This window comes from Devosia naphthalenivorans (assembly GCF_003056355.1).
In the GTDB taxonomy this organism is placed as follows: Bacteria; Pseudomonadota; Alphaproteobacteria; order Rhizobiales; family Devosiaceae; genus Devosia; species Devosia naphthalenivorans.
The window spans coordinates 1-54,988 of record NZ_PYVW01000019.1; the positions used below are offsets into that span (position 1 = coordinate 1).

Here is a 54,988-nt window from a genome sequence, read left to right on the forward strand (position 1 = left end):
TGCAAACCATTGTCGCCCTCTACAACAACACCCCGCGAAAATGTCTCGACTTCCAAACCCCAAATGAGGTCTTCTCCAGTTTCTCTAACCGTGTTGCACTTCAAACGTGAGTCCACCTTCCCGCTTTCGCGGGAATGACGCGGTGATAGGTGAGTGCTGGAAGTGAACTCTCCCCTCACGCTCTCGTCATTAACCCTGATCTTTGCTGCCACCGTTCCGCCGGAATGGCTATGTTAACCTCCGCTTAATATCGGGGGCCCGTCGCACATGCAGCTCAAGCCGAATGCTTATCGTCTCAACGAAACCGTAAAGGGCGTCGAGACGATGACGCGCTTTGCCCTTGCCGTGCTTGCGCTGGCGTCGGGGGTTTATACTTATCTGGGGGTGCGCGGCATCCTCGATGGCTCGGCGAGCTTCGTGTTCTTTGCCGCCATCATCTATTCGGCCGCCGTTTCTGTTGCGATCTATGCGTTCTGGAGTTTCATGCTGCGCTTCGTGCCGCTGGTGACTTCGGGGGTGCAGCGCATCGGGCTGTTCGTCACCATGGCGATCGGCTGCTGCATGATCATGGCCATGAGCTCCTGGCTCAATGCCGCGGCGCTGGCCGGTTCGGCGGCGACCGAGCAGCACATGGCTGTGACGCTGCAGGGCTATGCCGAAGACCTCGATAATGCCCATGCCAATGCCTTGGCGGCGCAATCGCTGCTGCCGGATGTGGAGCGGGCCGCCGAGCGGTTTTCGGGGCTTGCGGCCGATGAGCGGGAATCGGGTGCCCTGACGGGAACAACCGGCTCAGGCAGTGTCGTGCAGTTGCTGACCCAGATGGGTGCGCAGATGAACCGGCTTGCCGCGACTATTACCGGCAGCCGCGAGGAAGTGGCTGGATTGTTCGAACAGGGTTCGGCGCGGCTTGCAACCATGCGTGAGCTGGTCTCAACGCCCGGCGCCATCGCGCCGCGGGCTGACAGTTTCCAGGCCGAAGCTGTGCAATTGACCGCCGTAATCGCTGCGTTGCAGCAAACAGGCGTAGCAGCATCGGTCAGCCGGGCCGCTGCCGACCTCTCGGCCGGGTTCATCGCGCCCGTTGCCGATGGGCAGGTAGGAGACCTGGCCATTCGGCAGAACCAGGTGATGGACACAGTGCGGGCTTCGGTCGCCGCGCAATCGTCGGCCCTGAGCGCGGCGGCAGATGAAATCCTCGCAACCCCGGCGGTGGAGCAGCGCCGCTTCGTGCCGTTGTCGAGCGCGGAGGCGGTGTTGCGCTATTGGCAGGATTTCATCCCCAGCTGGGCCGGCGCCATCTCCATCGACCTGTTGCCGGTGGTTCTGGTGCTGGTGCTGATGATCGTCAACGACGCGATGCGGCGGGAGTCGGAATCGCTGGAGGAAGCCGAGAACATCACGGCGGCGGAAATGCTGCGGGCCATGGCGCTTTATCGCAAGATGGAGGCCGCGGGGATCGATGTTGCAACGGGGCAGCCCCGGCCACAGGCGGAGCCGGAGCCGGATGAGATTCCTGCCGTCGCGGAAGCTGAGCCGGAGGATGCGACGGTGACGCCAATCGATGCAGCGCAGCGCAAGCGCACCGACGGGCCGCGCCCCGCATGAAGACTTCGGCCAATGCCCGGACAGTGACGCATGAGGGCCCATTCTACCGGGGCGCCATTGCCTGGCTGGCGGGGCTTGAGGATGGGTCCATTTTGCGGGTAGCATTCTTCGGCCTGCTGCTGGGGACTGCCTCGGTGCTGTATGTCGATTATCGCGAACTGACCGCCAATGAGGGTGCGGCGCTGGCCATGCCCATGCAGCCTATCCTGCCGCCGGCGATTGATAATCCGGCGCAGGGGCCAATGCCGCAGATTACCACCAGTCCCGATATCCTGGATGACCCGCTAGAGATTGCGCTGGGCGCGGGGGGCGCGCTGAACCTGACCGGGACGATCGATCCCGGGTCGGGAGAGCGCTTTGCTGACGAGATTGAGGCGCGGGGCGAATATGTGCAGACTGTGGTTCTCGATTCGCCAGGAGGATCGGTAGTGGATGCACTGGCCATTGGCCGCTTGATCCATGAAAAGGGCCTTGCCACCAAGGTCGCTGCGGGCTCGCTTTGTGCTTCGTCCTGCCCCATCGTATTTGCCTCCGGCCAGAGCCGCATCGCCAGCAGGGATGCGGCAATCGGCGTACACCAGATCTATGCGGCAGCGCTCAGCGCGGACCCGCAAAGCGCGTTGCGGGTCGCGGGGACGGCCATGGCCGACGCGCAAACCACCACGGCGGAGATCATCGCGCACCTGACGGCTTCGGGCGTCGATCCGGCGCTGTGGCTGCATGCGCTACAGACGCCGCCGGACCAGCTTTACTATTTCAATGCGGAGGAAATGGAGGGTCTTAAGCTCGTCACGGAATTTGCCGTAGATTGAATGCTGATGGATGGAACCGGTGGAGGATCGGGGCCGTTCAACATGGTTACAGGCTACGAAAAAAGTAGCGATTGGAGGGAGGCCAAGAATGAGTCGAATGCATACTTTGACGCGCCACCGCGATATTCAGAACTGGGTGAGCGACCGGCGCGGAATTCCGGCTATTGCGCGCGTGCGCAACCGGTTCGGCGAAGAGCGATCCCAGCTCAAGCTGAGTTTTCAGAGGGCCCGCAATGTGCCCCATGAAAGCCTCGACGATGGGATGAGCCCATGTTCGTGGACGGCCTGGCTGGCCGAACTCGACCGCCAGCAATTGGCACTCAAGGTCGATCCGGCGGCGGACGATTTTGAATTGGTGGAGCGCCGCGAGGCGAATTAGGGCTTCAGGAGCCCGTCAGTTGTTCGGGATTGCTGGTGACAAGCATTGGATCGGCGACGATAACGCGGTTGCGGCCCGATTTCTTCGCCTCATAGAGCGCCTGATCTGCCCGGCGCAATGTGTCGGACAGATCGTCATGGGGGAGCAATTGCACCACCCCGAAACTGGCGCTGAGCGCGCTTATGCCCAATTGCGGGCCAATCCCTGAAAAAGCCACGCGCACGCCTTCGGCATAAAGCCGGGCAGTGGCGAGATTTGCACCGGGCAGGAGAACGGCGAACTCTTCGCCGCCCTGGCGGGCGACAACCATGCGTGGTTCGGCATTATCCGTCAGCAGGCGTGCAAAGGCGGTGATCACCGTGTCACCCCAGGCGTGGCCCAGCGTATCATTGATGTGCTTGAAATGGTCGAGATCGGCCACGACGAGCGCGCTGGGCAGGCTAGCCTTGCGGGCGAGCACCAGGGCGCGTTCGGTGTGGTTCTCGAAGCCGCGCCGGTTCCAGAGGCCGGATAGCTTGTCGGTCTCGGAGCGCAGGGTGATGGCGGCCATCTCGTCGCGCACGATGATCAGCAGCATCAGCACGCCAGTGGCGATGAGCAGAAATGCGGTCAGCGTTTGCGAATAGGCGCCATAAAGGCTGTGCAGGTAATCCGCCGTGCCGGGATCGCCCATGCTTAGGGCGAGGAACGGCTTGGCGACGAATTGCAGACCGCTCACCAGCAGGAATACCAGCAGGGTGAGATCAAGCGGCTGGCGGCGATGCGAGCGCCAGACGGTGAGGGCGCCCAGGACATGGGCGGCGAAATAAGGGAGCTGGTAGGCCATGGCGCGCCAGAACGAGGCGCTGGAGGCCTGGTCCATCAGCGCGGCATTGAGCCCGACCGAGGCGATCGCAAGCAGGGCCAGCGCATTCCAGAGCACCGGGGTGCCGTAGTGGCGGGCAAGGCCGATGACGGAGACCAGAAAGGCGCTGAGCGCCACCGTAAAGACGGTCAGGTTGAGCAGCGCGGGGTCCTGCATGGTGGGCAGGATGAATTCCAGGGCGGCATTGGCCATGCCGATCGAATAGGCGATGGCCAGCCAGCGCGCGCCGATGGCGCTGCGGTTGCGCCAGGCCACCGTGCCGAAGGCTGCGGTAAACAGCCCCGCGACGAAGATATTGATGGCGAGAACGAAGCCAGCAGCGCTCACAGTGAGGGACTCGGACAAGCGATAATGCGCCGATGCTAGCCGATCCGGCGAAACGGCAGGTTAACGCCGGAAGCGACTCAGCGCGGCAAAATGCCCAAGGTCTTGGCAAGGAGTTCGTAGGAGCGCCGGCGCAGTTCGTAGCTGTGGATGGTGGTGGTGATCATCACCTCGTCGGCATTGCAGGCGGCAGCCTTTTCGCTGATCGTTTCGGCCATGCGTTCGGGGCTGCCGATCAGCCAGAGGCTCGATTGATGCTCGATGATCTGCTGCTGCTGGGGCGTCAGCTGGTGTTCCATGGCTTTTTCGGGCGAGGTCAGCTGGCGCTGTTCACCGGAAACGAAGCGGGCCCAGTTCACGGCTTGGGAAATGCCGAGGAATTCGGCTTCCTCATCGGTTGGCGCGCAGATCACCGAGAGGCACAGAATGGTGCGCGGTTCGGGGAAATATTCGGAGGGCTGGAAGGCCTCGCGATAGGCGGCGAAGGCGGGGGCTGCCGGAGTGTGGCTGAAATGGGCGGCGAAGGCATAGCCAAAGCCCAGCTGGCCGGCGGCCTGGGCGCTGTTGCCGGATGAGCCCAGCAGCCATTTGGGCGGCAGCTGGATGCCGCCGGGAGAAACGGGCACGCGGGAGAACGGATGTTCTGGCGGGAAGCTGTCATCGTCGAAGGCCATCAGTTCGGCCAGATAGTTGGAAAATTCCTCGCCACCGCCGCTACGAAGGGCGCGCATGGCGTAGCCGTCGCCGCCGGGGGCGCGGCCCAGTCCGAGATCGATGCGGCCGGGGTGGAGCGCTTCGAGCGTGCGATAGGCCTCGGCAATGCGCAGGGGCGCGTGGTTGAGCAGCATGACGCCACCCGAGCCGACGCGCAGGTTTTGCGTATGGGCGGCGGCGCTGCCGATCAGGATTTCGGGGACGGACGAGGCGATGGAGGGCATGCCGTGGTGCTCGGCATACCAGAGGCGCGTATAGCCCAGCGCATCGGCGGCCTCGGCGAGCCGGACGGTTTCGGCCATCGCTTGTGGCGTTGAGGTGCCTTCGGCAATGGGGGCGAGGTCCTGCAGGGAGAGTGCGAAGGGAGCGGCCATGGGGAAAACTCTGGTGGTGGGATGTTGGGGTCTTCTATCGTCGAATTACGATAAAAGCGAGGCCCAAGCGCAAAAGGGCGTGGCCTCTTCGTCACATCGGGTGGCCGATGGGGTGCTGCAAGGCCCCGGCGCATTGACTTGATCGTAAGAGTCCGGCTTTTAGTATCGGCACATCCGTGCGGAGGATTGCCGTTGTCGCTGTTGCGTGTTGCCCATCTTGCTCTTGGTATTCTGGCCCTGACTGCGGTGCCTGCCGCAGCGCAAAGCCTGACGACGCCGGAGCCGTTTGCCGACATCGTCGATGAAGTCCGCATCGGCATTCATGCGCATGACGTTGACTATACGGCGCTGCCCCGGCCCGGTCAGTGGGATCTGGGCGAGATCGAGGATCTCAGCTTCGACGTGCTGTTCACGTCGCCCGACCTGGATGTGTTCCGCTGGATCGGCGCGCCGCGGCCCGATCTGGGCGTCACGATTAATCTCGATGGCGAGGATAGCTTGGCGCATCTGGGCCTGACCTGGCAATTGCCTGTGTTCGACACGCCGTTTTACCTGGAAGGCACGTTCGGCGCCGCCATCCACAATGGCTATCTGGATGGATCGCCCGATACCGCGAGCCGGCACAATTTCGGCTGCCGCATCAATTTCTACGAGCGGTTCGGCGTTGGGGCCAATATCAGCGAGCAGATGACGGCGACGCTGACCTATGAGCACACGTCGAATAATGAGTGGTGCGACAACAATCAGGGCTTGTCGAACCTCGGCGTGCGGGTTGGTTGGAAGTTCTAGGGCGCAGCAGGAGTTTTTCGCGCAGCGGGTAGCGGCGCACCGGGCTTCCCTCGGGCTTGACCCGAGGGTCAGGTCCCGCAGACATAATCGCTTCGGGCAAGGGCTCCCCCAATGGCTCTCGGGTCAAGCCCGAGGGCAGCGCGGCGTTCTCGACTGCCTTGTGCCAATGGCAAGTGTCTTGAGTAACACTCCTCCCTCAAGGGGGATGTGCTCTTCTTCGGCGTGGCTCGCCTTGGCTTAACGGGCTGTTATCGACAATTTTAGGTAAATCTTGCTGATTGTGGCTTGAGGCGGTCCGATGCTCCCCAAGAGGAGCGGGTTCATGGTCGCACGATTCTGGGCATTGGTGGTGATGGCGTTGGGGCTGGGCATTGTGCCGGCGCAGGCGCAGTTCAATTTCCTGCCGGAAATTCGCGGCGGGGTAATGGCCGGTGGTATCGATGATGGGGCGGAGCTGTTCAGTTCCGAGCGGATCAGCCACGCCAATGTCGAATTGCTGTTTGCGACGCCCGATCTCAATGCCTGGTCGGTGATCGGCGAGTTGCGGCCGCATGTGGGCGCGACGGTCAGTTTTGGCGACGAGCCGTCCTATGGCTATGCGGGATTGAGCTGGACGCTGCAGGCGCCGATCCTGCCGGTGTTCGTTGAGGCCAGCCTGGGCGGGGTGGCGCATACGAGCCTGTTCTCGGCGCCGGAAGATGATCCGTCGCGCAGTTTTGGGTGTGCGATCGGGTTGCGGGCGGCGGGGAGCGTGGGGCTTAACCTGCCGGCAGGTGCGTCATTGATCGCAACGCTGGAACATTTGCCGGACTTCGGGGCCTGCGGGACGCCGGAGCGCGCGAGCACCAATCTGGGTGTCCGGTTGGGGTGGCGGTTTTAACCATGGCGTTCAGCACAGTTGTTCCGATCCTGCGCAGTTTCGATCAAGAAAAGACGCAGGAATTCTATCGGGACTGGCTGGGATTTGCGCTCGATTGGGAGCATCGCTTCGGTCCCGACATGCCGTTTTATCAGCAGTTCAGCCGGCATGGTCTCGTGTTGCACCTGTCCGAGCATCATGGGGATGCGACGCCCGGAAGCCATGTGCGGGTCAAGACGTCCGGTCTGCGGGCGTTTCACACGGAACTGTCGGACAAGCGGTACAAGAATAACCGACCGGGATTGGAAACGCCGCCTTGGGGTGGGCTGGAGATGACCGTGATCGATGGGGCGGGGAACCGGATTACGTTTTACGAGGGTTAGTTTCTCGTTGTCGGCATGGAGGTGGTGGAGGGCACAATCACCGCCGCCCCACCCTTGGCCCCTCCCCCTCAGGAGCTCATCGTCTCTTGTCAATTTCATCCACAACGCGCGGGAATGACGCGGTGACAACTGGGAAGCCGGTAAGTGCCGGAATGCGCCCCTCGAGGAAGCGAGGCGCTGAAGGTGGTGGCTAAGCCGCTTGACCCGCCGCCCAGCCGGAGGACCAGGCCCATTGGAAATTGTAGCCGCCGAGCCAGCCGGTGACGTCGACGACTTCGCCGATGAAGAAGAGGCCGGGGACGGCGCGGGCGGCCATGGTCTTGGCGTCGAGGTCGCGGGTGTCGACGCCGCCCAGGGTGACCTCGGCGGTGCGGTAGCCCTCGGAACCGACGGGCTTTAGCGTCCAATTCTTGAGGATGGCCTCAACCACGGCGAGCTTCTTGTCTGAGAAGTCGCCGATCATGCCGGGAAGATTCAATTCTTCGCCCAGCAGCTGGGCGAGTTTTTTGGGCAGGACGGAGCCGAGCACGGTCTGGACCTGCACCTTGGGATTGGCCTTGCGCGCCGCGCGCAGGGTTTCGGCGGCGTCCTGATTGGGCAGCAGATCAACGCTGATGGCGTCGCCTTCGCGCCAATAAGACGAAATCTGCAGGATGGCGGGGCCGGAGAGGCCGCGATGGGTGAAGAGCAGGGCTTCCTCGAACGCGGTCTTGCCGTGGCGCACGATGGCGTCGGTGGCGATGCCGGAAAGTTCCTTGAGCCGTTCCAGGGCGCCGGTCTCGAAGGTCAGTGGCACCAAAGCGGGGCGGGTTTCGGTGAGGCGGAGGCCGAATTGCGCGGCGAGTTGATAGCCAAGGCTCGAAGCGCCCATCTTGGGAATGGATTTGCCGCCAGTGGCGACGACGAGACTGTCGCAGGTGACCGAGCTGGTGGAGAGCTGCAGCGCGAAGCCGGTCTCTTCCTTGCTCACCTGTTCGACGGAGGTTTCCAGCACCAGGGTGACGCCGGCCTGGCGCATTTCGCCCAGGAGCATGGTGTTGATCTGGGTGGCGGGGCCGTCACAGAACAGCTGGCCCAGGGTTTTCTCGTGAAAACTGATGCCGTGGCGCTGGACCATGGCGATGAACATTTCGGGCGTGTAGCGGCTGAGTGCTGAGAGGGCAAAGCGCGGGTTTTCGCTGAGGAAGCGGTCGCGGCCCTTGTCGATGGTGGCGTGAATATTGGTGAAGTTGCAGCGGCCACCGCCGGAGATGCGGATTTTTTCGCCGGCGAATTTGGCGTGATCGACCACAAGGACGGAGCGGCCGCGCTTGCCGGCTTCTATGGCCGCCATCATTCCGGCAGCACCGGCGCCGAGCACCACGACGTCGTAGTGGATCATGGTTCTTCGTCCTTGTTGGTTTGCGGCAGTTATAGGGGTTGGGGGGTGGGGTGCAAGGGTGGCGGGTGGTCGTTGAGGGGTGGTGGGTTGTTGAGGGGCTTCACCCCTCACCCTAGCCCTCTCCCCGGAGGGGCGAGGGGACAGATCGAGGTCGGGGAGACGTCTGTGACGCCAAAAGCAGGGCGTTGACTAATTCCTATTTGAGAGTATGACTTCGCCTGCTTTTCTCAGCTAAGCAGTCAATCGATGCGCAGCGCCACGCAAATCGCGGAATTCGCAACCACCTGCCGGTCGGCGGGGGGCGTTGCTGCGCTCATGACCAAAACCACCAAAACCGCCTGACGTCTTTCCCCGGGTCAACTCCCCGACGGGGAGAGGCGCGAAACCAGATGGCCGCGGTGTTGAACCGCGCGGGGCGGCAAGGTTACGGGACTGGAGTTCCAAGAAAAATGGGTTATCGCGTCGCTGTCGTAGGTGCCACGGGCAATGTGGGCCGTGAAGTTCTCAATATCCTGGCGGAGCGCAAGTTCCCCGCCGATGAAGTCATCGCGCTGGCCTCGTCCAAGTCGACGGGGCGCGAAATCTCCTTTGGCGACAAGATCCTCAAGTGCAAGAACCTTGATGATTTCGACTTCAAGGGCGTCGACTTCGCCATCATGTCGGCTGGCTCGGCGATATCCAAGGATCTGGCGCCGCGCATCGCGGCCTCGGGCTGCATCGTCATCGATAACTCCAGCTATTGGCGCTATAATTCCGATATTCCGCTGATCGTGCCGGAAGTGAACGGGCATGTGCTCGACCGCTGGCTGGCTGACCCGAAGCGCAGCAATATCATCGCCAACCCCAATTGCTCCACGGCGCAGTTGGTGGTGGCGCTCAAGCCCCTGCATGACTTTGCCAAGATCAACCGCGTTGTCGTGTCCACCTACCAGTCCGTGTCCGGTGCCGGCAAGGAAGGCATCGACGAATTGTGGAACCAGACCAAGGGCATCTTCGTCAATGATAGCGCGACGCCCGGCAAGTTCCCCAAGCAGATCGCCTTCAACGTCATCCCGCACATCGATGTGTTCATGGAAGACGGCTACACCAAGGAAGAGTGGAAGGTGCTGGCCGAAACCAAGAAGATCCTCGATCCCAAGATCAAGGTGACCTGCACGGCGGTGCGCGTGCCGGTGTTCGTGGGCCATTCGGAAGCGGTCAATATCGAGTTCGAGAATCCCATCACCGCCGATGAGGCGCGCGATATCCTGCGCGAGGCGCCGGGGATCTCGGTGCTCGACAAGCGCGAGCCGGGTGGCTACGCGACGCCGGTGGAAACGGTGGGCGAATACGATACGTTCGTGTCGCGCATCCGCGAGGACAATACGGTGGAGAATGGGCTGGCCATGTGGGTTGTTTCGGACAATCTGCGCAAGGGCGCGGCGCTCAATACCATCCAGATCGCGGAAGAGCTGATTGCGCGCGGGCTGAAGGCGCGGTTGGCGGCGTAACTGGTAGCTACGACGTCATTCCCGCGAAGGCGGGAATCCCACTAATGCGCTGAAGTGAAGTGAGATTCCCGCCGTCGCGGGAATGACGTCGCGGCTGGGAATGAAGCTGCAGACTTGCTGACATCGTGCCCTGGGTGCTATCGACCCCAGCCGCTGGATAAATGAAATGCCCCCTCGCGACATAGCTCTGGCCCTTGGCGTCGTTCTGATCTGGGGGCTCAATTTTGTCGCCATCAAATGGGGCGTCGATGAGATTCCGCCCTTTCTGTTGACGGCACTGCGCTATCTGGGTTGCGCCTTTCCGGCGGTGTTCTTCATCAAGCGGCCACAGGTGGGCTGGCCGATCCTGATTGCCTATGGCGTCACGGTGGGCGTGCTGCAGTTCAGCTTGCTGTTTACCGCGATCGAGCTGGGCATGCCGGCCGGTTTAGCCAGCCTCGTGATGCAGATGCAGGTGTTTTTCACCATGGCGTTGGCGATCCTGTTTCTGGGTGAGCGTCCGACCATGCTGCAATTGGGCGGCGCCGCGCTGGCGCTGATCGGGCTCGGGGCGATCGGGGCAGAGCGGGTTGGCGGCGCGGTGATGGTGCCGCTGGTGATGACGCTGGCGGCGGCGCTGTTCTGGGGGCTTTCCAATATCGTCACCAAGCGCGCGGGCAAGGTGGACATGTTGGGCTTCGTGGTGTGGGGCGCGCTGGTGCCGCCGGTGCCGATGCTGCTGCTGTCGCTGGTGTTCGAGGGGCCGGAGGCGATGCTGGGGCTGCCGTTCATCTCGGCGGGCGCCATCGGCTCGGTGCTGTTCATTGCCTATGGATCGACGCTGGTCGGCTATGGCAGCTGGGCGATCCTGCTTGGGCGGTATCCGGCGAGCATGGTGGCGCCATTTTCGCTGCTGGTGCCGGTGGTGGGCTTTGCCGCCGCGGCACTGTTGCTGGGAGAAGTGGTGAGTACGCTGGAAATCCTGGGGAGCCTGCTGATTTTTCTGGGGTTGCTGCTCAACGTCTTTGGACCACGCCTGGTGGCGTTTGCCCGGGCCTGATGAAAAGGCCGCCCCGAAGGGCGGCCCGTGGTTCGAATTATTGCGGCAGGGCTGCCGGATCTGCGGCTGGAGCCGCAGGGTCAGCCGGAACTGCGGGCGCTGCAGGATCGGCCGCCGGTGCGGGAGCGGCTGGGGCGGCGGCAGCCTGGAGGGCATTGAGCTCGTCCACGGTCAGTCCGCCGCTGGCGTCGGTGTCGGCAGGCCCGAATTCGGCATCTGTCATGTCCGGCCAAACGGTCTGCAGTTCGGTGAGGCTAAGCTCGCCGCTGGTGTCGACGTCCACATCGGCAAAGGTGGTCGGGGTCTGGGCGATGGCGGTGCCAGCCAGGGACAGGACGATGGCGGACGACAGGATGATCTTCTTCATGGGAGGTGTGCTCCAATGTTGGGGAGAAAAGCGGCGACCGGTTAGCCGGCCTCCGACGGGCCGCTCTCCTGCAGCCCGTGGTCAGTAACATGATCGTGAAATATGTCGGGGAGCGGCCCAAAATTCGACCCGCGGGGGATCAATGTCGGGCCATTTGGGGGCAGGGCCTTAAAGTTCGGGCCGCCTGAAATCGCCGGTTTCGGCGTCCATGATCCAGAGTTCGCCGGTCGAAATGTCGAACCAGGCACCGTGAACAGCCAGCTTTCCCTCGGCTTCGAGCGCGGCGACATAGGGGAAAGTACGCAGGTTCTGGATGGAATTGCGGATGGAGATTCGTTCCAGCGCCGTCTGGCGTTCGGTGGCGGTCATCAGCTCGTTCTGGCCGACCTGCTCGGGCAGGCCGCCCAGCATGCTCATCCACTTGCCGATGAAATCGCCATCGTCGAGCGGGCTCTGGTCGGGCGCGAGCGCCGCCTTGATGCCGCCGCAACGGCCATGGCCCATGATGACGATATTGGCGATTTCGAGTGCCTTGACGGCAAACTCGATGCCGGCCGAGGTGCCGTGCTGGCCGCCGTCAGGCTGGTAGGTCGGTACCAGATTGGCGACGTTGCGCAGGACGAACAATTCGCCGGGTGCAGCGTCGAAGATCAATTCGGGCGCGGCGCGGCTGTCGCAGCAGGCGATGATCATGGTGGTGGGGCTTTGGCCTACCGCGGCAAGCTCGCGATAGCGGTCTTTTTCACGAACGTAGCGGCCTGCCATGAAGTTGGCGTGGCCCTTAAGCAGATCGGGAGGAAATCGGTGCATGCGGTCTGAATTAGCGCTAAGAGCGTTTCAGATCAATCGGGCGTTGCTGAATGCCCGCGCATCGGGGGCATGCATGCTGATTTATCGTTTCCTGACCGGCGAGGACGACGCCGCGTTCTGTCATCGGGTTACCAAGGCGTTGAGCGAGGGCTGGCAGCTCTATGGCACGCCGAGCTACGCTTATGACGGGCACAACAAGAAGATGAAGGTGGGGCAGGCGGTGACGCGGATTGCGGCGGACCAGCCTTATGATCCGGACAAGAAGCTGGTGGATTTTTGAGGGTGAGGGCGTTTCGCTCGAAGTTTAGCCGTGGTGGCTTCCCGCGGGCTTGATCCGCGGGGTCACTCTCAGTCCGGCACATGCGACGAGTGGCCCTCGGATCAAGTCCGAGGGAAGCGCGGTGGTTGGGGAGGTAGCCGGGCTGGGTGGTGGGTCATTGGGGCTGGCTGATTAGCTGATTTCGCCCTTGGCGAGGCGCAAAGCCAGGGCTTGCAGCATCAGGATGGTTTTGGCGTCGACGATGCCGCCTTCGGCGATCATCTCCATGGCTTGCTCGAAGCCGAGTTCGAAGACTTCGATATCCTCGCCTTCGCTGGCGAGGCCGCCGCCTTCGCTGATCTGTTGGCCAGGCGTATAGCGGCCGAGGAAGCAGGCGCATTTTTCGGTGAGGGAGCCGGGGCTGGCATAGGTTTCGAAGAGGAATACGAGATCGGTGGGCTCGTAGCCGGTTTCTTCGACCGCCTCGCGGTGGGCGGCGATGGCGGGGGCTTCGCCGTCGAGCATGCCGGCGGGGGCCTCGATCAGCCAGGCGGGATCGCCATTGAGATGGGGCGGCAGGCGGAACTGGCGGGTGAGGATCACTGTGCCGGCTTCGGGCGCGTAAAGGAGCACGGCTGCGGCGCTGCCGTGGTCGTAGACTTCGCGCTGCACCGTCTGGAGCGTGCCGTCGCGCTTTGAATGCGTGATCTGGTAATCATCGAACCGGCCCCAATTGTGGGCGAGCTTGGTGACGCTGTTGATGGTGATCGAACCGGACAATTGGTGCTCCTGTGGCTTGCCTTTAGCTATGGCGCGAGATGGGGGCGATGCCAAGTTCCGCCGGTACGGACCAAATCTGCGAAGCCCGCACAGTCTGTGCGTTATACGAACAAAGTGCGACTATCGCCAAAAGTAGCGTCCCAACATGCATCTGGGGCTTTGATTTCGTAACACTTGGACGCTAGAAGTCTCGAACCATTCCAAACTGCAGGCGGGTTTTCCGCACGCCAGCGAGGCTTCATGACGGTTAGATCCCGCCCCTTATCGCCCCATCTCCAGGTTTACCGCTGGACCATCACCATGACGATGTCCATCGTGCACCGCGCGACCGGTATCGCCAATTACGCGGGCTCGGCGCTGCTGGTGCTCTGGCTCGTTGCTGCGGCATGGGGGCCCGAGCCGCTCGACGCGGTCAACGGACTGTTCGGCAGCTGGTTCGGGCAGCTGGTGCTGTTCGGCTATACCTGGAGCCTCACGCATCACATGCTGGGTGGTATCCGCCATTATGTGTGGGACTTCATCCTAGGCATGGAAGCGGGGCAGCGCGAAATGCTGGCCTGGGCAAATGTGATCGCTTCGGTCGTGCTGACCCTGCTGATCTGGACCATTTTCGTGTGGGTAGGCTAATGCGCGAACAAATCATCACCCAAAAGACGATCGCCGATCCGCGCTCGCACTATGGCGACGCCAAGGCTTCCACGCGTCACTTCATCACGCAGCGCCTGACGGGCGTCAGCAATATCGCCTTCCTGCTGTTGCTGCTGTTCGTGGTGGTGCGGCTGGCCGGGGAAGATCGTGGCGACATGGTGGAAACCATTGGTAGTGCCTGGATCGGACTGCCGCTTGCTCTGCTGCTGGGGATCGTAACGATCCACATGCGCAACGGCATGCGAGACATCCTCGAAGATTATTTTCACGGCCGCACCTATCGGCTCTACATGATGCTGAACACCCTGTTCTGCCTCATCATCGCGGTTGCCGGCATCGGCGCCATTCTCAAGCTCGTGTTCTGGGGTTAGCGAACAATGGCGCAATATGAACTGATCGACCACGAATTCGACGTCGTGGTGGTTGGCGCCGGTGGCGCGGGGCTTCGCGCTACGCTGGGCATGGCCGAGCAGGGGTTCAACACCGCCTGCATAACCAAGGTGTTCCCGACCCGCTCCCATACGGTTGCGGCACAGGGCGGCATCGCGGCTTCGCTCCAGAACATGGGGCCGGATTCGTGGCAGTGGCACATGTACGACACCGTCAAGGGTTCGGACTGGCTGGGCGACAACGACGCTATGGAATATCTGGCGCGCGAAGCGCCGGCCGCGATTTATGAGCTCGAACATTATGGCGTGCCGTTTTCGCGCACCCCCGAGGGCAAGATCTACCAGCGCCCGTTTGGCGGGCACATGACGGAATTCGGCGAGGGCCCGCCGGTGCAGCGCACTTGCGCCGCGGCCGACCGCACCGGCCACGCCATGCTGCACACGCTTTACGGCCAGAGCCTACGCAACGACGCACAGTTCTTTATCGAATATTTCGCGCTCGACCTGATCATGGGCGAGAATGGCGAATGCCAGGGCGTGATCGCCTGGAAGCTGGATGACGGAACGCTGCACCGCTTCCGCGCCAAGCTCGTGGTGCTGGCGACCGGCGGCTATGGCCGCGCCTATTTCTCGGCAACTTCGGCCCATACCTGCACCGGCGACGGCAATGGCATGGTGGCGCGCGCGGGGCTGCCACTGCAGGACATGGAATTCGTGCAGTTCCACCCCACGGGCATTTATGGCGCGGGCGTGCTGATTACCGAAGGCGCACGCGGCGAGGGCGGGTATCTCACCAATTCGGAAGGCGAGCGCTTCATGGAGCGCTATGCTCCTAACGCCAAGGATCTGGCATCACGCGACGTCGTGAGCCGGTGTATGACACTGGAAATCCGTGAAGGGCGTGGCGTCGGTCCCAACAAGGACCATATCCACCTCCACCTCGATCACCTTGACCCAAAAGTGCTGCATGAGCGCCTGCCGGGGATTACCGAGAGCGCCAAAATCTTTGCCGGTGTCGACCTGACGCGCGAGCCGATCCCGGTGCTGCCCACGGTGCACTATAATATGGGCGGCATTCCCGCCAATTATCATGGCGAAGTGCTTTCCCCGACGCCGGACAATCCGGACCGCGTGGTCCCCGGCCTGATGGCTGTGGGCGAAGCGGCGTGTGCCTCGGTGCATGGCGCGAACCGGCTGGGTTCGAACTCGCTGACCGATCTTGTGGTGTTTGGCCGTGCGGCGGCCATCCGGGCCGGGCACGTTATCGACAAGGCAGCCCCGATCCCATCCATCAACAAGGCGCAGGACGACAAGATCCTGGCGCGCTTCGATCGCCTGCGCAATGCCTCGGGCTCGCAGCCCACGGCCAAGCTGCGTGACGAGATGCAGCGCACCATGCAGTCCGATGCGGCGGTGTTCCGCACCTCGGAGTCGCTACAGAACGGCGTTGCCGGCATGAGCGAGATCTATTCGCGGCTCGCCGATGTGCGCGTCAGCGATCGCTCGCTGATCTGGAACTCGGATCTGGTGGAAACGCTGGAGCTGGAAAACCTCATGGCCAACGCGATGGTGACGGTGGTTTCGGCCGAAGCACGGGAGGAATCGCGCGGCGCCCATGCCCACGAGGATTATCCGAGCCGCGACGACGAGACCTGGCGCAAGCATACGCTGAGCTGGATCGATACGGCGAGCGGTGCGGTGACGTTGGGCTATCGTCCGGTGCATGTGGACCCGCTGACGCCCGAAAGCGAAGGCGGCATCGATCTCAAAAAGATCGCACCCAAGGCGCGCGTTTACTGATGCGCGCGCTGCTGGTTGCATTGCCGCTGATGCTGGCTACGAGTTCGGCTTTCGCCGCGGCGCCGACGGCCGAGCAGAAGGCGGAGTTCGCCCGTGTCTGCATGGGCATCGCGCAGGACGAAACCTTGTGCACCTGCAAGGCGGATGCCGCGATGACGCTGATCGACGGGCCCTTCATGGACACGGTGATCGCGGCCATGAAGGGCACGCGCAATCCGGCCGAGGGCGAGTACCGGGCGTATAATGCCTACGTCGCCAAATCGAACCAGATCTGCAAGCCGAACTATTGATGGTGCGGGTCTACCCACACCAACGATGTCACCCCGGCGTAGGCCGGGGTCCATCCTGAAATCTCAAGATGGATTCCGGCCTGCGCCGGAATGACACCGCGCAAGAGAAGAATTCAGTGCCAGACGAACGGCATGGCAAAGGAATAGTCTTATGGTCGAACTGATGCTCCCCAAGGCCGATCGCCCCACCAAGGGCAAGACCTGGCCAAAGCCTGCCGGCGCGAACCGGCTGCGCGAGTATCACATCTATCGTTATAATCCCGATGAGAACGCCAATCCGCGTATCGACACCTATTGGGTGGATCTGGACCAGTGCGGGCCGATGATTCTGGATGGCCTGCTCTGGATCAAGAACAATGTCGATCCGACGCTGACCCTGCGCCGCTCATGCCGCGAGGGCATTTGCGGCTCGTGTTCGATGAACATCAACGGGCTCAACACCCTGGCCTGCACCAAGGGGATGGATGACTCGAGCGGTCCCATCAAGATCTATCCGCTGCCGCATATGCCAGTGGTCAAGGATCTGGTGCCGGATCTGACGACGTTTTATGCGCAGCACCGGGCAATCGAGCCGTGGCTCAAGACCACGTCGCCAACGCCGACCAAGGAATGGACGCAGACTGTTCCCCAGCGCGCCAAGCTCGATGGGCTGTATGAATGTATCCTGTGTGCGTGCTGCTCGACTTCGTGCCCGTCCTATTGGTGGAATGGGGAGCGGTATCTGGGGCCGGCTGCGCTGTTGCAGGCTTATCGCTGGCTGATCGATTCGCGCGACGAGACGACTAGCGAGCGGCTGGACAATCTTGAAGATCCGTTCAAGCTTTATCGCTGCCATACGATCATGAACTGCGCCAAGGTCTGCCCCAAGGGGCTGAACCCGGCCAAGGCGATTGCCGAGATCAAGAAGATGATGGTGGAACGTAAGGCGGCGTAGGGGGCACGGTCGTACCTCTCCTATGAGGGAGAGGTGACCGGCCCTCAGAGTCACGTTTGACCCGAGTATATCCCATCCACTGTTGCTTCCTCCGGACTTGATCCGGGGTCTCTCGTCGCCGGTGCCGCGTTGAGGGTGGCCCTCGGGTCGAGCCCGAGGGAAGCGGCGGTGGGTGTTGATCGATAGTGGGTGTTCGGAATTCCTTAGCTTTCGGCGTTTTCGATCAACATGATCGTTCCCGCTTCATAGGCCGCCTTGCAGTCGGCGCTGTCGCGTTTGAGGTCGCTATCGAGGAGGACTGAGGCGGCGCCGGGGCCTTCGAAGCGGGGGTCGTCGCAGGATTGATCGTCGGCGTAGTCGGAGGTGTTGTCGCCGAAATCGATGGCTGAGCTGTCATAGGGCGCGCCGGCGGCGTATTCGGGGGAATAGACCTTGCGGATCGTGGCGGTGCCGGCTTCGACGGCGGCGCGGCAATCGGTGGCGTCGCCGTTGAGATCGTCGATCAGCAGCTTCTTGTCGACGCCCGTGCCTTCGAAGCGCAGGTCATCGCATTCGTTGTCATTGGCCCATTTGCTCCAATCGGCGCCGTAGTCGAAGGCGACGAGAGTGACGGCTTGCGGCTGGTAGTCGGAGTTGAGTGTGACGGTGCCGGCTTCGAAGGCCGCCTTGCAATCGGTCGCGTCCTTGAGAAGGTCGGCATCGACCAGTTCTTCGGCCGAGCCGGTGCCGCGGAAGCGGGGGTCGTCGCATTCGTCGTCGTTGGCCCAGTCGCCCGAATCGTCGCCGAAGTCGATGTCTGTGGTGGACGGGGTGTCGCCGGTGTCCTTGAGGGTGACGGTGCCGGCTTCGAATGCCGTGCGGCAGTCGGTGGCATCCTTGCGGATATCGGCCTCGAGCAGTTCTGCGGCCGAACCGGTGCCGGTAAAGCGGGGGTCATCGCATTCGCCGTCATTGGTCCAATCGCCCGAATCATCGCCGAAGTCGATGCCGGCGGTGGAGGATGGCGGCGGGGTCTGTTCGGTCGTCGTGAGCGGCGGGTTCTTGCCGCTGGCGGAGATCTTGTCGGCGTAGGCGGGCAAGGCGCCCAGCACCAGCGCGATCGCGGCGCCGCTCATAAGCCTCGTCAGTGCATTCATCGTTTTGTCCCCTTACCCATGCCTTGGCTGTGTGGCGGTAGATTAAAGCGCCTTTGCGGCAGCTGACAGACATCATCCTCCGGAAGCGCGAATCTGTCGCTCCGCCCGCGTGAACAACACCGAGCCGCCAATCACCAGGGCCGTGCCCAAAACATGGAAGATGGTGAAGGGCTCGTTAAGCACGACCACGGCAAAGGCGATGGTGAGGAGCGGGCCGAAGGCGGCGGTGGAGGAATTGGCGCGCGGGCCAATGCGGGTGATCGCGGCGTTCATCATGAAGGAGGGCAGGACGGTGGCGAAGATGCCGAGGCACAGGCCATAGAGCCAGACTTCGCTGGGTAGGCTGAGCAAGGCGCCGGGGCCGCTTAGCACTAGGCTTTGGCTGATCGCCACGATTGCGGCGGTGGACATGGCGATGCATGTGAAAAGAGCCGTGCCGAGCTGGCGCATCTGGCCCTTGGCGAGGAGTTGATAGAAGGCGAAGGTGATGGCCGCCGTCAGCACCAAGCAGGTGCCGATGAGAAGGCCATCGGGTTCGGCGAGGAAGCTCCAGCCAAAGATCAGCACGATGCCGGCGTAAGCGAGCAGCATGCCGGGCAGGATGCGCCAGGAGAACGGCACGCCGAAAAACAGGGCGCCGAACAGCACCACGAAGAAGGGGTAGGTGAACAGCACCAGCCGGCCATACTGGGCGGAGATGAAGTTGAGCGCGGCGAAATCGAGATAGCTCGAGATGTAATAGCCCAGGAGACCCACCGCCATTGCCGGCAGCAGCAGCGCGGGCTTGAGCAGGGTGCGTGAGGACGGGTTGCGGGTGAGGAGCGCGACGAGAATCACGAGGTAAACCGGCAACGCCACGAGCATGCGGAGCGCCAGCAGGGTTTCGGTGGAAGCGCCTTGGGCATAGGCCAGCTTGATGAAGATCGCCTTGGACGAAAACAGCACCGCGCCGCCGATGGCAAAGGCGTAGCCGACGGGATCGCCGCTGGTCCGGGAGGTGGTGGATAAGCTCATGGGGTGCAGTGGTGAGCGCCGGAAGGGAAACGGGCAAGCCCAAAGGCGCGAGATTCGTTCGGTGGTGGCTCAGGTGCCACGACCTCGTGGTTCGACGGGCTCACCATGAGGCCTACTGCGGGTGTGGTTGGCGTCGGTCCGCCTCAGCCGCGGGGGTGGGCCTTGCGGTAGCTGTCGAGGAGGCGGCCGGTGTCGACGGCGGTGTAGATCTGGGTGGTGGAGAGGCTGGCGTGGCCGAGCAGTTCCTGAATGGCGCGCAGGTCGCCGCCGGCGCTGAGCAGGTGGGTGGCGAAGGAATGGCGTAGCGCGTGGGGGGTGGCGGAGGGGGGCAGGCCCAGCGCGCCGCGCAATTGGGCTACGCGCAGCTGGATCAGGCGCGGGGAGAGAACGCCGCCCTGTACGCCACGGAACAGTGGTTCTTCCGATGCCAGCTCGAAGGGGCAGAGCTCAAGATAGAGATCGATGGATTTGCGCACGGCTGGGATGAGCGGCACCATCCGCACCTTGCCGCCCTTGCCGGTGACGCGGATCACGGCGCTTTCGAGATCGGCCTGGGTCAATGCCAGGGCTTCGGAAATGCGCAGGCCCGCGCCGTAGCAGAGCGAGAGCACGGCCATGTCGCGGGCAGCGACCCAGGGGCGTTCTTCCATTTCTGCCGTGGTCGAAATCGCGCCGCGCGCTTCTGGAACGGTCAGCGCCTTAGGCAGGGATTTGGGCAGCTTGGGCGTGCGGATGACGTTGAGGGCTTCGGTCGCGACGACGCCTTCGCGCTCCATGAAGCGGAAGAAGCTCTTGAGGGCCGATAGGACCCGGGCCAGCGAGCGCGAGCCCAGCGATTCGTTGCGCCGCTGGGCCATAAAAGCGCGAATGTCGCCGCCACGGAGTTCCCTAAGCGTGCCGAGGGTGACCGGTCCGCCGGTGTGGCCAGCCAGGAACTGCAGGAACTGATCGAGATCGCGGCTATAGGCTTCGAGCGTTTTGTCGGCCAGGCGCCGCACGGAAAGCAGTTCGCGCTGCCAGGCGCCGATCTGGTTGCGGATGAACTCGTCGGTGGCAAAGGCGGAATCGACCATGCGGCAAGGCTAGTGCGGCTGCGTTAGGAAAAGGTATCTTGCTTTAGCGAAATCGGGAGGTCCAGTCGGGCCGCTCGCTGGGTAGGATATTGAGATCTTCGTAAAGCGAGCGGGGCAGCGGCTGGAAGCGGCGCTGGTGAGCGAGAGCGGAGAGCAGCACCGCGTAAAGGCTGGCCCGTTCGGCAATTTCTACGATGTCGTTCCGAGAGGTTGCACTATCGGCGATTGCGGCCATTTCGTCCTCCTATGCTTGAGAACAAAGCATGGACGAAATCTGCTGACAGAGGCTGTCAGCATAAAACCGCTTTGGCAAAATCACTTGCGCTTCCTATCTGTTGGATGCGAACAGAACGGGCACAAATGGAGATACGTCCAGATATCGTTGCGGTGATGGTGGGGGTGGCCGTGGAGGGCCCCTATAGCTACCGCGTGCCCGCAGGAATGGCGGTCACGCGGGGCTCGATCGTTGCGGTGCCGCTGGGGCCCCGGCTGATCCAGGGCGTGGTCTGGGGGCCGCCCAAGGACATGGTGGCGCATAACCGGCTGCGCGATATTTCCTATGCCTATGAAGTGCCGCCGCTCAGCGAAGAATTACTGAAGCTGGTGGAATGGGTGGCGCGCTATACGCTTTCGGCGCCGGGGCAGGTGCTACGCGCCGTGTTGCGCTCGACCGAGGCGCTGGACACACCCAAGCCCATCGTGGCCTTTCGCCGGACGGGGCACGAGCCGGAAAAGCTGACACCGGCGCGGCTCAGGGTACTGGATGCGCTGATGGACGACAGGCCATGGCCCAAGGCCGAACTGGTCGGGGTGACCGGGGTTTCGGCATCGGTGATCGAAGGGCTGGAGCGGGCTGGGGCGCTGGAACGGATTGAGATCGCCGCGCCGCCAATCGCTCTGCCGCCTGATCCGGACAGTGCCATTGCTACCCTTTCGCCAGCGCAAAGCGAGGCGCTTGGGCGCATCCTGGCGCTTGATCCGCATCGGTTTGGCGTGGCCTTGCTCGATGGTGTGACGGGCGGTGGCAAGACCGAAGTGTTTTTCGAGGCCGTGGCCGACACGCTGCGAGCGGGGCGGCAGGCCCTAATCCTTTTGCCCGAGATTGCCCTCACCAACACGTTCATTTCCCGCTTCACCAAGCGCTTTGGCACGAGGCCCGCCGAATGGCATTCGGACATGACGCCGGCGCAGCGGGCCAAGGTGTGGCGCGGGGTGCTGGACGGCACGGTGCGGGCCGTGGTGGGCGCGCGTTCGGCGCTGTTCCTGCCGTTTCGCGAACTGGGCATGCTGGTGCTCGATGAAGAGCATGACGGCGCCTACAAGCAGGCCGATGGCATAACCTATCATGCCCGCGACATGGCCGTGGTGCGGGCCCATCTGGCCAATGCGCGGGTGATTCTGTCTTCGGCAACGCCGTCGGTGGAGACACGCAACAATGCCAATGTGGGGCGCTACAGCCATGTGCTGTTGACCTCGCGCTTTGCCGAGGCGGCGATGCCTGACATCACGGCCATCGACATGCGCATGGACGGGCCGGAAAAGGGCGAATGGATTGCTCCGCAACTGGCGCGCGAGGTGTTCGGCGCGCTGGACCGGGGCGAACAGGCGCTGCTGTTTCTCAACCGACGGGGTTATGCGCCGCTGACGCTGTGCCGCTCCTGCGGGCATCAGTATCAATGCCCGGATTGTTCGGCCTGGATGGTGGAGCATCGCTTCCGGGGCGTGCTGATGTGCCACCATTGCGGGCATGAGGTGCGCACGCCCAATGTTTGCGCTAAGTGCGGCGATGCGGAAAACCTGACGGCAGTGGGCCCGGGAATCGAGCGGGTGGCCGAGGAGGCGGCGATCCGCTTTCCCGACGCGCGGCGGGTTATTCTGTCCTCCGACTTGGGCAGCAACAAGCAGTTGCGCGAGCGTTTTGCGGAGATCGAGCGGGGCGAGTTCGATCTGATCATCGGCACGCAACTGGTCAGCAAGGGGCACCATTTCGAAAAGCTCACGGTGGTGGGGGTGCTCGATGCCGATCTGGGGCTTGCTCATGGCGATCCGCGCGCGGCGGAAAAGACGTTCCAGATTCTGACCCAGGTGGCGGGCCGGGCCGGGCGGGCGTCCCGCTCGGGCAAGGCGTTCCTGCAGACCTATCATCCCGATCATCCGGTGATGAAGGCTATGGTCAGCGGGGATCGCGAGGCGTTTTACGCCCATGAACTGACCGCGCGGGAGGCGGGCGGGTTGCCCCCGTTTGGCCGGCTGGCGGCGCTGATCGTTTCAGCCAATGAGCATGAAGTGGCGATGGCCTATGCCAAGAAACTCCTGTCTGCCGCGCCCATGGCCGATGGCGTGCGCCTGTTCGGACCGGCCGACGCGCCCGTAGCCATGGTGCGCGGCCGGTATCGTGTTCGGCTGTTAGCGCAATCGGGCAAGGATTTCGACCTGTCGGGTTATGTCCGTTTCTGGCTGGGTTCGGCGGAGAAGACGACGGGCAATCTGCGCGTGCAGGTCGATATCGATCCGATGAGCTTCATGTGAAGGGTTTTTGTATATACAAAAATTGACTCGAAGGGAGGGCGGGACTATGTTGAGGGGGCAGAATGGAATTCGAGTGGGACGAGGCGAAGAACGCCAGCAATCTGGCAAAGCATGGCGTTAGCTTTGAGTTGGCGCATGAGTTTGATTGGTATGGTGCGATCGTCGTGCGCGATGACCGTATGGATTATGGCGAGGAGCGCTATTTGGCGCGCGGTCATGCAGCCGACGGCGCAGGATACTCGATCGTTTTCACCCGTCGGGGGGCTGCGATCCGGGTGATCAGCATCCGGCCGTTCAACAGAAAGGAGTATTCCCGCTATGGCAAACGAGAATGATGATGAACGAATCTATGGCGTTCCCGATGAAGAAAATCCCGAGCTGACCGAGGAAGCCGTCCGCCGCTCCATTCCCGGCCATCAGTTCTTTGCCGAGCGCGGAATGCCGGTTCCGGGTCGCCCAAAATCCGAGACTCCCAAGGTGTCGGTGAGCATCCGGCTCGACCCTGAAGTCGTTGCCGGTTTCAAGGCGCAGGGGCCTGGCTGGCAGACGCGGATGAATGCCGTGCTGGCCGAAAGCCTCAGGCGCGAAAAGAAGAGCGCCTGAGCCGGCGTCACCCTGCGACACTTTCGCAAGCCTTGAATATCACGGGCGAGCCTTGCAAGCCGCGCAAGCCTTGTGCTAGAGCGGGCCCGACTTTGAAGGGGTCGTGGAACGCTCCCTTTTTCAACACAAGAACAAGCGTCGGCAACCGGCCGTTTTTCGCCAGCGAAAGACAGCGGTACAGCAGGCAGGCAAATAAGAGGGTGTAGCGGCATTGGCAGCGCAGAATTCAGTGCTTACCCAGATCGCCCGGCCATATGCGTCGGCACTGTTCGATCTCGCCCAGAGCGAGAACCAGTTGGCATCGGTTGAAACATCGCTCTCCGATGTTTCCCGCCTGATCGGGGAAAGCGCAGATTTCGCGCGCTTCCTGCGATCCCCCGTCATCACCGCAGACGACAAGGCGCAGGCGCTCGATTCCGTGCTTGCCAAGTCCAGCACCAATCCGCTGGTTGCCAATTTCCTGCGTCTCGTGGCCAAGAACGGCCGCCTTTTTGCACTCGATGCCATCATCGCCGGCTTCCGCGAACTCGCCGCCAAGGCGCGCGGGGAAATCACGGCCGACGTGACCTCTGCCGCGCCACTGACCGGCGAGCAGGTCACTTCCCTCAGCGAAACGCTCAAGGCCAAGATCGGCAAGACCGTGACGCTCAATCAATTTGTCGACCCATCGTTGATCGGGGGCCTTCAGGTGAAGGTCGGATCGCAGATGATCGATAGCTCACTCAAGACAAAACTCGCTGCGATGAAGATCGCCATGAAAGAGGTCGGATAATGGACATCAAAGCCGCGGAAATTTCTGCGATCCTCAAGGACCAGATCAAGAATTTCGGCCAGGAAGCCCAGGTTTCCGAAGTTGGCCAGGTGCTTTCCGTCGGTGACGGTATTGCCCGCGTTTATGGCCTCGACAACGTGCAGGCCGGTGAGCTCGTCGAGTTCCCGGGCGGCATCAAGGGCATGGCGCTCAACCTCGAAACCGACAATGTCGGCGTCGTGATCTTCGGCAACGACCGCTCCATCAAGGAAGGCGATGTCGTCAAACGCACCGGCTCCATCGTGGACACCCCCGTCGGCAAGGGCCTGCTCGGCCGCGTGGTTGATGGCCTGGGTAACCCAATCGATGGCAAGGGTCCGATCGAGCACACCGAACGCCGCCGCGTCGACGTCAAGGCACCGGGCATCCTGCCGCGCAAGTCCGTGCACGAGCCCATGTCGACCGGCCTCAAGGCCATCGACGCGCTGATCCCGATCGGCCGCGGCCAGCGCGAGCTGATCATTGGCGACCGCCAGACCGGCAAGTCCGCCATCATTCTCGACACCTTCCTGAACCAGAAGCCCGCCCATGATGCCGGCGCGTCGGACACCGACCGCCTCTACTGCATCTATGTCGCCATCGGCCAGAAGCGTTCGACCGTGGCGCAGTTCGTGCGCCAACTCGAAGAATCGGGCGCGCTGCCCTACTCCATCATTATCGCTGCAACGGCCTCCGATCCGGCTCCGCTCCAGTACATCGCGCCCTTCACCGGTTGCGCGATCGGCGAGTGGTTCCGCGACAATGGCCAGCATGCCGTTATCGCCTATGACGATCTGACCAAGCAGGCCGTCGCCTACCGCCAGATGTCGCTGCTGCTGCGTCGTCCCCCAGGCCGTGAAGCCTATCCCGGCGACGTGTTCTATCTCCATAGCCGCCTGCTGGAACGCGCTGCAAAGCTGAACGAAGATCACGGTCTTGGCTCACTCACCGCACTGCCCGTTATCGAGACCCAGGCCAACGACGTGTCGGCCTATATTCCGACCAACGTGATTTCGATCACCGACGGCCAGATCTTCCTCGAGACGAATTTGTTCTTCCAGGGTATCCGCCCGGCCGTGAACGTCGGCCTATCGGTTTCCCGCGTGGGTGGTTCGGCCCAGATCAAGGCGATGAAGCAGGTTGCCGGCTCGCTCAAGGGTGAGTTGTCGCAGTACCGCGAAATGGCCGCCTTCGCGCAGTTCGGTTCGGACCTCGACGCCTCGACCCAGCGCCTGCTCAACCGTGGTGCGCGCCTGACCGAGCTGCTGAAGCAGCCCCAGTTCTCTCCGCTCAAGACGGAAGAGCAGGTTGCGGTGATCTTTGCCGGCGCCAATGGGTATCTGGACTCGCTGCCGGTCAACAAGGTTGCGGACTTCGAGCGGACGGTGCTGTCGGCCATGCGTGGCAAGTACAGCGGTATTCTCTCCACCATCGCCACCGAAAAGCAGCTCAGCGACGATACGCGCGCCAAGCTCAAGTCGGCCCTGGACGACGTCAAGAAGACCTACGCGGCCTAAGGCCGAGGAGACTTTGGGCCCATGCCTTCGCTAAAGGACCTCAAGAACCGGATCGACTCGGTCAAATCGACCCAGAAGATCACCAAGGCCATGCAGATGGTCGCGGCGGCAAAGCTGCGCCGCGCCCAGGAAGCGGCAGAGGCGGCTCGCCCCTACGCCGAACGCATGGGCAAGGTTCTGGCCGCGCTCGGCGCGGTCTATGACGGGCAGGAAAATGCGCCCGTGCTGCTTGGCGGTACGGGAAACGATCAGGTGCATCTGCTGGTGGTCGCCACCGGTGAGCGTGGCCTAGCCGGCGGTTTCAACTCGTCGATTGCCCGCCTCGCGCGTGAACATGCCGCCAAGCTCATCAGCCAGGGCAAGACGATCAAGATCCTGACCGTGGGCCGCAAGGGCCACGATATCCTGCGCCGGCAATATCCGAACAACATCGTCGACACCTTCAATTTCCGCGAGATCAAGCAGGTCGGGTTCACCCAGGCCCAGCAGGTCGCGGACAAGGTGCTGGAGATGTTCAACGCCGGCGAGTTCGACGTGGCGACGCTGTATTTCGCCAAGTTCGGCTCGGTGATCAGCCAGGTGCCGACGGCCCAGCAGCTGATTCCGGCCAAGCTGGAAAAGCCGGAAGGCGAGGGCGCTGTCGAAGCATCGGCCGTGCCGTACGAATACGAGCCGAGCGAAGAAGCGATCGTCGAAGATCTGCTGCCGCGCAATATCTCGGTGCAGATTCTCAAGGCCCTGCTCGAAAACTCCGCCTCGTTCTACGGCGCGCAGATGTCCGCCATGGACAATGCGACCCGCAACGCTGGTGAAATGATCGGCAAGCTGCAGCTGAGCTACAACCGCCAGCGCCAGGCCCAGATCACCAAAGAACTCATCGAAATCATTTCGGGCGCGGAAGCGCTCTAAGCACACAGCGAGGACCACCAAATGGCAGACATAAAGGCCGGTCGCGTATCCCAGGTCATCGGCGCCGTCGTCGACGTCACGTTTGACGGTCACCTGCCCGCGATTCTGAACGCGCTCGAAACCACCAACAACGGCCAGCGTCTGGTTCTTGAAGTGGCGCAGCACCTGGGCGAGAACGCCGTGCGCACCATTGCCATGGACACGACCGAAGGTCTGGTTCGCGGGGCCGAAGTGGTCGATCTGGGAACCGCCATCACCGTTCCGGTTGGCGAGGCAACTCTTGGCCGCATCATGAACGTGATCGGCGAGCCGATCGACGAAGCCGGCCCGATCGTTGGCGAAGCAAAGCGCGAAATCCACCAGGAAGCGCCCGCCTTCGCCGAACAGAACCCAGAATCCCAGGTTCTGGTCACCGGCATCAAGGTCGTGGACCTGATCGCCCCTTATGCACGCGGCGGCAAGATCGGCCTGATGGGCGGCGCCGGCGTTGGCAAGACCGTCCTGATCCAGGAACTGATCAACAACGTCGCCAAGGCGCATGGTGGTTATTCGGTGTTCGCGGGCGTTGGTGAACGTACCCGCGAAGGCAACGACCTCTATCACGAAATGATCGAATCGGGCGTGAACAAGGACCCGGCAGAGAACGGTGGCTCGGCCGCCGGTTCGAAGTGCGCGCTGGTGTTCGGCCAGATGAACGAGCCCCCTGGCGCACGTGCTCGTGTTGCTCTCACCGGTCTGACTGTGGCCGAGAACTTCCGCGACCAGGGTCAGGACGTGCTGTTCTTCGTGGACAACATCTTCCGTTTCACCCAGGCCGGTGCCGAAATGTCGGCTCTGCTGGGCCGCATCCCCTCCGCCGTGGGTTACCAGCCGACGCTGGCGACCGACATGGGCGCGATGCAGGAACGCATCACCACCACCAACAAGGGCTCGATCACCTCGGTGCAGGCCGTGTACGTGCCCGCCGACGACTTGACCGACCCGGCGCCCGCGACCTCGTTCGCCCACTTCGACGCCGTGACCGTGCTGAACCGCGCCATCTCGGAAAAGGGCATCTATCCGGCCGTGGACCCGCTGGCATCTAACTCGCGTATTCTCGATGCCAATGTTGTTGGCCAGGAGCATTACGAAGTTGCCCGTCGCGTTCAGGAAGTGCTGCAGAAGTACAAGGCGCTGCAGGACATCATCGCCATCCTGGGCATGGACGAGCTTTCCGAAGAGGACAAGCTGGTCGTGGCCCGCGCCCGCAAGGTCGAGCGCTTCATGAGCCAGCCGTTCGATGTGGCGGAAGTGTTCACCGGCTCGCCCGGCGTGTTCGTTCAGCTCGAAGACACCATCAAGGGCTTTAAGGGCTTGGTGAACGGCGAGTACGATCACTTGCCCGAAGCGGCCTTCTACATGGTCGGCACCATCGAGGATGCCGTCAAGAAGGCGCAAAAGCTGGCTGCACAGGCCGCCTAATATCGGTTCGGGCGTCCGCGCCCTGACCCTTTCGTCGTGATGGAGCTCGGGTCAAAACCGGGCTCCACTGCCAAAGGACCAAAAGAATGGCTGAAGGCCTCAAGATCGAGATCGTGTCGCCCGAGCGGCTGGTGCTGTCGGAAGTCGTCCAATCGGTCACCGTTCCGGGCACCGAAGGCTATTTCACCGTGATGGACGACCATGCGCCGTTCATGACGACGCTGCGCCCCGGCTTCATCACTGTTAACGGGCTTGGCGGGCGCGACGAGATCTTCTTCGTCAAGGGCGGTTTCGCCGATGTTTCGCCAGAAGGCCTGACCATCCTGGCTGAGCAGTCGGTGCCGTTCTCCGAGTTCGATCACGCAGACCTGGCCGTCCAGATCAAGGCCGCGGAAGCAGAACTCGCCACCGCGCCGACGCCGGAAGAGCGCTCCTATGCCCAAGAGATCGTCAGCGGCTTGCTGAACCTTGCCATAGAAGCAGGCCAGATCAATGGTGGGCATATCCACTAAGGTCGTTCGGTGACCAAGATAACAAAGCCCGCGGATGACGCGGGCTTTTTCGTTTTAGGAATTGGCATCGCACCATGTCTGCTCGATCTCGGGGCCGCATCTGGCGAAGCTTCGGCAAGTACAGAGCGTCCGCGTCAAGCCCGAGGGCGACGGCCCCTTAGACCTCGTTCCTTCGGAGGGTTCACGATGCGGTCTACTGGGCAAAGGTTATGCACGATACGACTAGACCAGCGCGGCGTTGACCAGGGCTTTGGCGTGGAGGTCGGTGGTGTCGTAGACGGGGAGGGGGCTGACGCTGTCGTCGATCAGCATGGTGATTTCGGTGCAGCCCAGGATCACCGCTTCGGCGCCGCGGGCGGCCAGCCGTTCGATGGCCGTGACATAGATGCGCCGGGATTCTTCCCGTACGATGCCGCGGCATAGTTCTTCGTAGATGATGCCGTTGAGATTGGTGCGGTCGACTTCGGGGATGATCGATGCCAATCCGCGCTGCGCCAGGCGATCGTGATAGAACGGCATTTCCATGGTGAAGCGGGTGCCCAGGAGGCCCACGGTTTCGAATCCATCTGCCAGCAAGGCATCACTGGTCGGATCAGCGATGTGAACGAAGGGTATTTCGATGGCGGCGGTGATCTGGTCGGCAACGATGTGCATGGTATTGGTGGCAAGCCCGATGACTTCGGCACCGGCGTCCTGTAGCGCACGGGCAATGGTGGCCAATTGGTTGCCCGCAGCCTCCCACTCACCCTTTGCCTGTAATTCGGCCACGGGCGCGAAATCGACCGAATGCACGATCAACGGCGCGGAGTGAAGGCCGCCCAGTCGTGCGGCGGTTTCCTGATTGATGACGCGGTAATAGTGAGCGGTGGATTCCCAGCTCATGCCGCCGATCAGGCCGATGGTCTTCATGGAGTGGCGAACCGCTGTGGAATGTCGGCGAAAGCTTCGACGATTTTGTCGTAGGCGTCCTTCTTGAAGGGCACGATCAGGCTGGGCGTGCGGCTGAGTTTTTCCCAGCGCCACTCGTCGAACTCGGCGGTGAACTTGCCGCCGCCGGGGCTGTGCACGTCGATTTCACTGTCGTCGCCCGTGAAGGCAAAAGCGAACCAGCGCTGGCGCTGGCCGCGGTATTTGCCGTGCAGGGCGATGCCGAGGGCTTCGTCGGGCAGCTCGTAGTGGATCCATTCGGGCGCTTCGGCCAAAAGGCTGACGCTCGACATGTTGGTTTCCTCGTGCAACTCGCGCAGCGCAGCCCGCAGAGGGTCCTCGCCCCTATCGATGCCGCCCTGGGGCATCTGCCAGGGTGCCTCGATGACGGCTTTGCCCTCGATATAGTCGTTGGGCTTGCGCCGGCCGATGAAGACATTGCCTTCGTTATTGAACACGGCGACGCCCACACAATCACGATAGGGCAGGGATTCCCGGGCGGGACGATCAGCAGACATGGGGCAAACTCTACTTCATCAGGGCGCTGGCCGGCACCAGGGCGATGCCCTTGCTTTCCAGCTCGCCGGCCCATTCGGCGACTGCGGTTATCGATATGGGCAAGGCGCTTACCATACCAATTGCCTGCCCGTTCTCCACTGCGGCCTGCTCAAGGCTGGCAAGCGCTGCGAGTATGGATTGGCGCGAAGGATTGGCGTCGATCACCAGATCGGCCCTGGCAAAAGGCACCTTGTTGCCCTGGGCAAGCTGAGGGGCGAGCGAACGGTTGGAGGAGCCATCATCGAGATAGCCGAGACCCCGCGCGCCAAGCTCTTCCATGATCGGCGAAAAATCGGCCGCGGATGCGGTGAAGCGGGCGCCCATATTGTTGACGAGGCCCGCATAGCCGCCAAAGCGGGCCATGAGCCAGAACAGCTTGTCGAGGTTGGAGCGGGTCGGCTCACCTGTCAGCAGCGTCTGGGGGCCGGGGTCGTTCTGGGGGTAATCGAATGGCTCGAGCGGCACTTCGAGCAGGACCTCGTGCCCAGCCGAGCGCGCGGCAGCCACCGTGGTGGTGAGGGTCTTGCCATAGGGCGCAAAGGCCAGGGTCACTTCGGGCGGCAGTTGATCGATGGTGCTGAGCGAGCCCTGCTCGTTGATGCCAAGGCCACTGACCACGATGGCCACCATGGGCTTACCACTGGCGAGAGCGGCTTCAGCGGGCCGAGCATAGGCGGCGAAGGGGGTAAGGCCTGCGGCGGAGATGCGCGGGATGGCGCCGTCGGCGGTTTCTTCGCTGAGATCAGGCAGGGCACCGAACATGTCTGGGGCGCCGGTAGTGCTCGATGGCGCGGGTGGGGTGACATTGGTGCCTGCCGGGTATTGCTGGGGATCGGCAGTGATGGTCACCGGGCCGGTGCTGACGGCATTGGCGAGCTCATTGCCGTTGCGGGTGCTGGTAATCGCCACTTCTTCGCTCGGGCGACCGCCATGGGGATCATCGACCAGCAGCAGGCGCGCGGCCACGGCGGCGCTGATTAGTACCAGAACGGCCAGCAATATCCGGCCGACCGGCCATTGGCGCCTGGTTCCGGGTTTGCGCTTGCGCCCGGTCAGGGGCGTGGAGAGATCATTGGCCAATAAGGGACGTCCCGAAAGCAAAAGGGCGGGGCAGCGAATCAGCTACCCCGCCCAAACCAGTCATAGCACGGCGCTCGTGCCTACTCGGCCTTGGGCGGGAAGGCCGGATCGGTCTCCTCGCCATTGATCAGGCGGACGGCATATTGCAGCTGCGCGTCGTCGGCCGCTTCCGGTGGCACATAGACCGAGGAGCCGACGGTGGTTTCTTCCTGGCCTTCGATGGTGATGTGGCCGGCGAGCCCCGCTTCACCGATGATCTCGTCGCGGCCCTGGAATTCCTCGGGGACGACCTGCTTGACCTCGATATCGGGCGTGATGCCCAGCGCTTGGATGGAGCGGTTGTCTGGCGTGTAGTAACGTGCCGTCGTCAGCCGCATGGCCCCATCGGGGCCAAGCGAGATGATCGACTGGACGCTGCCCTTGCCGAAGGAGCGGGTACCGACAACGGTTGCACGCTTGTGGTCCTGCAACGCTCCGGCCACGATTTCGGAGGCCGAAGCGGAGCCGCCATTGATCAGCACGACCAGGGGCACGTCCGTGAGTTGTGCATCCAGCGGATCGGGCTGGGCGTCGTAGCGGGCGGATTCCTGCGCGATGCGGCCGCGCGTCAGCACGATGGCACCCTGCTTGAGGAAGGCATCGGCGACATAGACCGACTGGTCGACAAGCCCGCCCGGATTGTTGCGCAGATCGAGGATAATGCCCTTGGGCGGGGCCTTATCGCGCTCGGCATAGATGTCTTTGATCGCCTTTTCGATACCGACAAAGGCCTGTTCGGAGAAGCGGGCGAGGCGCACCACGGCAACATCGCCTTCCATGCTCCAGCGCACGGCGCGCATGGAGATGGTGGCGCGTTCCAACTCGAATGTCAGCGGCTCGGGCACGCCTTCGCGGGCGACGGTGATCTCGACCTTGGTGCCCAGCGGGCCACGCATCTTGCCGACGGCGTCATCCAGCGTCAGGCCCTGCACCTGCGTGCCATCGATTTCGACGATGAGGTCATTGGCGAGGATGCCGGCACGGGCGGCCGGGGTGTCGTCGATCGGGGAAACGACCTTGACGATGCCTTCTTCCATGGTGACTTCGATGCCTAAGCCCCCGAATTCGCCCGAGGTATCCTCGCGCATGTCGTCGTAGTCGGCGGGGGGGAGATAGCCCGAATGAGGATCGAGAGAGGTCAGCATGCCCTGGATGGCGGCGCGGATCAGCTCCTGCTCATCGGGCGGATCGACATATTCGGCCCGGATGCGATCGAAGATTTCGCCAAAGAGGTTGAGATCGGAATAGATCTCGAGCGGATCGCGCGGGGCGGCAGCGTTTTCTTCCGGCGTGGGCTCGGGTTCTTCTCCGCCCGGCGCTGGTTCTTCGACCGGAGCCTGATCGGGTGCCTGATCCGGCGCGGGAGCGGGCGTTTCCTCGGCGGGAGGTGGCTCGGTTGTGGGAGCGGGGGCCGGTTCCTGGGCAATCAACAAGCCAGCGGGCAGCGAAAGCGCCAAAGCAATGGCGAGCGTGCGAAGGGGCGTAAGGCGCATGAGGGTTCTATCCACTCTGGGTCGGGGTCGCCCACCAATTGGTGGGATCGACCGGCTCGTTGTTTTGTCGGAGTTCAATATAGAGGGTCGGCTGGGCGGCGCCAGCATTGGTGGTTACGGAGCGCCCAATTGTGCGTGATCCCATGGTGCCGAGCGGCATGCCCATTTGTACAAACTGGCCGATGTCGACCGTCACGGTTTCGAGACCTGCCAGAAGGGCGGTGTAGTTCTGTCCGGTATTGAGGATGACGATTTGGCCGTAATTGAGGTAAGGCCCTTTATAGAGCACCCAGCCATCGGCGGGCGCCACCACCTGCGCCTCAGCACGCGTCACCAGGGACAGACCCTGGTTGACGCCTCCAAAGCCGTCATTGGCCCCATAATCAAGCACGGTAACGCCATTGGCGGGCATGGTCAGATAGCCCCTGGCGGCGGCAAAGGGGATCGCCGGTTCGGTGCGCGCGGTATTGGCCAGCGCCACCTGGATTTCCTGGGGCGTCAATACGGGCGCATCGGGATCGAGCGGTGCATTGGCGGCGGCCGAGGCATTGGCCACCGACGTCAGCTGGGCTGAGAGACTGTCGATCAATTCCTTGAGCGAAGTGGCGCGGGTGGCCAAGGCCACAGCCTGTTCTTCCTCGGCGGTCAACTGGGCGTTGCGCATGCCTAGGCCCTGCTTGCGCGCGGCAATCAGGGTCGCGATGCGCAATTGCTCTTCCTCGAGCACGGCGTAATTGGCCTTGAGCGTTTGCTCTTCGGCCAGGGCCCTCGCCTTGATATCGTTCAGTTCGCGCAGATCAGCGGTGACCGCATCGGCCTTGGCGCGCAGCTGCGGCACGATGGCGGCGATCAGGATGGCGCTGCGGGCCGAGCCTAATGCGTCGTCGGGGTCAACGATCAGAACTGGCGGCGGATTGAGGCTGATGCGCTCCAATGCCGCCAGCACATTGGCGATTTCCGCGTTGGAGCCATCGAGGCGTCCGCGCACTTCAAGCTCGGAGACAATCAGTGTGTTGAGCCGCTCTTCGACATCGGCAACCTCGATTTCTGCCAGCTTGACGCGCTGGGCTGCGGCGATCAGGGCGGCGTTCTGGCTGGCGACATCGCCTTCCAGCGCCGCGATTTCGGCTTTCAGTTCATCGATGCGCTGCTGGCTGAGCGTCATCGAGGATTCAATGGCCTCGAGGTCGGCCGTGGTCGGAATGGCGGGTTGATTGGCGGCCGGTGCCTCTGGTGCAGGCGGGGTTGCGTCCGGCTCGGCAGGGGGTGCTTCGCCGGGGCTTCCCGGCACGGAAGCGGGCTGCGCGAGGACGGGCCCTGGCGTGACCGGAGCGGGTTCGGCTTGCGGTCGGGCAGGCTCGGTTTGCGCCACCAAAGGCAGGGAGGAAACGCCCGCCAGCAACATGCCAGCCAGCAAAAGCCCTAACCCTCTGACACGCCCAAGCGCCATGAAACCTCCAGCACGGGCGCCGCACGCCCGAATCAGTGCGCGCACCATAGCAAGCCCGCTCCAAAGCGGAGGTTAACGATGCTTAACCATGCCGTGATGGCCTGCTCAGTCGCCGCGATGATAGGGATGACCCGACAGAATGGTAGTGGTGCGGTAAAGCTGCTCGGCCAGCATGATGCGCACCAATTGGTGCGGCCAGGTGAGGGGCGAAAAGCTCAGCACCAGATCGGCCTGGCTGACGAATTCGGGCAGGAGGCCATCAGCCCCACCAATGACGAAGCTTGCCGCGGGGCGGCCATCGTCACGCCAGCGGCCGATCTGGTTGGCGAAGGTTTCGGAACCGATGGATTTGCCGCGTTCGTCCAGCGCTACCACGACGCCATCGGGCAAAGAGGCGCGCAGGTTCTTGGCTTCTTCGGCCTTGCGGCTGGCCGAAGAGGAGGCGCGGGATTCAGTGAGTTCGATGACATCGAAGCCGGTCAGCGCCAGCGGCTTGCCGCCGCCGGTCGCGCGGTCGAGATACCGCGCAACCATCTCACGCTCCGGCCCGGCCTTCATTCGGCCGACAGCCGCAATCGTTATGCGCATGCGAAATGATCAGTGAGCGTCGGCAGCGAAATCTGCCTGCCACATCTTTTCGATGTTGTAGAACTCGCGCACTTCGGGGCGGAAAATGTGGACGATGACATCGCCGGCATCCACCAGGACCCAATCGCAATGGGGCAAGCCCTCGATGCGCGGCTTGCCGTATCCGGCATCGCGCAGGGCTGTTACCATCTGATCGGCGACGGCACCGACATGACGCTGCGAGCGGCCGGACGCCACGACCATGTGGTCGGCGAGGGAAGATTTGCCGGTAATATCTACCGCAACAATCTCCTCGGCCTTGGCATCGTCCAGGCATTCAAGGATCACATCGATCATGGGGCGTTCCGGGTTGGCCTTGACGGCCTCAGGAGCGGAAATGGTGTTCTCGGGCAGCGCGGCCATCAGCAATGGCCTTCCGCCCATGACAGTGCATGGGTCATGCGTAGGGTCAGCATCCTTGGTTGTTGATCGGAATGTGCAGGCGTTTTGTAAACGGCAAGCAATCAGTTCCTGTTCCGGTGACTATCATCACACGGGGACAATATGCGCTCTCTGGCGCCATTTCGCAAGATTGCCCCCTCACTTTGCATCAAAGTGCCGCGTTTGGGCCCGGATTGCCGATGAAGAGAGCGTCGATTGGCGACCATGGAGATAAATCCACGAGGGGGGCGGGAGCATGGCCAGACGGGGGGCGTCTTCCTCGTCAATGCGCCAGCGCGCCAAGGCGCTCGCTGCCAGAGAGGTGGGCGCCAGGCGGGAAGAGCCGGGCCGGACATAGACGGCCATGGGCAGCATTTCGGCGATTTCGCGCCAGCGCTCCCAGCGGTGAAAATTGACCAGATTGTCGGCACCCATGATCCACACGAAGCGGCGGTCGGGCATGATCTGGGTTAAGAAGCGGATGGTTTGCCAGGAGTAAGTGAACCCATGTGCTGCTTCAAAGCCGGTGACGCGCACTTTTGGATGGCGCAGCAGGCGGCGGGCCGCCAGCACCCGGTCGGCCAACGGGGCAAGTTCCTTGTGATCCTTGAGCGGGTTGCCAGGGGTGACCAGCACCCAGAGCGCATCGAGATCGAGCCGGCGCAGGGTCTCCTCGACCACGAGCCGATGACCTTCATGTACGGGATTGAAGCTGCCCCCAAACAGCCCAATGCGCATGCCCGCGCCGGAGACGGGCAGTTCGGTGATGCCGGGAATGCGGATTGGGTGACGCAGGGTCAAAAGGGATCAGGGTCTCGTTTGGCCGTTGCCGCGGATGCGGTATTTGAAGCTGGTGAGTTGTTCGACGCCGACGGGGCCGCGGGCGTGCATCTTGCCGGTGGCGATGCCGATTTCGCCGCCAAAGCCGAACTCGCCGCCATCGGCGAACTGGGTGGAGGCGTTGTGCAGGAGAATGGCGCTGTCGATTTCGCGGAAGAATTTGTCAACGGCGATGGGGTCTTCGGCGATGATCGCTTCGGTGTGGTGGCTGGAATATTTCTCGATATGGGCGATCGCGGCCTCAAGGCTGTCGACGATCTTTACCGATATAATGGCGTCCTCGTATTCGGTGCGCCAGTCCTCTTCCGTGGCCGTTTCGGTTAGCGGATTGTTAGCATTGACAGTCGCATCTCCGCGCACTTCGCACCCTTTGGCGATCAAAGCGTCAATGATGGGGTTGAGGTGGGTCTTGACCACGTCCCGGTGCACCAGCAGTGTCTCGGCCGCGCCGCAAATGCCGGTGCGGCGCATCTTGGCGTTGAGCGTGACGCTTACTGCTTTTTCGAGATCGGCAGATTTGTCGATATAGACGTGTACCAGCCCTTCGAGATGGGCGAATACCGGCACGCGGGCTTCGTTCTGTACGCGGGCGACCAGTGTCTTGCCACCGCGGGGCACGATGACGTCGATATTGCCGTCGAGCCCCCGGAGCATTTCGCCCACTGCGGCGCGATCGGTGGTGGGGACCAGTTGCACACACTCAACCGGTAGGCCCGCGAGATGGAGCCCGTCGAGCAGGCATTCAACGAGCGCGTGGCTGGAGTGGAAGCTGTCGCTGCCGCCGCGCAGGATGACCGCGTTCCCGGATTTGATGCAAAGGGCGCCGGCGTCTGCGGTGACGTTGGGGCGCGATTCAAAGATCACGCCGATAACGCCAAGGGGCGTGCGCACCCGCTCGATATGAAGACCGTTGGGGCGATCCCATTCGGCGATGGTGGTGCCGACGGGATCGGGGAGTTCGGCAATGGTCTGGACGGCCTCGATGATGCCGTCGATGCGGGCGTCGGTCAGCTCCAGACGGTCAAGGAATGCCTTGGATATGCCCTTGGTGCGGGCCGCTTCCATGTCCTTGGCGTTGGCGGCCAGGATTTTCTTGCGGTGTGCATTGATCGCGCCAGCCGCGGTCAGCAGCGCGGTGCGCTTCTGCTCTGGCGTGGCAATCGCCAGGGCCCTGGCGCCGATGCGGGCATTGCGGCCCAGTTCGGACATGATGGAACCGAGAGATTGTTCGGCTTCAGCCAAGCTCATGGCTTTCCTCCTTGGCGCCAACCAGCACCATATTGTCGCGATGAATGAGGGCGGCACGATTGGACGTGCCGAGCAATTCCTGCACCGCGTCGCTGCGCTTGCCCATAACCAGGCGTGCTTCGTCGCTATCGAGTCCGGCGAGGCCCCGGGCGATTTCGATGCCGTCGGGATTGAGGACGGCGATGGCATCACCGCGCTCGAACTCGCCGGTGACGCGGGTGACGCCGATGGGCAGCAGCGATTTGCCCGTGAGCAGGGCGCGGGCGGCGCCGGCGTCGACGCTCAGCGTACCCGCAAGGGCGAGCGAGCCCATGATCCAGCGCTTGCGGGCCTGGGCGCGGCTCTCGGCCGGATAAAACAGCGTGTGCCGGCCGCCTTCGGTCAGCGCCTTAAGCGGATGATCTTCGGTGCCCTTGGCGATGATCATCGCCGTGCCGGCTTGCGTCGCAATCTTGCCGGCCTCGACCTTGGTGGTCATGCCGCCGCGCGACAGATGGCTCGCGGCGCCACCGGCCATGGCTTCGATGGCGGGGGTGATGACGCGCACTTCGGGCAGATGCCGCGCGTCCGGGTCCTTGGCAGGCGGGGCGGTATAGAGGCCGTCGATGTCGCTGAGGAGCACGAGGCAATCGGCCTCGATCATGGTCGCGACTCGGGCGGAAAGCCGGTCATTGTCGCCATAGCGGATTTCCGCGGTGGCGACGCTGTCGTTCTCGTTGATGATGGGAACGGCGCCGAGGCCCAATAGGGTCGCGATGGTGGTGCGGGCGTTGAGGTAGTAGCGCCGCTCCTCGGTGATGTTGGGCGTGATGAGGATCTGGCCGGTGACGATGTCGTGGCGGCCCAGGGCTTCGGCCCAGGCCTGGCTGAGGGCAATCTGTCCGGCGCTGGCGGCGGCCTGGGATTGCTCAAGGGTCAGAGCCACGGCGGAGAGGCCGAGAAGACCGCGGCCAAGGGCGATGGCGCCGGAGGAGACGATGACGACTTCGCAGCCGTCGGTCTTGAGGGCGGCAAGATCGCTGGCCAGGTTCGCCAGCCACTGCGCGCGTAGCCTGCCCGTTTTGTCGACAAGCAAGGCGGAGCCGATCTTGATGGTTAGGCGACGGTAGGGGACAAGGGCGTTCATGTTTTTGGGCCCTTTAGCACTGTGTGCTCGGCCAAACTCGGGCCGACACCTCCCCCTCGACGGGGGAGGTTGGGAGGGGGTGATGAGAGCCACAATATTGGGGCTCTCGCCCCCCACCCTTGATCCCTCCCCGCGAGGGGGAGGGTGTCGACTGAGACATCAAGGCCAAATTCATCAAGGCGTCCAATTGGGTTCCACCTTGCGGCGCGCAGCTTCCAGCCGCGCGGCCTTTTCGGCGTCGAGCGTGTCGATGATGGCATAAAGCACCATGTCCACCCCCTTGCCGGTAGCGGCCGAGACCTGGAAGACATCGGCCTTGCTCAGCTTCTTGAGCAGCTTGACCTTTTGCTTGAGGTCGTCGGGTTCAATGGCATCCACCTTGTTGAGCACCACGAGCTCCGGTTTTTCGCCCAGGCGCTCGTCATAGGCTGAAAGCTCATTGCGGATGGTGCGGTAGGGGGCCTCGATATCGTCCTGGGTGCCGTCGATCAGGTGGATAAGCACACCGCAACGCTCGATATGACCCAGGAACCGGTCACCGATGCCTGCACCCTCGCTGGCCCCTTCGATCAGTCCCGGAATATCGGCCAGCACAAAATCGCGTTCGCCAATGGAGACGACGCCCAGATTGGGGTGGAGCGTGGTGAAGGGATAATCGGCGATCTTTGGCTTGGCGGCGGAAACGGCCGCAAGGAAAGTCGACTTGCCGGCATTGGGCAGGCCGACCAGACCCGCGTCGGCGATCAGCTTGAGGCGCAGCCAGACCCACTTTTCGGTGCCGACCTGGCCCGGGTTGGCATGGCGGGGCGCCTGGTTGGAGCTGGTCTTGAAGTGCGCATTGCCGAAGCCGCCATTGCCACCCGAAAGCAGCACGACGCGCTGGCCGACCTCGGTCATATCAGCAATCAGGGTTTCGTTGTCGTCCTCGAACACCTGCGTGCCGACAGGAACGCGCAGAACGGTGTCCTCGCCATCGGCGCCAGTGCGGTTCTTGCCCATGCCGTGCGTGCCGGTCTTGGCCTTGAAGTGCTGCTGGTAGCGGTAATCGATCAGCGTATTGAGCCCATCGACGCATTCCAGCACGACATCGCCACCGCGCCCGCCATTGCCGCCATTGGGGCCGCCGAACTCGACGAATTTTTCGCGCAGGAACGCCACGGCGCCGCCGCCACCGTCGCCCGAGCGAATATAGACCTTGGCCTGATCAAGGAACTTCATGTGTTTCTGGCCTTCCAGACGCTACGCGTCAGTTGTGTGTCGATATGCTCCACCTCGGCGCCGCGCGCAAGGCAGAGCAAGGTTGAGCGCCCGATTTCGGTAAACCCAAGCTTGGTTTGAATGGCGAGCGAGGCCACATTGAAGTGGAACACGCCCGAATAGATCACCGGCGCCGGCGAGGCGTCGAAGAACCATCCGAGGCACGCCGCTACGGCCTCAGTCATGATACCCTGGCCCCAAAAGGGCTTGCCCAGCCAATAGCCGATGATCGGTCCCTGACCACCAAGGTGAAACCCGACATGACCGACAAGGCCGTGTCCGGGCAACTCGATGGAGAAATTGGTGTCCTCAGTCGGCAGATTGGGCCGACGCGTCCGCAACCAGGCCCTGGCATCACCAAGATGGTAAGGGAAAGGCACGCGCGCAAGATTGCCCGCCACATCGAAATCGTTGAGATAACGCGCGATCGGCTCGGCATCGCCGACCTGCGCCGGGCGCAGCAACAGGCGTTGCGTCTGGAGCGTAACGTTCATTATTGAGCCCGCTCCTGCCAGCGCTCACGCGTCAGGCGCGTGACCACATGGTCCACATTGTGCTGCAGGGGATGGGAGAAGCGCATTTCGTGGGCGTGCGGCTCGAAGCCGAGCTTTTTCTGCACGGCGAGGGAGGCTGCGTTGTTGTGGTGCGCGCTCGATATCACCCGGTCAGCACTGCAATTGCTGAAGTGCCAATCGAGCAGCGCGGTTGCCGCTTCCGTTACATAGCCCTTGTTCCAGTGCGGGCGGGCAATCCAGAAGCCAAGCTCGTCGAGAAGGGAGATGCAGCCGATGACGCCCCTTTTGGGCAGTTCGATCATCAGCAAGGATTTTTCCGGGGTGGCGGGCTTGGCCTGCCGCAGCCAGTCGATGGCCATGCCCAACGTATAGGGATAGGGCACCGCGGTGAGGAAGCGGGCCACATCATATTCGCCCACGCCCAGCGCCACGCAGGGCGCATCGTCGAGGCTCGCTTCGCGCAGGATCAGCCGTTCGGTATGGATCGCTATCATCTGACCCCATCTCCCCAACAGCGATGGCAGGGCGCCGACCCGCTGGCCGCTCGTACCGAAATCATGGACATGGTGTTGGCGGCAGCAAGGGTCGGTTTCATCTACGATCAGCTCCAGAACGAAAAAAGGGAAACCGGCAAACCGGTTCCCCTTCAAATATCGCTCTGTTTCAAACACGAGCCGGGGAACAGGTCACCGGCTGGGCTTGAGCACCGGCCGGATTATTCGGCGGCCTCTGCTACCGGGTCAACGGAAACAAAAACTTTGTTGTTGGCGCGGGTGCGGAACGACACATTGCCGTCCACGAGTGCAAAAATGGTGTGGTCCTTGCCCAGGCCGACGCCTGTGCCGGGGTGCCACTTGGTGCCGCGCTGGCGGATGATGATGTTGCCGGCGATGACGGTTTCGCCGCCGAACTTCTTGACGCCGAGACGACGGCCAGCGGTATCACGACCGTTGCGGGATGAACCGCCTGCTTTTTTGTGTGCCATGGTCTAGCTCCTTATTCCTTGTCGGCCTTGGGTGCGGCCTTCTTGGCCGGGGCCTTCTTCGCCGGCTTTTCAGCGGCGGTGTCGTCGGTTGCGGCAGCCTTGGGCTCAGCCTTCTTGGCTGGCTTCTTGGCCGGTGCTTCTGCCTTTTCGGCAGCAGGAGCCGCAGCGGCCTTCGGTGCCTTCTTGGCAGGAGCGGCTTCGCTCACGCTTTCGCTCGAGGTCGCAACGCCGGCGGCCTTGACGGATGGCTTGGCGCCGCCGGTCAGGATTTCGGTGATGCGGACGGTCGAGAGCAGCTGGCGATGGCCATTGCGGCGACGGTAATTGTGGCGACGGTTCTTCTTGAAGATGATGACCGTCTTCTGCTTTTTGGTTTCAAGCAGTTCGGCAGCAACGAGCGCACCCTCGACGAGCGGGGCACCCACTTCGTCGCCAACCATCAGCACCTGGTCAAAGGTCACGATGGAGCCGGCTTCGGCATCGAGCTTTTCGATCTTCAGAACGTCGTTGGCGGCAACCTTGTACTGCTTGCCACCGGTTTTGATCACGGCAAAAGTCATACATATAACCGGGAGCGTCAAACGCCCGGTCCCATTTTGTCGCGCTCTGTGGCGCCGCAGGTAAAGCCCAGTCCTGCGGTCTTCTTGCATGCTGCCGGCAATGTAACCGGCGGGCAGCCTCGAACAGCGTTTTCAAACAAAGGAAGCGCGCCAGACCAGCCAGCGCGCATTTCCGAGGGTGCTTATCAGGGCAAAAGCGCCCGGAGTCAAGAGAAGGCGGGCGCCCGATCAGCCTTGGCCGTTAGGGTACCATTCAAGGAGCCGCACTTCCACACCCTCGTCAACCGCGCTCTCCAGCACCGACAGATCGCTCTCGCCATAATGGTAGGGATAAACGATTTTTGGCTTGAAGGTGTTGATGGCCTCCGCCGCCTGCTCGGGCGTCATGGTATAGGGCAGGTTCATCGGCAGGAAGGCTACTTCAATGCCCGTCAGCTTGAGCATTTCGGGCGTGGGCTCGGTATCGCCCGCCACATAGATCACCTTGTCGCCAAAGGTGATGAGATAGCCATTGCCCACGCCCACCGGATGGTACTGCATTCGGTCTTCGGTGGTATTGTGGGCCGTGGTGGCCTCGATGGGCAGGCCATTGAGGTCGGTCGAGCCGCCATTGGCGATGGCCGTAGCATTGGCCTTGAGCGCCTCGGGCAATTTGTCGAATACTTCCTGACTGGTCAGGATCGGGGCCGAACCGGCAATCGCCTCCAGCGTGGGCACATCGAAATGGTCGCCATGGCCATGGGTGATCAGGATGGCGGTGGGCGCCGGCAGGCCCTCATAGAGCGTGGCGCCGCCAACCGGGTCGACATAGATCACCTGGTCACCATAGCCGAGCAAGAGGCTGGCGTGTTCGATGGGGTGGATGGTGACATCGCCACCCGAAGTCGAAATCGTATCGCCGTCCAAAGCGGCCTCCTGAGCCCAGGCAAATTGCGCGGCGGCGACAGACGCCAGCGGCAGGCTTGCCATTCCGATTACTACAGTGCGGCGGTTGGTCATCCAAAATCCTCCCATGGGGTGCAGCTTGCCTTGAACGTATGGCGCCGGCTGTCAGATCGGCGCTGACGGAAAATTGAGCGGTTAATGCAGCACTGGTGTTAATCGCCATCCCGGCATTCACGACCCAAACCAGCCAAAGCCTCACAACAGATGTTGCAGGCCAACAAATGCTATGTCATAAGCCCGCCCGTGTCGACCAGCGGCCTCTCCACGGAGAGCCGATCGATCTCGCGGAGAGATGGCAGAGTGGTTGAATGCACCGCACTCGAAATGCGGCATAGGGGCAACTCTATCGGGGGTTCGAATCCCTCTCTCTCCGCCATCGACCCAGGAATTGGCCCTGTAATCAAAGGGTTAAAAGGGTCGGCTTCTTTAGGCCCTATCGCGTGCCCTATCAAGGAAGTTCCCTGACTTCGCTTCAGAAACGCGACCGCTCAGAGTGTTGCGGCAGTTCCGATGATTTCGATTTTTGGTATGACAGAAAAGGGGCCGAGGCTGTGTGAGAACTCGCTGATCTGGGCGCTCAGGATAGTTTGTATCGGGGGCGTCGGCTCGGTTCACCCGTTATCGCCTTGAGTGTCGAGGCAACGCCAGCGGCGGCGATGGCGCGCTTGATGTTTTATGCCAGGATAGTCAGGCGGCTTCGGTGGCGACGTTCTCGAGGCCGCGCGTTCGGAAGTGGGTAGCGCCCATCCACCCTTTTATCGTGCCAAGGACGTGCTCGACCGTACAGCGGCGGACCGCCATTGCCTCGGGCATCGCGTCAAAGCGGCGCTCCATCTGGTCGAGCACTGCCTCATGCTCCCATCGTCGGATGCGCTTCTCCTTGCCGGCGGTGCACAGATGACGCGATGAGCAGGCGCCACAAGCCTTCTGATTGAAGTGGGCTCCGATGAGCTTGCCGCCCTCCACTCTGGCAAAGCGCTTCTGCAGCTGCTCGCCGGCTGGGCACCGATAGGTGTCGGTCTCGCGCTCATGGACGAACATGGCTTTGCCCCAAAAGCCACGGGCCACGGCCGGTGACGTATTGGGCTTAGGCACCATCGGGATGATGCCCGCTTCGGCGCAGGAGCGGATTTGTTCGCCCTCATAGTATCCACGATCGGCAAGGGCAATCATCCCTGAGCCACCGATCTCGGTCTGCGCGGCCTTGGCCATCTCCAGCAGGTGCGACCGATCATGGCCTCGGTTCGTCACCGCGTTGGCGACGACAATATGGTGCTTGGTATCGACCGCTGCCTGCATATTGTAGCCGACGACACCACGATGATCGCTTCCGGTCGCCATGGCCCGCGCGTCTGGATCGGTAAGCGAGATCTGCTCATCGGGCGCAGCTTGCAGCTGTCGGCCAATCTCCTCGAGTTCGCCCAAACGCCCGCGCAACGAGGCCAATCGCTCCGTTAGGTGCGTCACCGGGAACATGCGCCGGCCGTCTGGAACCGGCCCATGTCTGAGCGACATGATGATGCGTCCGTTTTCGCGCAGGAGCGCGCAAACCCGCCCCATACCACGCCTTCGCTCTCCTTCGTCGAGGTGCATCCAAACAGCTGAAAGCAGGACCAGATCGAAGGTTCCCGCGCGAGGCATAAGTGTTCCAAGACTGGGCAGCGCGTTGGTGACCCACTCGATACTCTGGGATGGATGAAGTTGCCGACCTGACTCGCGTAGCGCAGCGACCGGCTCAACAGCCGCAACCTTGTGACCCCGAGCAGCAAGGCCAGCAGCATCCACCCCTATGCCTGCGCCAATATCGATGATCAGCGAAGGACGCTGCGGAAAGAGCTGCAGCACCTGCTTGGGTCGATCGGTGAAAGACAATTGCTGCCAGCTCTCGACAAGCTCAACCGCATGCTCGCCATAGCCTTCTGTCCCAGCCACTTCAGCGTTCATCTGGCAGCCTCGAAGGTTAAACCAACCGCATGCACTATGCTGGACCTGCTCATAGCCCAACCTAACTCGCACGTCTGCTTCCAGGAAGTCGGCGAAGCTCTCTTCCCGGCCAGTATGGGGCGCAAAGTGACTGCATAGACAGGGTGATACGGGATAATAGCTATCCAATGCGCCGATTTAGCAGAGGCCTGTTCTCCGTTTTCGGATCTGCCATGATTTGCCGATCTTTGCTGAACTTCTCGCAAGCTCGCTTCAAGCGCCGCTTTTGCTCAATTCTGTGATTAAACTGAATGTTCGGGAAAACTTGTCGATAGGGACCTTTGTCCACCTCAGGGGCAAGCTTGTCCTCGTTGATCGCGAAGTACCAGACCTGCAGTACTTGCGCTTCAACCGGCAGCGTGCCGGTTAATGCCTGGTAGTCATGCCACCCTTCCCAAATGACTGTATCGTTTTGCACATCACTGAAGTCAGCGAGGAGCTCCGCATCTTCGCGAACAGTCTTTTTATCTTGCTCATAGAAGTGCTTCATCGCGTTCCAGTACTGGTTACGCAGGCGAACGACTTTCCCAAGCTTCATCTCTGGGTTGAGCTTCAACACAAGCGCTGAGAGCACCTCGACATTCCTATCTTGGCCGACGCCTTCTAGAAGCTCGCAGGCTCCACATGCCAGGGCGTGAACGGATATTGGATCCCTGTCTCGGAGAAACATGTCAGTAGCGGCGCCGAGCTGCGCTCTGGCAATGTCAGTCTTTACCTGGTGAATATTCATGCTCTGTCCTTTTGAAGGGATCATACCTTAGCTCTCAAAGGACACCGGCCGGAAGCCGGACCCGCTGCCTCGGCGCTAACCTCGCTGGCGTCGGGTGACGGGCAGCTTTCAGGAGTTCTCAGGAGAGCTTCAAATGGCTGAAAAGGGGCGCGTTGCTGACCGGCGGGAAGCGCCCCATCTTTGCCGTTCAGGCTGTATGCTAGCTACCGAAAAGCGGACCTGACACCGTCTGAGGCTTTTGGAAGCACACCCGATTGACTAATCCTGAGCGAGCCGACATCCTCGCTGTCGACGTGGCCTGCGCCCAACCTCTCAGACCTTCCCCAGCAAGGTCTGAACGGAGGCAAAGGGACTGCTGTCTCGGGTCGTTATCTTGGTCCGATCGTCTCGGGCGAGTTGCTAGGGAGCTGCGTTCGAGACGTGAAAGGCCCTGTCATGAACCAGAATGGCAACCTCAAGCGCTGTGTCCGAGCCCGCGCAGCAAAAACAGGAGAGTCTTACGCGGCAGCGCTACGGCATCTCCGCCGATCGACGGATACAACCCTGGTTCGTTCAATGCGCATCGCTGTTGCGCAAACATCCTTGTTCAATGACCCTCGCGACTTCACCTCGCTACAGGTGAGCGGTGCGGAGACGCTGTGGCGCGAGGGCCTGTTTGGAGCAGTGCTGTACGGCTAATTCGCCGGCCCGTCCTGCGGTATTGGAGGCGGCTTGGTGTGGAGCGCCCGCGTTTGGCGAAACACATTCGTGATGTCGCCGATACTCAACTGCACCTATATACGTCCGGCAACGATTGGTGATTAAGCTTGCGCGGTATGCATAACCCGGTATACGGGTCGCGAATTAGCGGGAAGCTACTTGCGCGAAACGCGCGAACGAACCAATGTACGGTGCGCACGTTGTCCCGGTCCGTTTGCGGTTTCGTAACGGCCGTCCGTCATAATGCAGTTGAGGTGATCGATCATGGCTTATTCGGAAGTTCCTTCTGACGACGAAGTGGTTGGTGTACTGCGTAAGATGGGCGTTGGTATTTCTGCACGCGCGCTGTGTGATGCGCTTGTGCAGGCTGGCCATCCACGGCCTGACAGTCAACTTGCCATTCAACGCGCTACAGAGCGCGGCCGAATTGTAGTGGCCAAAGACTGGACCCTTACCGCATCTAACGACATGGTCGCAGCCTGATTCCAGCGTGGTCTCCGGAGGATCGTGAGCACCGTCGGCATGAGCTGGCGGCTGTAAGCCCACGTCCAATTGGCGATGAGCAGCGGGCGCAGTTTGAGCGGGATCGCGATCGGCTTCTCTACTCATCTGCATTCCATCGACTAGCTGGAATAACTCAGATTGTGCGTGCTGGCGAAGCTGGGGTTTTCCATACTCGTCAGCAGCACACCATCAAGGTGGCACAAGTTGGCCGCCGTCTCGCCCAGAAGCTGCTCAAGGAGCAACCAGAGTCAGCTAAGCACCGAGGCCTAGACCCGGAAGTTGTCGAGGCAGCCTGTTTGCTGCACGATTTGGGCCATCCACCGTTCGGGCATGTGGGCGAGTCTGTTCTGGATGCTCTTGTGAAGCCATCCGATGCTGATGGCTTCGAAGGTAATGCTCAGTCCTTCCGAATTGTGACCAAACTGGCCATCAGGTTTCCTGAACATGACGGCATTGACCTTACTAGGGCAACCTTGGCCGCAAGCCTTAAGTATCCCTGGTTTAGGGCAGGTGAGGGGAAGGCTTCCAAAAAGTGGTCCGCCTATCGAGCTGAAACAAAAGATTTTGAGTTTGCTCGCGAGTTTCACCAGCACACTGAAAAGACGCTCGAAGCAGAGCTTATGGACTGGGCCGACGACGTGGCCTACTCGGTCCACGATCTGGAAGATTTCCACCGCTGCAACGCCTTACCTTGGCAGCGCGTCTTTCAGGAAGACCAGAAGATCATTGATCATGCCAGTGGTGGGGTAGGGCAGTATGATCCTAAGCGGCAACGCTTAACCGCGGCATATCTTCGTCTTAAAGAGTTCCTTGGGGGCACCTACTCCGTACTCTTAGAGACCCAGTACGAAGGCACACGTGAGCAACGCGAACAGCTGCGCCGCATGACCTCTCAACTCATCGGCAAGTACATGGGCGCTATCCGCATCAATGATGACCTCACATCCAATCGTGCGGTAGAGTTTGACCAAGACAAGGTCGATGAAGTTCTGATCCTCAAGCAGATCACTCGAGACTATATCATTGGCAGCCCGACCCTTGCCGCTCAACAGCACGGGCAGAAAAAGATAGTCACCGATCTGTTCGGTGCGCTAAAAGACGAGCTGGACGCAGGCAAGGAATATCCAGCGTTTCTGCCTCACCGACTCCGCTATTTGCGAAAGATAGCAGAGAATAGCCCAGCTAGGTTCGTGGCCGACTGTATCGCTAGCCTGTCTGAGTCCGAAGCGGTTGCGCTACATTCCCGGTTGATGGGTGTAGGCACTGGATCCGTGTTAGACCCGATAGTGCGATAGGGTGAATAGACATAGGACCGGCGTGATCAGTCGCGCTTGAAAATTCTCGCCAGCAGCCCCTTCTTCTGAGCCGCTTCCCTCACCCGCTCTTTGTGGACAAGTTCTTGTATGAAGTCGATGTTCAGTTGTATTCCGATCGCGCAGGCCTCCTTCTGACAGTCAGGTGGAGGAAGCTTTGACAGGAAAGCGCTTGTTGCGATCTCTCCATCAAGGCGGCGACAACCATCGCACTCCAGCGTAAACATGCCGTCTATTTTGAAACGGTCTCGGCCTGACGTTAATCCCGACCGAACACTCCGCTCTCGGAAGTAGGAGAACTGCGCGTCCAGTAAGGTCGCCTCTAGCCCCTTGAGCGGGGCTGTTCGGCCTTTCTCCGTAAGAGCATCGATCGCCTCAACGGTCATATCGGCGTTAGCCCTAATTCCCAGATCTCGTTTTGACTGCGCAGACAGTTGGATGCCGATTTGGCGAAATAGCCTGCCAATCTTATGGGGATGATGGCCTTCATTCTCTTCCATCAAGATCGCCAAGGCGGGCGCATATTCGGGCTTGATGTACCCGAGGCGGGATATCGCCTTCTCGATGTGCGGCAGGTAGCGCATGCCCGCTTCCAATATCTTGCTCGCGATACACTCGCCGACAGCGACATGCCCGGCAAGTCCCCGCTTTCATGAATCGGCATCAGCGATGCCAGAAGTAGGCAGGATCGGCCCGGACACCGCATTCCAATTCCAGGAGGCAAATGAAGCGGCAACAAGTCCGTGCAATCCAACCGACCGGTCGAGCCGCACCCATGATCAATCACCAGTTCGTTGCGACGGAATCGAACACCCGGTCAATCACCCCAACGGATGATTCCGCCCACGTCCCGATACAGGTGCACGTTCGTACCCAGGTCGTAGTAGCTGAGATATCGGCCGTACTTGCTTGTCTCTTCATGCCGAACTTTGAAAGCGTCTTGGTAAATGAGCGTTATGTGGATTTCGAGTTCGAACGTCCCCCGGTCATCGGATACCTCGGCTGCAAGATAGGGGTCGAACTCAGCGAAGGCTTCTTTCACAACTCCCGCAGCTATGTCGGACCGGGACTTAGTGCTTGAAGCTTCTCGCGCCGTGTCACCATCAATAGCTTTGGTGAGCAACGTCACCCTGAAGGCGACGTTGTACGCTGGGGAAACCCCGGAATTTTTAACCTTATAGTCTATCCTCAGCGTTCCACCCTTGATGGATGCGCTTGCAAACTCCACCAATAGAAATGGCCTGACCGCGATCTCACTGGCTCGAGCCCCCTGAAGGGCCGCCAGCGCTCCGCTCCTGGTTTCCTGCAGGGTTCTCGCAAGCAGAACCAGGCCGAAGGCCCCCACCATTGTGGATACGATCGCCACAAAGGCCATGAACCAAGCAGCATCACTCATGCTGCGCTGTGTGGCCAAATCGAGGTATTCAATGGAGTATGGACCAAGGATGGGCAGGTGCTCTGCGCGAGGGATACCCACAAGGGCCGTGGAAAGCAGTAGGCCGCCTATCATGCCCGCCCCGACAAGCATGAGCGACCAGGCGCCAGCATTCGCCAGCCTGCGTATACGCCACCACTTCATGTTTTACCCCTGATTCCTCAGCAGCCAGTTAGTCGTTCGGCGGCTGCTGTAGTCAACAGGAGGGCCACGTGATCATCCCCAGTGTCGCAGTTGACAGCGACCAAAATGCCGTTTCCCGTAGAGCACGTGTGATGTGCATAGTCCGAGGTGCGTAGTGTGTTTAGGTCGAGGGTGAACTGGTGGGCCCGCGGCGCCATGCCGGCAGAGCGGCAACGCACCAGGCTTGCGATGACAGGCAAGACGGTGAATGGCACAGCGGTGTGGACCGAAGCCGAGGAGGCCCAGGGCACAGCGGCACCTCGATCGCGGCCGAACTAGCGGACGGCACGACCCCCGACCAGATAGCCTGCATGGTCGGTCATTGGGGCATTGCTCCCAAGAGCAGCGATCCGCGTTTCACTTACGTTGACGTGCGCGTGCCGCTCGCTGCGAAGTTCCGCACCTAGCTAGCGGCCGAAGCTAAGCGCCACGGTATGGAATTGCCGGATCTGATGCAGAAGGTGACGGAGATCCGCCGTCTCATGACCGCAGCTCATGGAGCCGGTGTGCGACTGATCCACTTTCCCGAAGGCGCCACCTGTGCACCCAACAAGAGGATCATGTCGGGCATCGGGCCGCAGGAAATTGGCCCTCCGACTGGAACACGTTTGTGTGGATGGCTTTGCGTCAGGGACTCCAGACCATCAGCAAACATGCGCAAACGCTGCGGCTCTGGACCGTTCTTGGCTCGGTTCATCAACTGACCCCACCACATCGCCCTCAGAACAGCCTCTAAGTCATCTCGATCGTGGAGAGTTGGTGACCCGCTATGACGAGCGGATGCTACAGTGCCAAGCTGGAACGGGCAGTGTGATCTGTGCATGCGACAAGGACAGTTGGCATCTGGTCCGAAACGAAATCATTAGTGAGTGGATTAAGTGGTTAACGCTTTGAGGATTGCGGCGCTAATGTCCGCCGTTCTTGAACCTGCTGACTCAGCTATGGGTCTGATCTGGCCCGAAAGCTGACCATTCGCAAACCGCCCCAAAGCCGTCATTGGGCTATTCAGCGAACCGGCAGCTTTCGGTAAGTCGCAATGGCAGCCTGAGCGGCAGGACTTGGGCGCATTGCTGCTTGGCGGTTTGCGACCCATTGCGCATCTCATTAGAAAAAGCACCGCGTCACGCTCTTATTGCCAGCACTAGGCTTCGGCTTCGGCACCGGAGACGGCCTCTTGGAATAGCCGAGCCAGTCTCTCTCGATCCTGGACCAGCGACGCCACCTCATTGCCGTTGAACCTCATGCCGTGCTCAGACATGAAGTCCAACAAGAATGTGGCTACATAAAACTCAAACAGTCCGTCCAAGCCTGCTCAGCATGAGCTAACCAAGCGTGGACATAGTCACTTGGCCCTCCGCTGTCGAGCAAGGCGGCAGCGGTGAGCGCAGCGGGGTAACGGGCATCGCCGTAGCAAAGGTCGTCCACATCCACGATGCCTGACAGATATCCTTCCGGGGAAACAATGACGTTCTTGGTTGTCGTGTCATGAAGGAAGAGTACGGGCTCCACTACATGCAGCCTCGCGGTAAATTTGGTCAGCAGAGAGCTAACCTGGTCGACGGCTGTTGCGGAAAACAACCCGTTCACGACGATCCTTCCTCGAGAGCGCTCTACATGAGCCCGAACTACATCCGTCCAGCTCGCATGGGGGGCCTCGGCGGCCCTTGACGCATAGCCAAAACCGGCGCCACTGCTCGAGTCGAGCAGTTGCTGTCTGTGCATCCGCGACCGCTCTGGCGATATGGCGGAGCTGATCTGTCGACAGGACATATAGAACATGGCCAAGATCGGTACCTCGAAGGCGCGTCATCAACACATATGGAAAGCCTGCGTGTTCGCCATGGCCCAATACTGCGGGGAGCGGCACACCCAGGGGCTTCAATTGCGCCGACAACAACAATCCTTGCTGAAGAACGCCAGCTTGTTCGGCAAGGCCAATACGCACAGCGGCCTGGCCCGCTCCAGAAGTTACCTCATAGACGAAGAACGCGGTGCCTGTTGTGAACCGGCGCGCTGTGGCTGCCGCCAGCCGAAGGCACGTTCAGCGATTGCGCAGGTGACCTTTTCTGAAGGCAGCTCTCTAGACAACTTGCGCTCCGCGATATGCAGTGGACTTGCCACGAGGAGAGGATGAACAGGCCCGCGACAAGCCCGGGCGATGCGGCACAAGCACCGGTCACACTAGAACACAACTGCGGTGGGGATATGATGACTAAGGTAGGCAGCGAAACCGATTTGGGTCATCTCCAGCGCAGAACCCCGGCGAAGCGCCCGACGCACTCATCGTACCGGGTGTGAGCCGTGCCGCTAGCCAACTACCGAAGGCAAAAGCATTGATTTCCGCTGCTACGCCGATGGTCCAAACAGACCAATGTCAAAGGTGGTGTGGCCTGCGTCCCACGAGAGGAACGTGCTGTAGGCGTAGACGCCTCTTACGCGTAGATGCCGTTCATTTCGGATGCTTGCGCCTCTGCGCCACGCTCGAAAAGTTTGAACATGTTGCGAATTGCCACTTAGGCTTAGTTAGAGCGGCGCCCAATTCGGCCGGCCGCATTTTAACGCCCAAGTCCCTTCGAATGGAACCAACGCAATCCCTCCATCGTGTCGGCCTTGGGACGATATTCGCAGCCGATGTGGCCCGCATAACCGAGCTCATCGATCATCCTAAACAAATAAGAATCGTCCAGCTCTCCGGTACAAGGTTCGTGCCGCAGCGGCACTGACGCGGTCTGGATATGGCCGGTGATTGGCAGGTACTTGCGCAACGTTGTGGTCACGTCGCCATGTAAGATCTGACAGTGATAAATGTCGAACTGAAGCTTCACATTCGGCCGTCCTACTTCGGAAATGATCTCCGCTGCCATGTCGAAACTGTTGAGGTAATAGCCTGGCATGTCGCGCGTGTTGAGCGGCTCTAGCAGCACGTCGATGCCATGCGCCGCCGCTATCTCAGCCGCTTCGCCCAGTGCCGCAAAATAGCGCGTGCGGGCAAAAACATCGTCTGACGGTGCGATGCCGGCCATCATGTGCAGGCGCGGCACGCCGAGTGCCGTGGCATAGCTGAGTGCCTCGGTTAGGTTCGCGCTGAACTCCGCTTGGCGCTCGGGGAACACCGCGATGCCGCGCTCGCCCGCGGCCCAGTCTCCCGGGGGCATGTTGAACAGCGCAGCCCTTTGCCCCGCCTGTCGCAGCCGATCTTGCACCACTTCGATCGGGTACTCATAGGGAAACAGGAACTCCACCGCGTCGAACCCGGCTCTGGCCGCGGCGGCAAAGCGATCGAGAAAAGGCACTTCGTTGAACATCATGGTCAAATTGGCGGCAAAGCGCGGCATGGCAAGGCTCCGATCAGGTCGTTTTGCGCTGCGGCAAGGTGAGTCCTGTCACCTGGGCAATCATCCGGGCCACCGAGGCGTCGTCATCGCGCCCCATGCCGGCTGCGGCCGTGGCGAGGAAAAGCTGCAAGGCCGTCGACGCTACCGGCAGTGGGAAATTTTCCTTCTGTCCCATTGCCGCAATGATCCCCAAGTCCTTGGTGAAGATGTCAATTGCACTGCGGGGCGAATAGTCGTTGTCGAGAATATGCGGCACCCGGTTCTCGAACATCCAGCTATTGCCTGCCGAGGCGGTAATCACCTTATAAACTGAGTCCAAGTCCAACCCGAGCTTGCTGGCAAAGGTCATCGCCTCGCAAGCGGCTGCGATGTGCACGCCCGCCAGCAGTTGGTTGACGATCTTGTAGGCGGCCCCTAACCCAGCGGCATCGCCAAGCTCATACACCGTTTCAGCAATGGCCAACAGCACCGGACGGGCAGCCGCAAAGGCCGCCTGCGAGCCAGAAGCCATTACCGTAATTGTTCCGGCTGCCGCCTTGATGGAGCCGCCGCTGATCGGGGCGTCTAGATAAAGCAGGCCCTGCGATTCTGCCAGGTTAGCGAGGCGCCGGGCATCGTCCGGCGACATGGTGGCGCAGGACAGGATCACCCCGCCCTTGGCCATAACGGCCGCCGCACCGTTCTCGCCGAACAGCACCGCTTCGGTCTGCGCAGCATTAACCACCATTACCACTACGCCGCTAGCGCCAGCGGCGGCTTCGATCGCACTTTCGGAGGCGCTTCCACCGGCCTCGATAAACCGGGCCCGCAGATCGGGGCTAAGGTCGCAACCAGCGACAGCGAAGCGCGCGCGATGCAGGGATAAAGCCGCTCCCATACCCATTGAGCCTAAGCCAATCACGGCAATTTTTTGCGACATAGAAGCCTCTGGTGACAGCGATATCATAAGCTTGATACGCCGCGCGAAGCTCGTTATCAAGTTTCAGTGTTTGCGCTGTCATGGGGATTGGGTCTTGAGCAGCAATGCCGTTACGCTGCGCGACGTCGCCCGCCTCGCCGAGGTCAGCGAGATAACTGTGTCCCGTGTGCTGCGTGGGTCCGGTCCGATCCGTGCAGCTACGCGTGACAGAGTGCTCGAAGCCGTGCGCCGCACTGGATACGTGCAGAACCGTCTCGCGGGAACCCTCGCTTCCTCGAGCTCCAACCTGGTAGGGGTCGTGCTGCCTTCCCTTTCCAACAATGTGTTTCCCGAGGTTATGGCCGGCATCAATGCCGCTCTGGTCCGCTCCGGTTACCAGCCGGTCGTCGGTGTTACCGATTACGACGCCAAAGCCGAGGAACACCTGGTTCGTTCCATCCTGGCTTGGAAGCCCGCGGCGATGATCCTGACCGGATTGCAGCATAGCCGTGAAACCGTGCGCCTGGTGGAACGCGCCGGCATCCGCGTCATTGAAATCATGGATGTTGGCGGTCGCCCGATCGATGTTGCCATCGGCCTCTCTCACTATGCCGCAGGTATGGCCACCGCCAAGCACCTGCTGGCGCGCGGCTATCGCCGCTTCGGTTTTGTCGGGCACGACATCAAGCGCGATCACCGCGCCGGCCAACGCCTCCAAGGCCTGATTGAATGGCTTGTAGAGACTGGCATGGCGCCTCCTCGGATCCAGCTCAGCAACGGCGCTAGCTCCATTCTGGCAGGTCGCGCCGGCTTGCAGTCCCTGCTCGCCAACTACCCTGAGTGTGAGGTGGTCGTTTTCGCCAATGACGATCTGGCAGTGGGAGGAGTCTATCACTGCCTTGCTGCTGGCATTACGCTGCGTGATCAGTTAGGCATTTTTGGCTTCAACGGCCTCGATATTGCGCAGGCCCTGCCGCAGCCGCTCTCCACCATCCGCTCTAACCGTGCCCTGATCGGACAGATTGCTGTAGAGACCTTT

Annotated in this window: 58 protein-coding genes, 1 tRNA gene and 3 pseudogenes (1 of these 62 cut by a window edge); 28 read left to right on the forward strand and 34 right to left on the reverse strand. The window is 61.7% G+C overall.

Annotated features, from left to right (window positions below; genetic code table 11):
* The first annotated feature begins 267 nt into the window (after window positions 1-267).
* The 3 genes from C8264_RS18850 (at window position 268) to C8264_RS18860 (ending at window position 2,799) form a co-directional block, all read left to right on the forward strand.
* The gene (locus tag C8264_RS18850) at window positions 268-1,608 is read left to right on the forward strand and encodes a hypothetical protein (protein WP_108462540.1); all 1,341 of its coding nucleotides are present in this window, start codon (window positions 268-270) and stop codon (window positions 1,606-1,608) included.
* Entirely contained in the window at window positions 1,605-2,420 is an 816-nt protein-coding gene (locus C8264_RS18855; RefSeq protein ID WP_245893387.1) for a COG3904 family protein, read from the forward strand. The genes C8264_RS18850 and C8264_RS18855 overlap by 4 nt, the downstream gene beginning before the upstream one ends.
* An 88-nt stretch (window positions 2,421-2,508) precedes the next feature.
* Window positions 2,509-2,799: a hypothetical protein gene (locus tag C8264_RS18860; RefSeq protein ID WP_205245732.1), complete on the forward strand. Its 291-nt coding sequence runs from the start codon at window positions 2,509-2,511 to the stop codon at window positions 2,797-2,799.
* A 4-nt stretch (window positions 2,800-2,803) separates the two neighbouring features.
* Here the strand turns inward: C8264_RS18860 and C8264_RS18865 are convergent, their stop codons facing one another.
* On the reverse strand, window positions 2,804-4,009 hold the full coding sequence (locus C8264_RS18865) for a GGDEF domain-containing protein (protein ID WP_108462542.1): 1,206 nt from the start codon (window positions 4,007-4,009) through the stop codon (window positions 2,804-2,806).
* A 59-nt stretch (window positions 4,010-4,068) separates the two neighbouring features.
* On the reverse strand, window positions 4,069-5,076 hold the full coding sequence (locus tag C8264_RS18870; protein WP_108462543.1) for an LLM class flavin-dependent oxidoreductase: 1,008 nt from the start codon (window positions 5,074-5,076) through the stop codon (window positions 4,069-4,071).
* A 192-nt stretch (window positions 5,077-5,268) separates the two neighbouring features.
* Here C8264_RS18870 and C8264_RS18875 point away from each other — a divergent pair, with 192 nt between their 5' ends.
* From C8264_RS18875 to C8264_RS18885, 3 genes are all read left to right on the forward strand, one after another.
* The gene (locus C8264_RS18875) at window positions 5,269-5,865 is read left to right on the forward strand and encodes an acyloxyacyl hydrolase (protein ID WP_162783769.1); all 597 of its coding nucleotides are present in this window, start codon (window positions 5,269-5,271) and stop codon (window positions 5,863-5,865) included.
* 322 nt (window positions 5,866-6,187) lie between these two features.
* Window positions 6,188-6,745, forward strand: coding sequence for a hypothetical protein (locus tag C8264_RS18880; RefSeq protein ID WP_108462545.1), 558 nt, complete (start codon window positions 6,188-6,190; stop codon window positions 6,743-6,745).
* A gap of 2 nt (window positions 6,746-6,747) precedes the next feature.
* The gene (locus tag C8264_RS18885) at window positions 6,748-7,107 is read left to right on the forward strand and encodes a glyoxalase superfamily protein (RefSeq protein ID WP_108462546.1); all 360 of its coding nucleotides are present in this window, start codon (window positions 6,748-6,750) and stop codon (window positions 7,105-7,107) included.
* A gap of 190 nt (window positions 7,108-7,297) precedes the next feature.
* Here the strand turns inward: C8264_RS18885 and C8264_RS18890 are convergent, their stop codons facing one another.
* Window positions 7,298-8,488, reverse strand: coding sequence for a BaiN/RdsA family NAD(P)/FAD-dependent oxidoreductase (locus tag C8264_RS18890; protein ID WP_108462547.1), 1,191 nt, complete (start codon window positions 8,486-8,488; stop codon window positions 7,298-7,300).
* 449 nt (window positions 8,489-8,937) lie between these two features.
* Between C8264_RS18890 and C8264_RS18895 the strand changes: the two genes are divergently transcribed.
* Entirely contained in the window at window positions 8,938-9,978 is a 1,041-nt protein-coding gene (locus C8264_RS18895) for an aspartate-semialdehyde dehydrogenase (protein ID WP_108462548.1), read from the forward strand.
* 166 nt (window positions 9,979-10,144) lie between these two features.
* Complete coding sequence (locus C8264_RS18900; protein WP_108462549.1) at window positions 10,145-11,017, forward strand: EamA family transporter; 873 nt, start codon at window positions 10,145-10,147, stop codon at window positions 11,015-11,017.
* 37 nt (window positions 11,018-11,054) lie between these two features.
* Here the strand turns inward: C8264_RS18900 and C8264_RS18905 are convergent, their stop codons facing one another.
* Window positions 11,055-11,384 carry an EF-hand domain-containing protein gene (locus C8264_RS18905; RefSeq protein ID WP_108462550.1) on the reverse strand — a complete coding sequence of 110 codons (330 nt, stop codon included), beginning with the start codon at window positions 11,382-11,384 and terminating at the stop codon, window positions 11,055-11,057.
* A gap of 168 nt (window positions 11,385-11,552) precedes the next feature.
* A complete protein-coding gene (locus C8264_RS18910) occupies window positions 11,553-12,194 on the reverse strand; it encodes a carbonic anhydrase (RefSeq protein WP_108462551.1) in 642 nt (213 codons plus the stop codon).
* Window positions 12,195-12,267: 73 nt separating this feature from the next.
* Between C8264_RS18910 and C8264_RS18915 the strand changes: the two genes are divergently transcribed.
* Complete coding sequence (locus tag C8264_RS18915) at window positions 12,268-12,474, forward strand: DUF1737 domain-containing protein (protein ID WP_108462623.1); 207 nt, start codon at window positions 12,268-12,270, stop codon at window positions 12,472-12,474.
* A gap of 171 nt (window positions 12,475-12,645) precedes the next feature.
* On the opposite strand, the gene C8264_RS18920 is transcribed toward C8264_RS18915, so the two are convergent.
* On the reverse strand, window positions 12,646-13,233 hold the full coding sequence (locus tag C8264_RS18920) for an NUDIX domain-containing protein (RefSeq protein WP_108462552.1): 588 nt from the start codon (window positions 13,231-13,233) through the stop codon (window positions 12,646-12,648).
* A gap of 240 nt (window positions 13,234-13,473) precedes the next feature.
* Between C8264_RS18920 and sdhC the strand changes: the two genes are divergently transcribed.
* The 5 genes from sdhC (at window position 13,474) to C8264_RS18945 (ending at window position 17,294) form a co-directional block, all read left to right on the forward strand.
* Window positions 13,474-13,860 (forward strand): succinate dehydrogenase, cytochrome b556 subunit, encoded by a 387-nt coding sequence (gene sdhC, locus C8264_RS18925; RefSeq protein ID WP_108462553.1) that lies wholly within the window; start codon window positions 13,474-13,476, stop codon window positions 13,858-13,860.
* Window positions 13,860-14,252, forward strand: a complete 393-nt coding sequence (gene sdhD / locus C8264_RS18930) for a succinate dehydrogenase, hydrophobic membrane anchor protein (RefSeq protein ID WP_108462554.1) — start codon at window positions 13,860-13,862, stop codon at window positions 14,250-14,252. The genes sdhC and sdhD overlap by 1 nt, the downstream gene beginning before the upstream one ends.
* Before the next feature lie 6 nt (window positions 14,253-14,258).
* Complete coding sequence (gene sdhA / locus C8264_RS18935) at window positions 14,259-16,070, forward strand: succinate dehydrogenase flavoprotein subunit (protein ID WP_108462555.1); 1,812 nt, start codon at window positions 14,259-14,261, stop codon at window positions 16,068-16,070.
* Window positions 16,070-16,360, forward strand: a complete 291-nt coding sequence (locus C8264_RS18940) for a hypothetical protein (protein WP_108462556.1) — start codon at window positions 16,070-16,072, stop codon at window positions 16,358-16,360. The genes sdhA and C8264_RS18940 overlap by 1 nt, the downstream gene beginning before the upstream one ends.
* A 151-nt stretch (window positions 16,361-16,511) precedes the next feature.
* Window positions 16,512-17,294 carry a succinate dehydrogenase iron-sulfur subunit gene (locus tag C8264_RS18945; protein ID WP_108462557.1) on the forward strand — a complete coding sequence of 261 codons (783 nt, stop codon included), beginning with the start codon at window positions 16,512-16,514 and terminating at the stop codon, window positions 17,292-17,294.
* A 203-nt stretch (window positions 17,295-17,497) separates the two neighbouring features.
* Here C8264_RS18945 and C8264_RS18950 read toward each other — a convergent pair whose 3' ends face one another.
* The 4 genes from C8264_RS18950 to C8264_RS18965 form a co-directional block, all read right to left on the reverse strand.
* Complete coding sequence (locus C8264_RS18950) at window positions 17,498-18,430, reverse strand: hypothetical protein (RefSeq protein ID WP_108462558.1); 933 nt, start codon at window positions 18,428-18,430, stop codon at window positions 17,498-17,500.
* Between the two features lie 72 nt (window positions 18,431-18,502).
* Window positions 18,503-19,444 carry a DMT family transporter gene (locus C8264_RS18955; protein ID WP_108462559.1) on the reverse strand — a complete coding sequence of 314 codons (942 nt, stop codon included), beginning with the start codon at window positions 19,442-19,444 and terminating at the stop codon, window positions 18,503-18,505.
* Window positions 19,445-19,587: 143 nt separating this feature from the next.
* A complete protein-coding gene (locus C8264_RS18960; RefSeq protein WP_108462560.1) occupies window positions 19,588-20,517 on the reverse strand; it encodes a tyrosine recombinase XerC in 930 nt (309 codons plus the stop codon).
* A gap of 43 nt (window positions 20,518-20,560) precedes the next feature.
* The gene (locus C8264_RS18965) at window positions 20,561-20,752 is read right to left on the reverse strand and encodes a hypothetical protein (RefSeq protein WP_108462561.1); all 192 of its coding nucleotides are present in this window, start codon (window positions 20,750-20,752) and stop codon (window positions 20,561-20,563) included.
* Window positions 20,753-20,877: 125 nt separating this feature from the next.
* Here C8264_RS18965 and C8264_RS18970 point away from each other — a divergent pair, with 125 nt between their 5' ends.
* From C8264_RS18970 to C8264_RS19005, 8 genes are all read left to right on the forward strand, one after another.
* Window positions 20,878-23,046, forward strand: coding sequence for a primosomal protein N' (locus C8264_RS18970; protein WP_108462562.1), 2,169 nt, complete (start codon window positions 20,878-20,880; stop codon window positions 23,044-23,046).
* Window positions 23,047-23,108: 62 nt separating this feature from the next.
* Window positions 23,109-23,381: a BrnT family toxin gene (locus tag C8264_RS18975; protein WP_108462563.1), complete on the forward strand. Its 273-nt coding sequence runs from the start codon at window positions 23,109-23,111 to the stop codon at window positions 23,379-23,381.
* Entirely contained in the window at window positions 23,365-23,649 is a 285-nt protein-coding gene (locus C8264_RS18980; protein ID WP_108462564.1) for a BrnA antitoxin family protein, read from the forward strand. The genes C8264_RS18975 and C8264_RS18980 overlap by 17 nt, the downstream gene beginning before the upstream one ends.
* Window positions 23,650-23,860: 211 nt before the next feature.
* Window positions 23,861-24,421, forward strand: a complete 561-nt coding sequence (locus C8264_RS18985; protein WP_108462565.1) for a F0F1 ATP synthase subunit delta — start codon at window positions 23,861-23,863, stop codon at window positions 24,419-24,421.
* Complete coding sequence (gene atpA, locus C8264_RS18990) at window positions 24,421-25,956, forward strand: F0F1 ATP synthase subunit alpha (RefSeq protein ID WP_108462566.1); 1,536 nt, start codon at window positions 24,421-24,423, stop codon at window positions 25,954-25,956. The genes C8264_RS18985 and atpA overlap by 1 nt, the downstream gene beginning before the upstream one ends.
* A gap of 21 nt (window positions 25,957-25,977) precedes the next feature.
* Window positions 25,978-26,865, forward strand: coding sequence for a F0F1 ATP synthase subunit gamma (locus C8264_RS18995; RefSeq protein ID WP_108462567.1), 888 nt, complete (start codon window positions 25,978-25,980; stop codon window positions 26,863-26,865).
* 21 nt (window positions 26,866-26,886) lie between these two features.
* Entirely contained in the window at window positions 26,887-28,326 is a 1,440-nt protein-coding gene (gene atpD / locus C8264_RS19000; RefSeq protein WP_108462568.1) for a F0F1 ATP synthase subunit beta, read from the forward strand.
* Window positions 28,327-28,412: 86 nt separating this feature from the next.
* Window positions 28,413-28,838 carry a F0F1 ATP synthase subunit epsilon gene (locus C8264_RS19005; protein ID WP_108462569.1) on the forward strand — a complete coding sequence of 142 codons (426 nt, stop codon included), beginning with the start codon at window positions 28,413-28,415 and terminating at the stop codon, window positions 28,836-28,838.
* A gap of 222 nt (window positions 28,839-29,060) precedes the next feature.
* Here C8264_RS19005 and C8264_RS19010 read toward each other — a convergent pair whose 3' ends face one another.
* From C8264_RS19010 to C8264_RS19085, 16 genes are all read right to left on the reverse strand, one after another.
* A complete protein-coding gene (locus C8264_RS19010; RefSeq protein ID WP_108462570.1) occupies window positions 29,061-29,747 on the reverse strand; it encodes an aspartate/glutamate racemase family protein in 687 nt (228 codons plus the stop codon).
* Window positions 29,744-30,283, reverse strand: a complete 540-nt coding sequence (locus C8264_RS19015) for an RNA pyrophosphohydrolase (protein WP_108462571.1) — start codon at window positions 30,281-30,283, stop codon at window positions 29,744-29,746. Before C8264_RS19015 ends, C8264_RS19010 begins: the two co-directional genes overlap by 4 nt.
* Before the next feature lie 10 nt (window positions 30,284-30,293).
* Window positions 30,294-31,403, reverse strand: a complete 1,110-nt coding sequence (locus C8264_RS19020) for a divergent polysaccharide deacetylase family protein (RefSeq protein WP_108462572.1) — start codon at window positions 31,401-31,403, stop codon at window positions 30,294-30,296.
* An 80-nt stretch (window positions 31,404-31,483) separates the two neighbouring features.
* On the reverse strand, window positions 31,484-32,935 hold the full coding sequence (locus C8264_RS19025; protein ID WP_108462573.1) for a S41 family peptidase: 1,452 nt from the start codon (window positions 32,933-32,935) through the stop codon (window positions 31,484-31,486).
* A 7-nt stretch (window positions 32,936-32,942) separates the two neighbouring features.
* A complete protein-coding gene (locus tag C8264_RS19030; RefSeq protein WP_162783770.1) occupies window positions 32,943-34,385 on the reverse strand; it encodes a murein hydrolase activator EnvC family protein in 1,443 nt (480 codons plus the stop codon).
* A 105-nt stretch (window positions 34,386-34,490) separates the two neighbouring features.
* Window positions 34,491-34,973, reverse strand: a complete 483-nt coding sequence (gene rlmH / locus C8264_RS19035) for a 23S rRNA (pseudouridine(1915)-N(3))-methyltransferase RlmH (RefSeq protein WP_108462575.1) — start codon at window positions 34,971-34,973, stop codon at window positions 34,491-34,493.
* A gap of 9 nt (window positions 34,974-34,982) precedes the next feature.
* Window positions 34,983-35,375: a ribosome silencing factor gene (gene rsfS, locus C8264_RS19040; RefSeq protein WP_108462624.1), complete on the reverse strand. Its 393-nt coding sequence runs from the start codon at window positions 35,373-35,375 to the stop codon at window positions 34,983-34,985.
* A 177-nt stretch (window positions 35,376-35,552) separates the two neighbouring features.
* Complete coding sequence (locus C8264_RS19045) at window positions 35,553-36,194, reverse strand: nicotinate-nucleotide adenylyltransferase (RefSeq protein WP_342748713.1); 642 nt, start codon at window positions 36,192-36,194, stop codon at window positions 35,553-35,555.
* 6 nt (window positions 36,195-36,200) lie between these two features.
* Window positions 36,201-37,481, reverse strand: a complete 1,281-nt coding sequence (locus C8264_RS19050) for a glutamate-5-semialdehyde dehydrogenase (protein ID WP_108462576.1) — start codon at window positions 37,479-37,481, stop codon at window positions 36,201-36,203.
* Window positions 37,468-38,607, reverse strand: a complete 1,140-nt coding sequence (gene proB, locus C8264_RS19055; protein ID WP_108462577.1) for a glutamate 5-kinase — start codon at window positions 38,605-38,607, stop codon at window positions 37,468-37,470. The genes C8264_RS19050 and proB overlap by 14 nt, the downstream gene beginning before the upstream one ends.
* A 174-nt stretch (window positions 38,608-38,781) precedes the next feature.
* Window positions 38,782-39,825 (reverse strand): GTPase ObgE, encoded by a 1,044-nt coding sequence (obgE, locus tag C8264_RS19060; protein ID WP_108462578.1) that lies wholly within the window; start codon window positions 39,823-39,825, stop codon window positions 38,782-38,784.
* A complete protein-coding gene (locus C8264_RS19065; protein WP_108462579.1) occupies window positions 39,822-40,358 on the reverse strand; it encodes a GNAT family N-acetyltransferase in 537 nt (178 codons plus the stop codon). Before C8264_RS19065 ends, obgE begins: the two co-directional genes overlap by 4 nt.
* Window positions 40,358-40,873, reverse strand: a complete 516-nt coding sequence (locus tag C8264_RS19070; protein ID WP_108462580.1) for a GNAT family N-acetyltransferase — start codon at window positions 40,871-40,873, stop codon at window positions 40,358-40,360. Before C8264_RS19070 ends, C8264_RS19065 begins: the two co-directional genes overlap by 1 nt.
* A gap of 221 nt (window positions 40,874-41,094) precedes the next feature.
* Window positions 41,095-41,364, reverse strand: a complete 270-nt coding sequence (gene rpmA / locus C8264_RS19075) for a 50S ribosomal protein L27 (protein ID WP_108462581.1) — start codon at window positions 41,362-41,364, stop codon at window positions 41,095-41,097.
* Between the two features lie 11 nt (window positions 41,365-41,375).
* Window positions 41,376-41,924 (reverse strand): 50S ribosomal protein L21, encoded by a 549-nt coding sequence (rplU, locus tag C8264_RS19080; RefSeq protein WP_108462582.1) that lies wholly within the window; start codon window positions 41,922-41,924, stop codon window positions 41,376-41,378.
* Window positions 41,925-42,152: 228 nt separating this feature from the next.
* Window positions 42,153-42,923: an MBL fold metallo-hydrolase gene (locus C8264_RS19085; RefSeq protein ID WP_108462583.1), complete on the reverse strand. Its 771-nt coding sequence runs from the start codon at window positions 42,921-42,923 to the stop codon at window positions 42,153-42,155.
* A 232-nt stretch (window positions 42,924-43,155) separates the two neighbouring features.
* On the opposite strand from C8264_RS19085, the gene C8264_RS19090 reads away from it, so the two are divergent.
* A tRNA-Ser gene (locus C8264_RS19090) sits at window positions 43,156-43,245 on the forward strand.
* A 311-nt stretch (window positions 43,246-43,556) separates the two neighbouring features.
* On the opposite strand, the gene C8264_RS19095 is transcribed toward C8264_RS19090, so the two are convergent.
* Window positions 43,557-44,813, reverse strand: coding sequence for a transposase (locus tag C8264_RS19095; protein ID WP_108462584.1), 1,257 nt, complete (start codon window positions 44,811-44,813; stop codon window positions 43,557-43,559).
* A gap of 160 nt (window positions 44,814-44,973) precedes the next feature.
* The gene (locus C8264_RS19100; RefSeq protein ID WP_162783771.1) at window positions 44,974-45,582 is read right to left on the reverse strand and encodes a hypothetical protein; all 609 of its coding nucleotides are present in this window, start codon (window positions 45,580-45,582) and stop codon (window positions 44,974-44,976) included.
* Between the two features lie 435 nt (window positions 45,583-46,017).
* Here C8264_RS19100 and C8264_RS22660 point away from each other — a divergent pair.
* The 3 genes and pseudogenes from C8264_RS22660 to C8264_RS19110 all read left to right on the forward strand — a co-directional run.
* A pseudogene (locus C8264_RS22660) lies at window positions 46,018-46,215 on the forward strand (carbon-nitrogen hydrolase family protein); the annotation flags it as partial.
* Between the two features lie 330 nt (window positions 46,216-46,545).
* Window positions 46,546-46,764 carry a hypothetical protein gene (locus tag C8264_RS22305; RefSeq protein ID WP_162783772.1) on the forward strand — a complete coding sequence of 73 codons (219 nt, stop codon included), beginning with the start codon at window positions 46,546-46,548 and terminating at the stop codon, window positions 46,762-46,764.
* 44 nt (window positions 46,765-46,808) lie between these two features.
* Window positions 46,809-48,080, forward strand: coding sequence for a deoxyguanosinetriphosphate triphosphohydrolase family protein (locus C8264_RS19110; protein WP_108462586.1), 1,272 nt, complete (start codon window positions 46,809-46,811; stop codon window positions 48,078-48,080).
* 26 nt (window positions 48,081-48,106) lie between these two features.
* On the opposite strand, the gene C8264_RS19115 is transcribed toward C8264_RS19110, so the two are convergent.
* Both C8264_RS19115 and C8264_RS19120 read right to left on the reverse strand, forming a co-directional pair.
* Window positions 48,107-48,682: a hypothetical protein gene (locus tag C8264_RS19115; protein WP_108462587.1), complete on the reverse strand. Its 576-nt coding sequence runs from the start codon at window positions 48,680-48,682 to the stop codon at window positions 48,107-48,109.
* A gap of 233 nt (window positions 48,683-48,915) precedes the next feature.
* Window positions 48,916-49,677: a hypothetical protein gene (locus C8264_RS19120; RefSeq protein ID WP_108462588.1), complete on the reverse strand. Its 762-nt coding sequence runs from the start codon at window positions 49,675-49,677 to the stop codon at window positions 48,916-48,918.
* Between the two features lie 503 nt (window positions 49,678-50,180).
* Here C8264_RS19120 and C8264_RS22665 point away from each other — a divergent pair.
* Window positions 50,181-50,502 (forward strand): annotated as a pseudogene (locus C8264_RS22665) (carbon-nitrogen hydrolase family protein); the annotation flags it as partial.
* Window positions 50,503-50,994: 492 nt separating this feature from the next.
* Here C8264_RS22665 and C8264_RS22790 read toward each other — a convergent pair.
* The 4 genes and pseudogenes from C8264_RS22790 to ltnD all read right to left on the reverse strand — a co-directional run bounded on the left by C8264_RS22790 (window position 50,995) and on the right by ltnD (window position 53,988).
* A complete protein-coding gene (locus C8264_RS22790; RefSeq protein WP_108462589.1) occupies window positions 50,995-51,495 on the reverse strand; it encodes a phosphotransferase in 501 nt (166 codons plus the stop codon).
* Window positions 51,473-51,745: pseudogene (locus C8264_RS23000) on the reverse strand (phosphotransferase); the annotation flags it as partial. The pseudogene C8264_RS23000 and the gene C8264_RS22790, both read right to left, overlap by 23 nt.
* A 526-nt stretch (window positions 51,746-52,271) precedes the next feature.
* Complete coding sequence (gene otnI / locus C8264_RS19140) at window positions 52,272-53,051, reverse strand: 2-oxo-tetronate isomerase (protein WP_108462590.1); 780 nt, start codon at window positions 53,049-53,051, stop codon at window positions 52,272-52,274.
* Window positions 53,052-53,064: 13 nt separating this feature from the next.
* Window positions 53,065-53,988: an L-threonate dehydrogenase gene (ltnD, locus tag C8264_RS19145; protein WP_162783780.1), complete on the reverse strand. Its 924-nt coding sequence runs from the start codon at window positions 53,986-53,988 to the stop codon at window positions 53,065-53,067.
* Between the two features lie 76 nt (window positions 53,989-54,064).
* On the opposite strand from ltnD, the gene C8264_RS19150 reads away from it, so the two are divergent.
* Window positions 54,065-54,988 carry the 5' portion of a LacI family DNA-binding transcriptional regulator gene (locus C8264_RS19150; RefSeq protein ID WP_162783774.1) on the forward strand. Its footprint extends 78 nt past the window's final position, so 924 of the gene's 1,002 nt are visible here — the first part of the coding sequence; it begins with the start codon at window positions 54,065-54,067; its stop codon lies beyond the right edge, outside the window.

Bases quoted from the DNA above. Each gene is read 5' to 3' on its own strand.
- rplU (WP_108462582.1), bottom strand. From the start codon at position 41,924: ATGACTTTTGCCGTGATCAAAACCGGTGGCAAGCAGTACAAGGTTGCC.
- C8264_RS18905 (WP_108462550.1), bottom strand. From the start codon at position 11,384: ATGAAGAAGATCATCCTGTCGTCCGCCATCGTCCTGTCCCTGGCTGGC.
- C8264_RS19030 (WP_162783770.1), bottom strand. From the start codon at position 34,385: ATGGCGCTTGGGCGTGTCAGAGGGTTAGGGCTTTTGCTGGCTGGCATG.
- C8264_RS18850 (WP_108462540.1), top strand. From the start codon at position 268: ATGCAGCTCAAGCCGAATGCTTATCGTCTCAACGAAACCGTAAAGGGC.
- sdhC (WP_108462553.1), top strand. From the start codon at position 13,474: ATGACGGTTAGATCCCGCCCCTTATCGCCCCATCTCCAGGTTTACCGC.
- C8264_RS18955 (WP_108462559.1), bottom strand. From the start codon at position 19,444: ATGAGCTTATCCACCACCTCCCGGACCAGCGGCGATCCCGTCGGCTAC.
- C8264_RS19085 (WP_108462583.1), bottom strand. From the start codon at position 42,923: ATGACCAACCGCCGCACTGTAGTAATCGGAATGGCAAGCCTGCCGCTG.
- sdhA (WP_108462555.1), top strand. From the start codon at position 14,259: ATGGCGCAATATGAACTGATCGACCACGAATTCGACGTCGTGGTGGTT.
- C8264_RS18975 (WP_108462563.1), top strand. From the start codon at position 23,109: ATGGAATTCGAGTGGGACGAGGCGAAGAACGCCAGCAATCTGGCAAAG.
- obgE (WP_108462578.1), bottom strand. From the start codon at position 39,825: ATGAAGTTCCTTGATCAGGCCAAGGTCTATATTCGCTCGGGCGACGGT.
- C8264_RS19050 (WP_108462576.1), bottom strand. From the start codon at position 37,481: ATGAGCTTGGCTGAAGCCGAACAATCTCTCGGTTCCATCATGTCCGAA.
- C8264_RS19005 (WP_108462569.1), top strand. From the start codon at position 28,413: ATGGCTGAAGGCCTCAAGATCGAGATCGTGTCGCCCGAGCGGCTGGTG.
- C8264_RS22790 (WP_108462589.1), bottom strand. From the start codon at position 51,495: ATGTTCTATATGTCCTGTCGACAGATCAGCTCCGCCATATCGCCAGAG.
- C8264_RS22305 (WP_162783772.1), top strand. From the start codon at position 46,546: ATGGCTTATTCGGAAGTTCCTTCTGACGACGAAGTGGTTGGTGTACTG.
- C8264_RS18885 (WP_108462546.1), top strand. From the start codon at position 6,748: ATGGCGTTCAGCACAGTTGTTCCGATCCTGCGCAGTTTCGATCAAGAA.
- C8264_RS18970 (WP_108462562.1), top strand. From the start codon at position 20,878: ATGGAGATACGTCCAGATATCGTTGCGGTGATGGTGGGGGTGGCCGTG.
- C8264_RS18940 (WP_108462556.1), top strand. From the start codon at position 16,070: ATGCGCGCGCTGCTGGTTGCATTGCCGCTGATGCTGGCTACGAGTTCG.
- proB (WP_108462577.1), bottom strand. From the start codon at position 38,607: ATGAACGCCCTTGTCCCCTACCGTCGCCTAACCATCAAGATCGGCTCC.
- otnI (WP_108462590.1), bottom strand. From the start codon at position 53,051: ATGCCGCGCTTTGCCGCCAATTTGACCATGATGTTCAACGAAGTGCCT.
- C8264_RS18890 (WP_108462547.1), bottom strand. From the start codon at position 8,488: ATGATCCACTACGACGTCGTGGTGCTCGGCGCCGGTGCTGCCGGAATG.
- rlmH (WP_108462575.1), bottom strand. From the start codon at position 34,973: ATGCGCATAACGATTGCGGCTGTCGGCCGAATGAAGGCCGGGCCGGAG.
- C8264_RS19065 (WP_108462579.1), bottom strand. From the start codon at position 40,358: ATGAACGTTACGCTCCAGACGCAACGCCTGTTGCTGCGCCCGGCGCAG.
- C8264_RS18855 (WP_245893387.1), top strand. From the start codon at position 1,605: ATGAAGACTTCGGCCAATGCCCGGACAGTGACGCATGAGGGCCCATTC.
- C8264_RS18995 (WP_108462567.1), top strand. From the start codon at position 25,978: ATGCCTTCGCTAAAGGACCTCAAGAACCGGATCGACTCGGTCAAATCG.
- rpmA (WP_108462581.1), bottom strand. From the start codon at position 41,364: ATGGCACACAAAAAAGCAGGCGGTTCATCCCGCAACGGTCGTGATACC.
- rsfS (WP_108462624.1), bottom strand. From the start codon at position 35,375: ATGGCCGCGCTGCCCGAGAACACCATTTCCGCTCCTGAGGCCGTCAAG.
- C8264_RS19115 (WP_108462587.1), bottom strand. From the start codon at position 48,682: ATGCGCTACCTGCCGCACATCGAGAAGGCGATATCCCGCCTCGGGTAC.
- C8264_RS18950 (WP_108462558.1), bottom strand. From the start codon at position 18,430: ATGAATGCACTGACGAGGCTTATGAGCGGCGCCGCGATCGCGCTGGTG.
- C8264_RS18895 (WP_108462548.1), top strand. From the start codon at position 8,938: ATGGGTTATCGCGTCGCTGTCGTAGGTGCCACGGGCAATGTGGGCCGT.
- C8264_RS18870 (WP_108462543.1), bottom strand. From the start codon at position 5,076: ATGGCCGCTCCCTTCGCACTCTCCCTGCAGGACCTCGCCCCCATTGCC.
- C8264_RS18965 (WP_108462561.1), bottom strand. From the start codon at position 20,752: ATGGCCGCAATCGCCGATAGTGCAACCTCTCGGAACGACATCGTAGAA.
- C8264_RS18945 (WP_108462557.1), top strand. From the start codon at position 16,512: ATGGTCGAACTGATGCTCCCCAAGGCCGATCGCCCCACCAAGGGCAAG.
- atpD (WP_108462568.1), top strand. From the start codon at position 26,887: ATGGCAGACATAAAGGCCGGTCGCGTATCCCAGGTCATCGGCGCCGTC.
- C8264_RS19100 (WP_162783771.1), bottom strand. From the start codon at position 45,582: ATGAATATTCACCAGGTAAAGACTGACATTGCCAGAGCGCAGCTCGGC.
- C8264_RS19070 (WP_108462580.1), bottom strand. From the start codon at position 40,873: ATGATAGCGATCCATACCGAACGGCTGATCCTGCGCGAAGCGAGCCTC.
- C8264_RS18960 (WP_108462560.1), bottom strand. From the start codon at position 20,517: ATGGTCGATTCCGCCTTTGCCACCGACGAGTTCATCCGCAACCAGATC.
- C8264_RS18910 (WP_108462551.1), bottom strand. From the start codon at position 12,194: ATGCACCGATTTCCTCCCGATCTGCTTAAGGGCCACGCCAACTTCATG.
- atpA (WP_108462566.1), top strand. From the start codon at position 24,421: ATGGACATCAAAGCCGCGGAAATTTCTGCGATCCTCAAGGACCAGATC.
- C8264_RS18880 (WP_108462545.1), top strand. From the start codon at position 6,188: ATGGTCGCACGATTCTGGGCATTGGTGGTGATGGCGTTGGGGCTGGGC.
- C8264_RS19010 (WP_108462570.1), bottom strand. From the start codon at position 29,747: ATGAAGACCATCGGCCTGATCGGCGGCATGAGCTGGGAATCCACCGCT.
- C8264_RS18900 (WP_108462549.1), top strand. From the start codon at position 10,145: ATGCCCCCTCGCGACATAGCTCTGGCCCTTGGCGTCGTTCTGATCTGG.
- C8264_RS19095 (WP_108462584.1), bottom strand. From the start codon at position 44,813: ATGAACGCTGAAGTGGCTGGGACAGAAGGCTATGGCGAGCATGCGGTT.
- C8264_RS18915 (WP_108462623.1), top strand. From the start codon at position 12,268: ATGCTGATTTATCGTTTCCTGACCGGCGAGGACGACGCCGCGTTCTGT.
- C8264_RS19015 (WP_108462571.1), bottom strand. From the start codon at position 30,283: ATGTCTGCTGATCGTCCCGCCCGGGAATCCCTGCCCTATCGTGATTGT.
- C8264_RS19025 (WP_108462573.1), bottom strand. From the start codon at position 32,935: ATGCGCCTTACGCCCCTTCGCACGCTCGCCATTGCTTTGGCGCTTTCG.
- C8264_RS18980 (WP_108462564.1), top strand. From the start codon at position 23,365: ATGGCAAACGAGAATGATGATGAACGAATCTATGGCGTTCCCGATGAA.
- C8264_RS18860 (WP_205245732.1), top strand. From the start codon at position 2,509: ATGAGTCGAATGCATACTTTGACGCGCCACCGCGATATTCAGAACTGG.
- C8264_RS19120 (WP_108462588.1), bottom strand. From the start codon at position 49,677: ATGAAGTGGTGGCGTATACGCAGGCTGGCGAATGCTGGCGCCTGGTCG.
- sdhD (WP_108462554.1), top strand. From the start codon at position 13,860: ATGCGCGAACAAATCATCACCCAAAAGACGATCGCCGATCCGCGCTCG.